Origin of the sequence: Streptomyces sp. NPDC051738, assembly GCF_044453205.1 — a bacterium.
Taxonomy (GTDB): domain Bacteria; phylum Actinomycetota; class Actinomycetes; order Streptomycetales; family Streptomycetaceae; genus Streptomyces.
The window spans coordinates 1-50,317 of the sequence record NZ_JBITCM010000038.1 but is presented as its reverse complement, the minus strand read 5'-3'; the positions used below and the strand labels follow the sequence as shown (position 1 = coordinate 50,317).

Here is a 50,317-nt window from a genome sequence, read left to right as displayed (position 1 = left end):
CCTGATGTTGTGCGGAGGGATGCGTTCGCGGAAGCGTCACGCTTCCGGGGCGAGTTCTACGAGTGTCTGACCGCTCGGCGCGACGAGTTGTTCGAACTGGTCGACGCGATGCTGTGTGCGGACGGGGCGGTGAAGTCTCCGGTCGACTTGACGCTGTTGCCCGAGCATCGTCGTGGGCACGGAGCGATGTACGGCGGCCTGAATCACGGCCGGATCGACGTGGATCGGCTGCGGACGGTGCTGGCCGGGTTGCCGCTGCCGCGGTTCGACGGCGGGCGCCTGGTCCTGGCGGTCGATGTGTCGCCGTGGCTTCGCTCGGACGCGCCGTGCTCGGCGGAGCGGCTGTTCTGCCACGTCTACGGCCGCGCGAAGACAGCGTCGCAGTTCATCCCGGGCTGGCCCTACTCCTTCGTCGCCGTACTGGAGCCGGGAGCCACGTCCTGGACCGCGATCCTGGACGCGGTCCGGCTCGGCCCGGTGGACGACGCGACCGCGGTCACCGCCGACCAGCTCCGAGGAGTCGTCGAACGGCTCATCGCCGTCGGCCAGTGGCAGACCGGGGACCCGCATATCGTGATCGTCAGCGATGCTGGCTACGACGTCACCCGCCTGGCATGGGTCCTGCGTGATCTGCCGGTCGAGCTGGTCGGCCGGGTCCGCTCCGACCGCGTCATGCGACTGCCGAAGCCGCCTCGTGTCTACGACCCGAAGGGCGGCCGGCCGCCCAAGCACGGCCCGGAATTCCGCTTCACCAAGCCGGAGACCTGGCCCGAGCCCGCGATCACCACGGTCACCGATACCGCCAACTACGGCAAGGCAGAGACCCAGGCGTGGGACCGGGTCCACCCACGGCTCACCCACCGCTCCTCCTGGCTCGACCACGACGGTGAACTTCCCCTGGTCGAGGGAACGTTGATCCGGTTGAAAGTCGAGCATCTGTCGAAGGACCGGGATGCCCCGCCGGTGTGGTTGTGGTCCTCCACGACCGGCGCCACCCCGGACGACGTGGACCGCTTCTGGCAGGCATTTCTCCGCCGCTTCGATCTGGAGCACACCTTCCGCTTCGCGAAGCAGACCCTCGGCTGGACCACCCCGAAACTCCGTACTCCCGAAGCGGCGGACCGCTGGACCTGGATCCTGATCGTCGCCCACACCCAGCTCCGGCTCGCCCGGCCCGTCACCGCGGACCTCCGCCGGCCCTGGGAGAAGCCCACCACCTCCGACCGGCTCACCCCGGCCCGGGTCCGCCGGGGGTTCAGGAACATCCGCGCTCGCCTCGCCTGCCCGACCCGTGTTCCCAAACCCCGGGGCGCAGGCCCGGGACGGCCACCCGGCGCCAAGAACAAACACCGGGCGCCTCGCTACGACGTCGGCAAGACCGTCAAACGCCCCGAAACCCTCAAGGCCATCGGCAAACCCGGAAGATCTTGGTAGATAAAGAACAAGCTGAGAGCCTGTGTCTGAACTCCTGATGTGGATCTTTGGGCGGGGCGCTGGCGCAGGAGCTCCAGGTTCTGCCACATCACGCCGGCCTCGATCTGGTCCCGGGGTCAGCCCCGTCTCCTCGGCCAGCTCCTCTTCGCTGATCCGGCCCTCGTACTTCTGGCCTGGGATGAGGGACAGGCTCTGATGTTGGTCGGGGTAAGGCGGATCATCAGCATGCTTTGCGGTAAGGCAGGTCCGGCAGATGCGTCCGTAATCAGCTGGCCGCCCAAGGGCCGAAGTCCTGCGGCGGCAGTCGTTCTCGTCGTTCAGGCTTGTGCCGCCCGGTACATTCGGTGCTCAGCCCAGGCCTGTATCGCTGCGTGCAGGCGATCTGGTCGTAGGAGTGCCCGGCCCCTGCATCGTCGAAGATCGTGTGAGGCAGGTCGGCCAGCTGGCGCAGGTGGATGCCTCAGGGACAGGGGGGTTGATAGGCGACGGCTCCCACGTACTGCCGCCACTGCTTTCTGGAGAACGTGTGCTCGGTGGCGGCACAGATGCGCTGGATGGCCCGGTCGGCGTTCAATTCCCACAGCAGGGTTGTGCCATCTTCGCTGCCCGTGGCGAGAGTGCGCCCGTCAGCGCTGAAAGTCACCGCGGTCACGGGTTCCGTGTGCCCCTTGAGGGGGTTGCCGAGAAGGGAAGGCTGAGGGGTGTCGGCGAGGTTCCACAACCGGGCGTCCTCATCGTCGCCGGCGGTGGCGAGGGTGTGCCCGTCGGGGCTGTTCGCTATCGCGGCGAAGGACGTGGTGCCGCCGGCGAGGAAGCTGGCAAGGCTGGTGCGAGGGCGTGCGACGGGTTTGGGGCGTTCGGGAGCTGTGATGTCCCAGAAGGAATAGGGATCGTCGTAGTTGCCGGCGATCAGGGTGCGTCCGTCGGAGCTGAAAGCCACCGAGACGAGGTCGCTGGTGCTGGTAGTGAGAGGGCGGCTGTGCCGCTTGGGGCGTGCAGGGGTGCTGGTGTTCCAAAGCCAGATCTTGTTCTGATCGGCTGCGAGGGCAAGAGTGCGCCCGTCGGGGCTGAATGCCAGCGCGGAGATCCAGCCGTCCACGGGCACGCGGAGGGCAGGGCGCAGGAGTGTGGGGCGTGCGGGGTCGGTGGTGTCCCACAGCCACAGCGCGCCGCCGGTGCCCTGAGTGGAGGTGGCTGCGGTAGCCAGGATGCGTCCGCGGGACCCAAATGCTGCGACGGTGCCGGGGAGAGGGGTGCCACGGCGCTGGGGCCGTGTCGGGTCGGTGGTGTTCCACAGCCGGACCCCGCCCCCGGTGTCGCTGTCCGGGGAGTCCTCGGCCGTGGCGAGGGTGTGCCCGTCGGGACTGAAGGACACTGCGGTGACGGAGCCTGGTCGGCGTGTCAGGAAAGTTGGGGGGAGCGTCCAGAGTCGGACCGTTTCATCGACGGTGATCAGGCAGTGTCCGTCGGGAGTGAACGTCAAGGTATGTGTCCCTGGCCGGGCGAGGGGTCGGCCCAGGGCGGTGGGGCTGTCGGGGTTGGTGACGTTCCACAGGCGCACTGTGGTGTTCTGGGCGGTGGCGAGGGCGTATCCGTCGGGGCTGAAGGCCATCTCGGCAACGCTGTCGTGGGGAACGGCAAGAGGGGCGCCGAGGCGCTTTGCTTGAGAAGGACGCGTGGTGTCCCACAACTGGACGGTGCCGTCGGGCTCATCGTCGGTGGCGGTTGTCGTGGCCAGGAGGTGGCCACGGGGGCTGAACGCTGCCGCGCGGCCCGGAAGAGGGGTGCCGAGGCGCTTGACCTGTGCGGGGTCGGTGGTGTCCCACAGTTGAACTTCGTACTCTCCGGAGGCGGCGCCGGCGGTGGCCAGTATGTGTCCCTGAGGGCTGAACACGGCCTCTTCGCCGAGGATGGGGGTGCCGAGAGGCCGAGGGTGTGCCGGGCGGCTGGTGTCCCACAGGTGGACGTGTGTGTTCCCGCTGCCATCGTCGTCGTCCGCGGTGATGGCCAGGGTCTGCCCATCGGGGCTGAAGGCCATTTCGTTGGCGACATCGATGCGGACAGGGGCGCTGAGCGCGGTGGGGTGTGCGGGCCGTGTGGTGTCCCACAAGCGGAGCGTACTGTTCGTGCTGTTGGGGTCGGGGCTCTCGGTGACGGTGGCCAACACGTCCCCGCGGGGACTGAATGCGGCCTTGTCGCCGGGGACGGGATGGGCGAAGTGTTTGGGCGCGGCGTGACCGGTGGTGTCCCACAGCCGGATCTTGCCGTCGGTGAGGACCGTGGCCAGGACGCGCCCGTCCGGGCTGAGCGCCGCCTCGTCGATGTCCGCCTGGCCGGGGAGGGTGGAGAACAGGGGGGCCGCTGCGGCATTGATCAGGTTGGTGTAGGCCTGCGGTGAGCGGTTCATGCGGTAGGCGGCGATATCGAGTTGCGCTGCGACGGACACGTTCTGGCTTTGGGCAGACACCTCTGTGCCGCGCAACTGGTCCGCTTCGGCGGAGACGTGCTGGGCTATGGCAATGTCACGTTGTGTTCGGGCGGTGGCCCGTTGCTGGAAGGCGGTGACGGCGGCCGCGGAGGCGATCACAGCCAGGATGGCGAGGGCGGCGATGAGTGTGCGCAGTCGCCGTGTGCTGCGGGCGGCTGCCTGCTGCTCGCGGCGGCGGGCAGCGGTGCTATCGGTGAGGAATGCCGCTTCCAGCGGTGTCAGACCGCCTCGGCGATCGGGTGCGGCGAAGGCGTCTTCCGCTTCGGCCAGGCGGGTGCCGCGGTAGAGGGCCCCCGGGTCGTGGCCGAGGCCGTCCCAGGCGTGGGCTGCCTCGGTCAGCCGGCGGTGGACGCGTAGATGCGCGCGGTCTTCCTCGATCCAGCCACGCAGGCGGGGCCAGGCGGAGATCAGGGCCTCGTGGGCGAGGTCGACGGTGTCCTCGTCGAGGGTGAGCAGCCGGGCGCGGGCCAGCCGGTCCAGGACAAGGGCTATGTCATCTGGGGAGGCGGTGCCGAGGTCGAGTTCGCTCCGGTCGACCGGGCGCCGGGTGTCCTGGGAGCCCTCGCCGGGGGCGATCAGCCGCAGCAGGATCAGCCGGGCCAGGCGAGCGTGGCCGGCAGACAGGCGGGTGTAGACCTCCTCGGCGGTCTGCGCGATCGCGCCATGCACGCCGCCCGCCGCCTCGTATGCCTCCATGGTGAGCGCCCGGCCGCGGCGCCGCCGCCAGGTCTCGTGCAGGGCGTGGGAGAGCAGTGGCAGGCCGCCCGGCTCGCCGCCGGACTCCTCCACGAGGCGGGCGGTCAACTCGCGCTCGACGATCAGCCCGGCGGCCTGGGCGGGTCTGACGACGGCCTCGCGAAGCTCGGCCGGGCTCATCGGTCCCACCAGCAGGTTGGCCTCGCGCAGGGCGTCGGCGAGCTCGCGGTGCTCGGCGCAGCGGCCGTAGAAGTCGGCGCGCAGGCCGAGGACGACGTGCAGCCGGCTCGCGGGCTCGGCGGCGGCCAGCAGGCGGGCAAGGAAGCCGGCCCGCTCTGCCGTGTCGTGGCAGAGGGTGAAGACCTCCTCGAACTGATCCACGACCAGCCAGGTGTCCCCCTCGCCCGGGGCCGGTACGCACACCGTGTCGTGGCTGCGCAGGGGATGCTCGCCCGGGGTGAGGATCCGCACCGCCGCCGGCCGGTGCGGTCCTTCCAGGCTGCGCAGGCGGGGAATCAGCCCGGCCCGCAGCAGGGACGACTTGCCGCTGCCGGAGGGCCCGAAGACCGCAAACACGCGATGCTCCGTCACCGCGCGGGCCAGCGCATCGGTCATCTCGTCCCGGCCGAAGAAGAGCTCCGCATCGCCCACGTCGAACCGGGCCAGGCCACGGTAGGGGGAAGGGGCGGTCTCGTCCGCCACGAGGTCGGCGGCCCGGGCCTGCTCCGTGACCGCCTCGCGCCAGCGCTGCTCCCACGCCTGCTCATCGCCGCCGCATGCCCGCACGTAGGCCAAGGCCACCGGCAAGGAGGGCAGTTGCTCTCCTTTGGCCGCTCTGGACAGGGTGGCGACCGAGACCTCCACCTGCCGGGCCATCTGCCGGTAGGTGATGCCGCCCGCTTCCTGACGCAGCTTGCGCAACTCGAACGCAAACCGCTGAACCGGACCCATCCCCGGATCGAGGTCCGCCTCCGGACGCCCCATATCGCTTCCTCCCCCGTGCCGCCCCGTGACCAGTAGCGGCGTCTCATCCCAACACGCGCCCCACCACCGCGAAAGACACCATCTCGCCAACCCAAGCCTGTGACCTGCTTTGTTTCACGCCCGGGACACGGCTGTGCAACAACCCGAGACCCGGTGAACTCGATCCAGGGCGACCCCAGTGGCCGCCCTGCAGGACTGACGCATCGGATGTGTCCGGGACCTGTTCCCAGAAGCAAGACAGATGCCTGCTCGATCTGCCCACCATGTGAAGGGACCTTGCGGCATGAAACTCGGAAACCGCCTATCGGTGGCCACCGGCTCCGCTCTCCTGATCGCTGCTGTCATCACCTCTCCAGCAGCGTTCGCCGACGGCACCGCCTCTGCTGACACGAGCCGATCCGCCTTCCGGGCGCAGGCATCTGCGGCGGGGTTGACAGCAACGGAGGCCACAGCACTGCAGAACGAAGTCGACACGATGCTGGCCAAGGACGGCGGCAGGCAAGCCGCCGCCAATGAGATCCGCTACACGGACGGCCGGCTGCTGCTGCCTCTGCCCGGTGAGAAGTACGCGCGCGAGCTCGGCAAGAGCGGTGACACATCGGCCGCGGCCCACACCTGCACCTACAAGGCCTTGTGCGGCTACTCAGGCGCCAACTACACAGGCGCGGAGCGCGAGTGGTTCTCGTGCACGTTCCACAGGAAGCCAAGTGGCTGGACCAGCGGGGGCTCCTGGTACAACAACCAGACCCGCGGTCGGGTGGGGAACTGGTACAACGCCAACAAGGAGTGGGTGGGCTCCACGCCTCCGGCCCCTTATGGCACCAAGCACGGCCAGTGGCGCGGGATCGCGTACGTGAAGCCCTGCTGACCCAGCTTCTCGGTTGAGGTCGGTCCCAGATGCCGGCCAAGAACGCGAGAGTGCCTTCCGAACTCGGACGATAGGACTTGCAGAAGGCTCTATCCATCCGAGGTGGAAGGCACTTTCTGCATGCAGTGCACGAACTGCGCGTCGCCAGCGGTGACGTGGAGGAGTAGCCAGGCGGCCTGTGCCGGGTAGTACTGGGCGACGTCGCGCCGGGTGGCGGGCTGGGCCTTGCGGCGGGCAAGGCGCCTCCTCAGCAACGTGATCGCCGCCCAGGTGATCAAGGATTCGCTCATCTCGGTGAGCCGTTCGTGGTCCCGGTCCAGACTGCACACCGCGGAAGCTGGTCGACCGCATCAAGCCGAACTTGGCCCAGGCGGTGACGATGACCCCGACGCCGGCCGGGGCATTCTGCGTTGCCTCCTCAACGGCGCCGGACGGATGGCGCAGGTACGGCCAGCGCCTCGGCCTGGTGGACGAGAACATTGACGGCGTCATGGGCGCGTTCGACGTGGCCGTCCAGGATGACGGCCGGGGCTTCGAGCAGGGTGCGCCGACAGCGCTCCCACACCGGCGGGGAGAAGATCAGGTTGACCATGCCGGTCTCGTCCTCCAGCGCACCGAACGCCACCCCGTTCGCGGTGGGCGGGCGCTGCAGGTACTTGGCCAGGCCGCCGAGCCGGACGCGGGTCTGGTCGGCCAGGGATCGTATGACGGCGGCGGTCAGCGCGCCGCGGCGCTCAAGGTGGGGGCGGGCGTGGCGGACGGGGTGGGTGGTGGTGCTGGCGCCCGTGACCGTGATGTCCGCGGCTGTCTGCTCGGGCGGGGTCATCGGCGCAAGGTCGGGGGCGGGTGCCAAGGCTCCGAGTCCGGGCAGGTAGGGCTGGGTGCTGCGGGGGAACGCGCCGGCTGTCCACAGGGCGGTGCGGCGGTGGCCTTCGAAGCCGTCGAATGCGCCGGCGGTGGCGAGCTGTTCCATCAGCTTCGCGGGCAGCTGGGTGCGGCGGGCGAAGTCCTCCAGGTCTGTGAAGGGCTGCTCGCGGCGGGCGGCGACGATCGTCTGGGCGGCCTGCTCGCTCAGGCCCCGGATGCTGGTCAGGCCGCGGCGGATCGTCATCTGCCCGTCTGGGTCGGCGGGTTCGAGGGTGGCGTGCTCGGCGGAGGTGTGGACGTCGGCGGGTCGTACGGTGATGCCGTGCCGTTCGGCGTCGCCGATGAGGGTCTGTGAGTCGTAGAAGCCCATGGGCTGGTGTGCCAGGATCCCTGCGATCAGGGCGGCCGGGTAGTGGTACTTGATCCAGGCGCTGGCGTAGATGATGTGGGCCATGGACTGGGCGTGGCTTTCGGGGAAGCCGTTTCCGTCCACGATCCACAGCCGCTCTGCGGCATCGGCGGGCCGTGACGCCGGCTCGAGCGCGAGGAGGGGCCGAAGCCGCTGGATAACCCTGCACACCGTGGCTGGCGAGACCCCGAACAGTGGCGCGAACGCTTGTCCCGGTCCGCGACCGCAAGGTCGGTGCCAGGACTCTGTCGGCGCTGGTCAGCTTGTCCTTGGCCCCTGCGCCGCGATTGTCGAATGACCCTGCCGATTCACAGGATTTTCGACAGCGGGACATATGTCCCATAAAACGCGCCGCCGGGTCTAATTCCGGACGATGCGGGTGGGCCAGCTGCTCTGCATGAGCCCATGCCTCAATTAAGCCCTGGTGAGCGAACCGCGTCATCCCACTGAAATTCGGGACTTGACAGATGGCGGGTCTTCGAAGTTGAGCGGTGCGGAGGTGTCCGCGGGCTCGCCGGGTGGTGACGCAGCGGGTGCGTAAGCGTTGGTTGTCGGCGTTGCGGAACCCGAACGCGTTGCGGGCGATGAGCTTGATAACGCGGTTGATGCCCTCGCTCTTGGCGTTGGACCGAGCCGTCGACTGCGGGTGAAGGCGACGGTTCACCGTATCCAGTCGTGGTGCGGGTGACGCACCGGTTCCACCCGCTGTTCGGGCGGGAGTTGGAGTTCGTCAAGCGCAAGCGGAACTGGGCGTGTGACCTTCTTCCCGCAGCGGATGCGGTCTCGACGCGGGCGTGAGCGCGGTGGCGGACCTCCAGCAGCTGCAGGGAGCCCTGACCGTAGGGAGTGTCGGTGAGGAAGACCTGGTGGCGCATGCCCTCATCCACGTCGCACAAGGAGAGCTGGGCGCCGGGATGGGGACGCTCACGGCGGACGATGATCCGGGTGCCCTCGGGCAGGTGTCGGCGTACGGGCTTGTCTCCCCGGTCGCGTACGGGCGAACGTCCCCAGTTGTCAGGCCACTTCGGTCTCTCGCTCGATGGCCTGGAGGCGGTTCTTGAGCCGGTAGCTCGGGCCGTTGATCGCGATCACTTCGCAGTGGTGGAGGAGCCGGTCGAGGATCGCGGTGGCGAGGACCTCGTCGCCGAAGACCTGGCCCCACTCGCTGAAGGTCTTGTTCGAGGTCAGGATGATGGAGCCCTTCTCGTAACGCTTGGAGATGACCTGGAAGACCAGGTTCGCCTCGGCGCGTTCGAGGGGCTGGTAGCCCACCTCGTCGACCACGAGGACGCTCGGCCGCAGGTAGGTGCCGAGTTTGTTGACCAGCCGCCCGGCCGACTCGGCAGCCTTCAGGTTGCGGACCATGTCGTCGAGGCTGGTGAAGTAGATCGAGTAACCGGCCCGGCAGGCCGCGACCGCGAGAGCGACGGCGATATGCGTCTTGCCCACCCCGGGCGGCCCCAGCAGCGCGGCGTTCGCCTTGCCGTCGACGAAGGAGAGGCTGGCGAGGTCTTTGACCTTGCGTGGGTCGAGCTCGGGCTGGAACGAGAAGTCGTACTCGTCCAGCGTCTTGTGGTGCGGCAGCTTGGACAGCCGCAGGCCCTGGCGGAAACGGCGGTCGTCGCGGACGGCCAGTTCCTCGGAAAGGACCAGGTCGAGGAAGTCGAGGTAGCCCATCTTCGCCTCGTCGGCCCGGCGGGTGTACTCGTTGATGGTCTCTGCCAGGTGCGGCAGGCCGAGCTTGCCGGCCGTGGTGCGGATGCGGTTGCCGGTCAGCTCGCTCAAAACGACTCCTTCGTCGGAGAGTTGGTGGTGAAGGGCCGGGTGCCGGTCAGTTCGTCATAGACCGACAATGGCCGCCGCCCAACCTCAACACGGGTGGCCGCGGCTCGGTTCAACAACGCCTGCAGCGGCCCGGTTTGGCCGCCGGCCGACGGCTCGCGACGCGCTGGCGGTGTCACGTCGCCGGTCGTGGTGCGGCGGTTCTTGCCGGCCGGCAGGCCGTCCCAGTGCGCGTCTTCCTTGACGACGACGCCGCGGCCGACGGCCCGCGGATGGGTGGACAGCAAAGTCTCGCCGCTGGCATCGGGGACGGTGGAATGCAGCATGACCTGGGACTTCGTCGCCCGGATCTCGACCAGTTGACGTGGGCGGACCTTGCGGGCGGGCACCGAGTAGAGGTTTCCGCCGAACGCAACCAGGCAATCCTTGCCGACCGGCCGCAGATGCCGCTCGGCCACCAAGTACGGAGTCGGCGGCAGCGGTTTGAGGGCCGCGTGGTCGCGGGCGGCCCGGATGCCGATGACTTCCCGGTGCGTCTTGTGGATCTGGTCCCGCCGCCTGGGCACCCAGGCGGCGAACGCGGCGTCCATCTCCTCCAGCGAGGAGAACGCCCGCCCGGACAACACATGATCGCCAACGATGAGAACCTGGCGTTCAACCCGCCCTTTGCCGGTGGGCCGATAGGCGGCCAACACGTCGATGTCGAAGTCGGTGTGTTAACTGCACCATCGACTCTGATCATGGAGCGAGATGAAGAAGCGGCTGCGGCTGGCGTAGTACCCGTACTCGGCTCATCCGGCCAGGTCGGAGCGTTTCACGGTCTCGAGGGAGCGTCCGCACTCTACCGGCGTGGAATCCACGATCCACACGTCGTCGCTCCACACGGAGGTGTCGGTGGCCAGTAGCGGGGTGACCCGACGCAGCAGCTCGGCGGCCTTGCGCAGCCGCTTGTTGTAGCCGGGCTGCTTGGGCAGGTACGGGAAGAGATGCCGCAGGTAGGAGCGGGCGTGGCGGAGCCACCTGGCCTCGGAGGTGAGACCGTGCATGGCTTGCACCGTCGCGAGCGTGACCAGCTCGGCGTCGCTCAGCGGCGGGGTGATCCCACCGTCGGCCGCCCCGTAGCGAGATGCGGTGAGTCCCTTGGCGGATCGTCGGTCTTCACATGGAGTGCGGTCGCGAGGGAGTCCAACTCTGTCTTCACACACTGACGTTGGACTCCCCCATCTCATGCGCGCAGCCGATCCCTCCGCGCCGAGTTGTTCGGCGAGCTTGAACGACGTGTACGAGGCAACGGCGCTACAAGGGCGAGGACCGCGAAGGCGAGGACCGCGGCCACCGTCCGAACGGCGTGGGCGATCTGCCAGCGGTCCCGTACGTCGGTCCAGTTGGAGGGCGGGGCCTGGGCGTTCCAGTGGAGCTGGTCGGAGTTGGTGGGCAGGTTGACGATGAGCGTGAGGCCGAGAACGAAGACCAGGAGGGCGAGTGCGACCACGGTCGGCCATCGGGTGTTTGTTCGGTAGGTCTGGTAAGCCAGTACCGCTGTGGCGATCAGCGCCGGCAGGAGTGTGGCGACGGCGAGTTTGTCGAGGGAGTCGAGTTCGACCAGCCGGACCTGGGTGTAGACGGTGCTGTCGAAGCTGCGCAGCGAGAGTTCCAGGACGAGGACGGAAGTGAGGAATCCGGCGAACAGTCCCGCGAATACGAGGCTGGCGAAACGGGCGTATTTCGTCATGATCACGTTCTTTCGTGATGGGTGACCCGGGCGGTGAAGGGGCGGGCGGGACGGCCGAGGCATCTTCTTGACCTTGTTGGTTACCGTCGCGGGTTGTGGCCCGCTTTCTTACGCGCAGCCCGGGTCGTGTGCGTGGCTGGTGTTCGTCAGTTCGCGATTCCGACGACCTGCTCGATGGTGTGCGGCTGGTTCACCATGGCGAGCATGTGGTGGGCGACGTCGGCGCGTGGCACGGAGAACCCGCCCCGGATGTTGCGGTTCCGCGCGGTCCGGTACGTGCCTGTCAGCGGCTTGTCGGTGAGCTTGGGCGGGCGCGACACCGTCCATTCCAGTCCGCTGTCGCGCAGGGTCTGCTCGGTGACGGCGAGGTCGGCGTAGTGCCGGCCGAACATGGCCCGGGTCAACGGGACTCCCAGGTAGCGCATGAAGAAGCCGTCGCCGGGATCGTGCCTGGGTGGCGGGGGCCGGCCAGGCACCGGCACCGGTCCGACGGGTGCGGCGCTGACGATGATGATCCGCCGGACGTGCTCGGCATGCATCGCCGCGACGATCGCGCGGGTGCCGAGCGAGGTGATGCCCGCGTCCGCGCGCGGGTTTCGCGGGCCGAGCGCGGACAGTACGGCGTCGGCGCCGCGTACCGCCGTGGTGAGCGTCCGCATGTCGGGGCGGGTGAGGTCGACGGCGACCGTCCGGATGCCACCCGGCAGCTCACGTGGGCGGCGGGCCACGGCGGTGACGTCGTGCCCGCCGGCTACCGCCTGCTCGACCAGGTGCCGTCCGATACCGCCGGTGGCGGCAACGATCGTGAGTTTCATCGGGGTCCTCCCGCGGTGAAGGCGGCACGGTGGTCTTGCGCCCAGGTGGCGTACGTGCGTGCCGGGCGGCCCAGCAGCCGCCGCACGGTGTCGGTGGTGGGCCCGGCTTCGCGGGCATAGTCGGCCAGCGAGCCGAGCAGCCGGTCGGGTACCTCGTCGGGCAGGCCGGCGGCGAGCATGCCGCGGCGGATCTCGTCCGGTGCGGCCTCGACGAAGGACAGTGTCCGGTCGAGCGCCGTGCCGAGCGCGGCGACCTTCTCCGGCTGACTCAGCGACTGCTCTCCCGTGAGCGGGTACGTCTGACCGCGGTGCTGCGGGTGGGTCAGGGCGAGGGCGGCCACCGCGGCGATGTCACGCTCATCGACGGTCGAGGTCCTCGCGTGCGGGTATGCCCCCCGCACGGTCCCGGTCGCCTGGATCTGCCCGGCCCAAGCCAGGGTGTTGGCGGCGAAATCGGCGCAGCGCAGGATCGTCCAGTCCAGGCCGCTCCCCTTGGCGATTTCCTCAACCGCGTGGAACTGCTGCCGGAAGCGTTCGTGCCCAGCCGGGTACTGCACGGTCACGGCGGACAGCACGACCACCCTTGCCGCGCCCGTCTCGCGGGCGCGGGCCAGCAGGTCGACAGCGGTGGATCCGGCGGCGCGCGGGCTGAGCAGGATGGCCTCCACGCCGTCGAGGGTGGAAACCTTCGCGGGGTGGACGAGCTGGATACCCGCGGGGAATTCGGCGTGCGGGTCGCGGGTGACAGCGGCGACTTTCGCTCCCCCCTCGACCAGGAGGCGGACGGTTTCCCGGCCGACGACGCCGGTGGCCCCGGTGATCAGGATCATGACTGAACCCCCAGTGGGTGTGTCGATAATCGATCTTGCGCGGTGGATGAGCGCGGTTCGTATCGCGGGAAGACGTCACGGACGAGCCGTGCGCCAGGACCATCGGCATGCGGCACTGAAACCTCCGGTCCTGCTCTATCAGGCTGGTCGGGAGATCACTGGGTTCTACGGGCCTGCTTCACTTCCAGGTCCACGGCCCAGGCGTCGGCGACCGGGCCGAGGTGGCTGAGCTTGTCGGGGTTGATGACCGCGCGGATCATCTGGATCTGCCCGTCGAGTGTGTCGAGGGCGAGGATGTGGAGGATCTTGCCGTCGCGGTCGCGGAAGAGCGCGCCCGGCTGCCCGTTGACCTCGTGCGGTTCGAACGTGATGTCGACCCGGGCCATGAGCGGGTAGACGGCGGCGAGCAGCCTGGCCACGTTCTCGGCGCCGACGACGGCCCTGGCCAGCTGCGGTGCCTTGCCACCACCGTCCCCGATGAGCTGGACGTCGGCGGACAGCAGATTCTGCAGTCCGTCCACGTCCCCCTGCGTCAGTGCCTCGAAGAACCGCCTCGCCAGCTCCTGCCGCTCCTGGCGGTCCGCTTCGAACCGGGGCCGTCCCTCGTGCATGTGGCGGCGTGCCCGTACGAGCAGCTGCCGGCACGCCGCCTCTGAGCGCCCCACCGCGGCGGCGATCTCGTCGAAGCCGAAGGCGAAGACCTCCCGCAGCACGAACACCGACCGCTCCAGCGGACTGAGCCGCTCCAAGAGCAGCAGCGCCGCCATTGACACCGAGTCGGCCAGCTCCGCCGCGCGGGCCGGGTCCTGGTACGGATCGTCCAGCAGCGGCTCGGGGAGCCACGGTCCGACGTACTTCTCCCGCCGCACCCGGGCGGAGCGCCGCACGTCGATGGCAATCCGGGTCACCGTGGCTGACAAGAACGCCTTGGCCGACACGGGCCGGGTTCTCGAGGCGTCGTAGCGGAGCCAGGTCTCCTGCACGGCGTCCTCCGCCTCGCTCACGCTGCTCAGGATCCGGTACGCGATCGAGAACAACAGCGGCCGCAGCTCCTCGAACTCCTTGACCTTGCCCACGCCGACTCCCCCTTTGTGGTCTGTGTGCCCGGCCGGACCCGCGCCAGCGAGGCATCCTTCGAAGATCATCCGATGTGTGGGCGGAGCAGACAACGCTCGTGCCGCGACCGCCCTGCCCGCCTTGACCACGGCGTCCTGGCCCCGGCGGGCCTGACCTGGGCCAGGGGTGCGGTGGCGGTTCAGTGGAACTGGCCGACCTGGTAGTCGCCGGCCGGCTGCTGGGTGATGATGTTCAGTCGGTTCACCGTGTTCATGAACGAGACCAGCAGCACGAGAGCCGTGAGCTGCTCCTCGTCATAGTGCTGGGCGGCACGCGCCCACACGTCGTCGCTGACCCCGGTAGCCGCGTCCGCGACCCTGGTCCCCTGCTCCGCCAGCTCCAGCGCGGCGCGCTCGGCGGCGGTGAAGACCGTCGCTTCCCGCCAGGCCGCGATCAGGTTCAGCCGCACCGCGCTCTCGCCGGCCGCAGCGGCTTCCTTGGTGTGCATGTCGATGCAGACCGCGCAGCCGTTGATCTGGCTCACGCGCAGCGCCACCAACTCCTGCGTCGTGGCCGGCAGCGGCAATTCCTTCAGCTCCCGGCCAGCCGACATGAAGTACTTGAGGGCCTTGCCGGCGGCCGGGTGGCGAAGTAGTTCAATCGCGCGTCCATCGTGTGCTCCTCCACGTTCGTCGATGCCTTCACCCCCAAGACGAGGCGGCCCTCACTCCTGTGACACGGCACGGTGTGACCCACGTCTCTCCACTGTCTGGGTTCGGGCATGTCACAGGCCGAGTCGCTGCCTCGTCTCGGGTGCGGAAGTCTCGATCAGGGAGTTGATGATGAACGTCGCGCTGTGGATCATCGCTGGAGTGCTCGCCGCTGTCTGCCTGGTGGGCAGCTCCAAGATGTTCGTGCCGCAGGAGAAGCTGGCCGCGATGGGCTCCTCTGCGCAGTGGGTCCTGGAGTTCAGCCCCGGCGCTCTCAAGGCCATCGGCGCCGTCGAGCTGCTGGCTGCGGTCGGCCTGATTCTGCCCGCGGTGCTCGACATCGCGCCGGTGCTGGTGCCGCTGGCCGCCACCGGACTTGTTCTGCTGTTTGCCTGCGCGGTCACCATGCGTCTGCGCCGTGGCGAGAAGGCCACGATCGCCGGCGACCTGATCTACCTCGCCCTGGCTGCCTTCGTCGCATGGGGCCGTTTCGGCCCCGAGTCCTTCACCGGCTGACCACCGGCGCATATCAGTCGAGCGCCGAAGTGCCAGGCACACTCCAGGTCGTACCGATACACCTACCAGCCAACGGAGTTGGCTACGACGTCACTCTCTTCAGCAATGAACACCCGCCTACTACAACAGCTTCGTCGCTATTGAACTTGCGCCGCGCCGCACAAAGAACACAGCCGCGTGCTGTGGCTTCCGGTGGCCGAACCGGACCTCACGGTCGGCCCGACCGTGCTGACCGGAGGCCGCGTGCTCGCCGTGGCGGCAGACCATCCGCTGGCCGAGCGCGGCACCGCGTCACCGGAAGACCTCGGCGACAAACATGTCGTCGGCTTCGGCCCCGGCGTCCCCGAGTACTGGGTCACGACCATGGTCCCCACGCGTACGCCGCTCGGCCGCCGTATCCCGCGAGGGCCCGCCGCGCGGACTTTCCACGAGATTCTCTCTCTGGTCGCCTCCGGACAGTGTGTCCACCCGCTGGGCGAGATCGCCGCCCGCTACAACAGTCCCCCGGGCATCGTCTTCCTCCCCATTCGCGACGCTCCCACCATCCACTACGCCCTCACGTGGCGATCCACCGCCGACGGCCCCACCCTCCGCGCGCTGGCCCAGACCGCCGCCGACCTCGGTCCCATCTCCCTGTGACAGCGGATGACGGGCAGTTGATGGTCGCCGCTGCTGGACGCCAGGCCGGGCCCCGGCGATGGAGTGGCGTCCGCGCAACGTCAGCGCCTACCTGGCGGTGTTCACCCGAGGCACCCCCGGGGCGCGCAACGGGAGCGTCCGGCTGAGGACGAGGTTGGTGGTCGTGCTCCCGAACTCGGCCAGCTCGTCGACGATCTCCTCCAGGTGGGCCATCGACGTGGCCGCCACCTTCATGACGTAGCAGTCGTCTCCGGTGGTGCGCAGGCACTCCAGGATCTCCGGGCGCTCCTCCAGCAGCCGGCGCAGCGGCTGGTGCCGGGTTCCCGGCCCCGGGTACTTGAGCCGGACCACCGCCATCACCGGGTAACCGGTCCGCTCCGGGTTCACCTCCGCACGGTACCCCGTGATCACCTCGGCCTCCTCGAGCCGGCGCACCCGCTCCTTGGTCGCCGACGCACTCAGGTTCACCCGCCGTGCCAGCTCGGTGAACAGAATCCGGCCGTCCCGTTGGACTTCTGTCAGAATCGCCCAGTCCGTCACGTCGAGACTCTCGGTCATACGCCCATTCTACCGGCGGATCCACGGCCGAACCGCCTCTGAACAGGCGGGAATCCCTTCTGGCGACCCATACGCCCTGCCTAGGGTTGGGCCCTATGAAGATCGGAGTGAACGTCCTCAATTTCGGCCCGGGCACCGACCCCGGAGTGTTGCGAAGCTGGGCCCAGACCGTGGAGGGCCTGGGCTTCGACCTACTGATGATCTCGGACCACATCGCCATAACGCCGGATGTCGCCGAGCGCTATCCGGCACCCTTCTACGAGCCCTTCACCACCTTGTCCTGGCTGGCTGGCCTCACCACCCGTATCCAGCTCGGCACGACGGTCCTCATCGCTCCCTACCGGCACCCGCTGCTCACCGCCCGGATGGCGGCCAATCTGAATGAGCTGAGCGGCGGCCGGCTGGTCCTCGGCGTGGGAGTGGGCTGGGCGCGGCAGGAGTTCACCGCCCTCGGCATCCCGTTCTCACAGCGCGGACAGCTGACCGACGGCCACCTGCGGGACATCCGGGCCGCCTGGAAGGACACCGCCTCATACGGAGACCGCCGGATCCCGGTGTGGGTCGGCGGCAACAGCGACGCGGGGCTGCGCCGGGCCGTACGACTCGCAGACGCATGGCATCCGCTGCACCCCACCGTGCCGTGGCTGCGCGAAGCCGCAGGCAGGCTGCAGACGTACGCGGACGAGCAACACTTGCCCGTGCCCGCCCTGGCTCCCCGCATCGCCCTGCGGCTCACCAAGGAACCGGTCGACGGAGCGGGACGGCTCGCCGGTGAGGGCACCATCGACCAGATCATGGACGACCTCGACCAACTGCGGCTGCTGGGCGCCAAGTCCGTTGTCCTCGACACCTACCAGGGCGACCCCCACGCGACATGTCACCCGCAGGCGGCCTGGCAGGCACTCGCCACCATGGCCGCGCACCTTCTCCCGCCCAGCACTCCACCCCGCACCACGATGGAGCAGTCATGACCACACCCGACGACCACACTCTCCTCCGACAGGCCATCTCACTCGCGGCCAAGGCACGCGCGAGCGGCAACCCGCCCTTTGGATCTCTGTTGGCAGGACCGGACGGGACGATCCTGGCCGAGGAGCACAACACCACCCTCACCGACAACGACGTCACTGCACACCCGGAACTCAAACTGGCGAGGTGGGCCGCAAGTGAACTCGACGCGCAGACGGCGGCAGGCACCACGATGTACACCAGCTGCCAGCCGTGCGGGATGTGCGAGACCGTCATCCAATGGGCGGGGCTGCGGCGAGTGGTGTTCGCCCTGTCCAACGAACAGCTCCTGGACATCAGGCCGGGCAGCAGCCGACCGCCCGTGCCGCAGGACGGCCCCGCGCTGCTCGGCGAGGTACGGGCTGCGGTCGAGCCCTACTATCGCTGACCGCCGGGCCCGGGGCGGAGCCCGCCACCAGCGGAACGCACCTGGATACGCTCGTCCCTCCAAAGGAGCCACACCCAAAGTAGACCACCGCGACGCGAAGCCCCGAGCGGTCCTGGCGCAAGCCAAGTCCCGGGGCCACTTTCAGGACGCGGCGGACGCAGGCGGCGGTTGTGCGACGCCGACGATGAAGTTTCCCCGGGACCGGACATCTGCCGACCAGCCCAGCGCGGCGAGTTCGCCGGTGAGTGTTCCCGGGTCATGGAAGATTTTCTCGATGCGGTACTCGCGGCCGTCGTCGAGCCGGCGCAGTTTCGCGGCCACCTCTTCCCGCGCTGCCTCGGCGGGGCCTTCGTCAATAAAGACCGCTTTGCCGTGCGGTGCGAGTGCGGCACCAACGGTGTCCCAGAAGGCGCTCAGCCGGGACAACGGGACGTGGGAGAGGAAGAAGGCGAAGAACACGGCGTCGAAGCGGTGCGGCGGCTGCCACTTGAACACATCGGCCTGGGCGAACCGGACGTTGGGGAAGCCGGCTTTCTCCTGGGCGATCTCCAGCACCTCGGGCGAGGCATCGACAGCGGTCAGTGAGCGCGCCCGCGCGGCCAACACCCGAGTCCACTGACCCGTTCCGCAGGCAAGCTCCAGTACATCTCCGGTGATCGGAAGGCCGTCGACCGCAGCCAGTAGCTCCCGCAGGTCCTCACGCTCGGAATAGACCCGGTCGTACTCGGACGCGCGGGCCCGGTAGTAGGCAATCTGCTCCGCCACAAGGGCTTCGTCATCGATTGTCATGACCTCGACCCTAGCCGTTCCCTCCCGCCTTCGGCCTGCTCTGAAGCCGAAGCGGTTCACAAGTGGTCCCAGAACAAGCCAATCCCCGGGGCCACTTGAAGACGTTGCGACGACACGGGATCTTCACTAAATGGGGCCGCTCGAAGCCAACATGCCGGGTCCGCTGAACAACGTCAGAGCCAGGTGGCGGCTGCCGCGCCTGCCGTGGAGCTGGTCGACTGGTGTTATGACAAGCCGGTGGGCAAGGACCTCATGAGCCGCACCGAGGCGTGCCTGAAGAACATCGGGTCGGCGAAACTGACGTTCATCGACACGGGGCGGGATGTGACGATCGGCTTCGCCACGTTCGACTTCGAGCAGCGGATCAAGGCGTACCCGAACAAGGGCGCGTCCGGGTCGGACTTCGCCGAGTTCGACCAGCAGATTGCCACCGCAGTCAGGCGGCTATCGTCGCCAGATGCCTGATGCTCCTGAGAAGTTCAACACCGCGATGACCACCTGGCAGGAGTGGCAGGACGCCCCTTGGGGGCGACTGCGCTACTCGATCGCCGAGGCGAACTTGCTCCGCCATCTCGACGGCCTGGGCGGCAAACCGCTGCGGATACTCGACCTCGCCGGCGGCGACGGCGGAGACGCCATCCACCTCGCAACCCGCGGGCACCATGTCACCATCGTTGACTACGCGCCCGCCATGCTCGCCGCAGCCACCGAGCGAGCCGTGGCAGGCGACGTGACAGAGCTGATCAACTGCGTCGAGGCCGACGCCACAGATCTGCCCCGCGACCTCGCCAACGGCGAATTCGACGTCGTGCTCTGCCACAACCTCCTGCAATACATGGACGACGTCCCAGGCACCCTCGCCGCAGCACTCGCCCCGCTGAAGCCCGGGGGCTTGGTCTCCGTCATGGCGATCAACCGGCATTCGGCGCCCTTGAACATCGCTGTCCGCGAGATGGCCCCCGCAGCCGCGCTCGCCGCACTCGACACCGATCAAGCCCGGACCGAGATGTTCAACTCGGCACTGACACTCCACACAGTCGAAGAGATCATCCCCACCCTGCGGATGCTCGGATGCCGGGACATCGCCCACTACGGCATCCGCAGCTTCTGCGACTACATCACCGACGACGCACGCAAGCACGAACCCGACTTCTACGCGGACCTCGAACGCCTCGAACTCGCCACCACCGCCCGGCCGCCCTACATGCACACTGCCCGGCTCTTCCAGCTCACCGCCTGGAAACTGAGCTAGGGATCGCCCCTTCGCGGTGTCAGTTCTCATCGACATTTCGAGGCTCTGTGATCGACAAGTGCTGCCCAAACTCGGTTCTGGCACAGATCTTGGGGAGCGGTCGCGGAGCGTGACTGCGGTGTTCGATTGCGATACACGGATCGACTGTGAGACCGCGTACGCCGTGCCCCCGAACAGCAGGTAGTGACGCTCCGTCAGGTGTCTGTAGGTCTCCGTCGTTTGCGGCTGTGGCCGGTGACGGTGCTGGTCATGGAGGCCGACGTATCGTTCTGGGACTCGCTGGTGTTCGACGGGATCGACGGCCTGTCCGTCGAGGCGGTGACGGCCGTTTTCGGCACGGTCGACGTGGTGGCAAGAGGCCGGGCGGCTGGGGCAGTCTGCCCGGACTGCAGTGGCTTCTCGGACCGGGTCCACGACTGCTACCAGCGCAGACTCAGGGATCTCCCGCTCGGTGAGTTCCGCGTCGTGATCCTGTTGACGGTCCGGCGATTCATCTGTGGCTCGTCAGACTGCCCGCGCCGGACGTTCGCCGAGCCGTTCGCACAGTTGACCACCCCGTACGCACGCTTCACCAGCCGTTTCAACCGCGCCCTGGAGCACATTGGGCTGGCACTGGCCGGACGGGCCGGCTCCCGACTGGCTTCCCAACTCGGCCTTGACGCAGGGCGAATGACCTTGCTGCGCCGGGTCATGGCACTGCCGGATCCGCAGCCCAGCACGCCACGGGTGCTGGGTGTGGACGATTTCGCCACCCGGCGCGGACAGTCGTACGCCACTGTGATCACGGACGGCGAACGCCATCACCCGATCGACGTCCTGCCCGGACTTGAAGCGGCACCCCTCGCCGCGTGGCTCACCGCGCATCCCGGCGTGGAGATCATTTGCCGGGACCGGGCAGGCGCCTACGCCGAAGGGGCCCGGCTCGGTGCCCCGGACGCTCTCCAGGTCGCTGACCGGTTCCACCTGTGGCAAGGTCTCGGCCGGGCCGTGGAAACCTGCGTCGCCGCTCACCGCGAGTGCCTGCGCACCCCGACGCCGCCCAAGCCTTCGAACGCGGACACACCACAAGGCGATCCACGGCTTCCCGACGGGGATCCAGCCGGCCGCCGGGCCCAGCGCAAGAAGGCCGCGCACACCCTGGTCCACCAACTGCTCAAGCAGGGACACTCACGCCGAGCGATCGCCCGCCACCTGGGCTGGGGCCTCAACACCGTGCTGCGCTATGCGAGCGCCCCGCACTGGCAGAACACCCTCCGCGAAAACCGGCCCAGGCCCAGCCGACTCGACCCCTACAAGCCCTACTTGGAACGACGGTTCGCCGAAGGCTGCACGAGCGTCACCCGGCTGCACCGTGAACTGGTCGCCGAGGACGCCCCCGTCACCTACCAGATGGTCCGCACCCACATTGCCTCCCTGCGCATCTCGCCGTCCCAAGCCCCGCCACCACCGCCAACAGTGCGGCAGGTGACCGGCTGGCTCACCCGCCATCCCACGGCCCTGAGCGAGGAGGACCGCGCCGATTTGAAGGACGTCTTGGCCCGCTGCCCCGAACTGGACACCGCAGTCGGACACATCCGCGAGCTCGGCGAGATCCTCTCCGATCGCCGCGGCACCATGCTCCCCACCTGGATCGGCGCTGTCGACGCCAGCCAACTACCCGGCCTCACTGGCTTCGCCCTCCACCTGCTTCGAGACCTCGACGCGGTGACGGCCGGACTCACCCTCGAATGGAGCTCCGGCGGCACCGAGGGCGCCGTGAACCGCATCAAGAAGATCAAGAGGCAGCTCTATGGACGCGCCGGATTCGAACTACTCCGCAAGATGATCCTGCTGCAGTGACGCTCCGCGATCGCTCCCCAAAATCTGTGCCAGAACCCAATTCTGGCAACACCGGGGCCCGGCGAGGGCTGAGCCCGGTCTCGGTGTCAGCCCCGGCCTTTACGATGCCCGGTTATGACCGATGACGTGCTCAACTACTCTCGACCTGGGCCCTTCACGAGCCTGGACTCGACACAGCTCCGGCTCATTGAGGGGCTGCCGGAGGACCCCGTAGGCGTCTGTGCCGCCGTGCAGGGTCTGGTCATCCAGCCCGCGGACGCCGCGGCGTTAGGCGTTCCCGAGAACCGGATTGCCGAGAAGAACATCAGGCCGGTCGACAAGCTGATCACCGCGCTGACCACCCTGGACCCCGCGCCGCTTCACCAGCCTCGAACGCCCGAGACACGGGTGATCGGCACCTGCCGTCACTTCGCCACCATCGCCTGCGCGATCTTGCGGGCACGGGGAATCGTCTCCCGGGCCCGGTGTGGTTTCGGCACCTACTTCCTCAAGGACCGCGGCGTCGATCACTGGATCACCGAGTACTGGGATGAAGACCAGAACCGCTGGGTGCGGGTCGACACCGAGCACCTAGGCAAGAACTACGTCGACCGGCCCGACGACCTCGCCCCGGGCGAATTCCTCACTGGGGGCGAAGCGTGGCTCCACTATCGCAACGGGTTGATCGACCCGGCCCTGTTCGGGGTGGCCGGCAGCGATCATGCCTGGGGACCGCACGAGATCAGCGGCAATGCCGTCCGCGACCTCGCCGCGCTCTGCAAACAGGAGACACTCAACTGGGACGAGTGGGGCCGTATGACGGCAGCCTATGAAGGCAAGACCGGTCCCGATTACGACCAGCTGATCGATGCGGTCGCCGACGCCTGCGCCAAGGACGATCCACCCGCCTTGACCCGTCTGTTCGCCCATGAGGACCTGGCAGTTCCGCAGCATCTGCTCGATTGAGCTGGGGCGGGGACCGGGCACTGGGCAGCGCCCACCGCCTGGGTCCCCGCCTTGCTCAGGTCATGGTGGCCTGTTCGGCCTTGGCCCGGGACTGGGCGAGGCGGTAGGAGTCGGTGCCGGTTTCGATGATCGTGCCGTTGTAGGTGAGCCGGTCGACGATGGCTGTGCAGAGCCGAGGATCGGTGAAGGTCTTGGTCCAGCCGCCGAAAGCCTCAGCTGCACGGGGTCGAGGTCTTCGGTACGCGAGACCGGCTGAAGGCACTGCTGAGCACGTACGCGGTGGACCGTGCGACGGGAGACCCCAAGCAGCGACTGGGGGCGGTCACGTGGAACCAGCACATGAGCGTGCTGGGGATGTTCTACCGATGGGCGATGGCTGAGCAGTACGCCACGGCGGTGCCGTTCACCTACCAGCAGGCCGTGATGCTCTACGCCGAGACCGTCCGGGAAGTCCTGGTCAATCAGGCCCGATGGAAATTGCGCGGTTCAGGCGGACAAGGTATTCCGCGTCCGGTTGCACGCCGGCCCCGAAGCGTTCCTGGACCACTGCGAGCCCGAGGTCGCGCCGCTTCGGTGATCACGCCGCGTCGGCCGTCGCCAGTGCGTCCGGCAGCTCCTGACGGGTGAGATCCGCACAGTAGGCGGGTGTGCCGGGCTGTTGCCGCCACGATTGTGCGAGCGGCCCCGCATCAAAGGCGTCGAACCCGGTGTCCTCGACGAGTGCCATTGCCAGGTCACGCTCTCGCGGACTGTCGGCCGCGACGGGGAGCGAGATGCGGTCCGCGCTTCCCGCCGGCTTGTTCCTGTGCGCGAAGGACTCGGCTCCGATCGAGTTCCACGCCTTGACGATGGGCCGGCCCAGCTGCTTGGCAGCCCACACGCTCTCGGCCTGGCCGGCCTCGATCGCCGCGATTCCGCTGTCCCGATGCGGGAAGTAGTTCGACGTGTCGAGGACAACCGTGTCAGCCGGCACCTTGGCGATCAGTGGTGCGACCTGCGGAATGCGGTCGAAGGGAATGGAGAGGATCACGGCGTCGACGTCCGCTACGGCTTCCGCCGCTGTCACCGCTCGTCCGCCCGAGGACAGCACGTCCGCCTCGATCGTCTCCGGGCCGCGCGAATTGGCCGCCTTTACCTCGTGCCCGGCCGCGCTCAACCGCCTGGTCAGCGTCTTGCCGATGTTCCCGGTGCCGAGAATGCCGATCTTCATGGTGAAACTCCTTGGCCGGAACGGAGCCCCGGTGTCGGTGACCAGGGTTCCGGGGCTTGGTCCCTGCGGCACGACCGGGGCTGCGGACGCGGTGGTGCGGGTGGGTGATGACGACCTAAGCCGAAAGGAGCGCCGCTCTTCGTGTTCGTCGTGTGTGTTCGTGGCGTACCAGCGCTGCCGCCTCGTGCCGTTGGGTGCACGAGAGCCGCGTCGGGTGGCTCAGCGGTGGGCGGCGCGGTTCATCTCGACGACGTCGTCGACGGTGGGGTTGGCCGGGAGGGCGGCGAAGCGTTCCGGGAGGCTGTCGCGGATGGCCGCGTCCTTGACGCGGTCGGCCGCGGCCAGGGCCGCCGGCAGCTCGTCGAGGGTCAGTTCGGTGCAGTAGGCGGGGCCGTTGGGCTGCTGGCGCCAGGAGTCGGCCAGTGTGCCGGCGTCGTAGGGGTCGAAGCCGGTGTCGTCCACCAGGCTCATGGCCACCTTCCGCGCCTCCACGGAGTCGCCGGCGACGGGGATGGCGAGGCGGCCGGGTGTTCCGGCCGGAACACCCTTGGTCCGCTGGGTTTCGGCCAGCGCGGCGTTCCACGCCTTGACCACGGGGCGGCCGAGCAGCTCGGCGGTGTACACGCTCTCCACCTGGCCGTTGTCCACCGCCTCGATCGGCTCGCTGAGCATGCCGGGGTAGTAGTTCGCGGTGTCGATGACCACCGTCTCGTCGGGCACCGACGCGAACAGGTCCGCCAGCTGGCCCGCCACCCCGAACGGGATCGACAGGACGATGACGTCCCGGCCCTGGACGGCGTCGGCGAGGTCCGCCGCGCGGGCCCCGGACTCCAGCACCTCCGCCCGGACGGCCTCGGGGCCGCGGGCGTCGGCCACCTGGACGTCGTGCCCGGCCGCGCTGAGCTTGGCGGCAAGGTTCCCGCCGATGGCGCCGGCGCCTATGACAGTAATTTTCATGATTTGTTCCTTCGGAGGTTGTGCTGCCCCTGAGGGCAGCGCGATGTGATGGCCGTGTGATGGTGTCACCTGGCGTTTTGGGGGCGGGGCTGGGTGTCTGGCTTTACGCCCGGGTGTCCCGCTGGCGGTAGCCGCTGGCGATGAGCGTACGGAGCCGGTCGAGCGGCTCCTCCTCGGTACCGGTGCCCTTGATCCAGGCAACGGAACAGGCCGCGAGGAACAGGTCGTGCCCCCGCACCGACGCGCGCACGCGCCCCGCGAGCTGTGCGGCTCGCACGTACTGATCGGTGGCGGAGATGAGGATGTCGCAGGGAATCGTGAGCGGGTTGTCCGGCTCCTGCGCCCGAGCCGCGGCCATGAGCGGGTCCGGCAGCCCGCTGAAGGCGCTGAAGTACTCCTCCATCGCGCGCAGCCACTGTTCCAGCGCCTCGGCAGCGTCGCCGAGGCGCTCGATGTCCGCCTGGCGGGCCACGAGCTCCTCGGAGCGCGTCTGCAGCACGGCCGCCAGCAGTGCTTCCCGGGTGGGGAAGTGCCGGTACAGAGTGGCGGGCCCGACGCCTGCCTCCTTGGCCACCGCCTCAAGGGAGGTGCCGACCCCGTGCTGCAGGAAGTGACGCTGCGCGGTCTCCAGGAGGGCCACGCGGTTGCGCTGGACGTCCGCGCGGGGCTTGCGTCCCCGCAGTTCACCGGCGCTCATGCGCCCTCCTGCCTGCCGTGATCCTGCGGCCGCATCAAAACGGATGCTGCCTCCGCACATGTTCGAGAGTAAAACGGAGGCAGCATCCGGTCAAATGAGCGGCCTGAGCGCGGAGCCCGGACAGCGCAGGGGGCCGACATATTTGGCCGTAGAGCGCGGGGCAAAAGCCGTGCGGGCTGCACCATTCCAGGGTGGCCTGTCCGGCCCCTCCCGCGCCGAGCCCGGCCCGGAACCCGGTAGGACGTCAGGGGGTGAGCTGTTGGTGTCCGATGACGGAGAGCAGTTCGAGTTTGCTGTGGCTCTCCGTGCCGGGGCGAGTGGTCAGCACCACCAGAGTCTGGGCGCGGTTCTCGGTGAACAGGAGCTGGGCGTCGACGTCGATGCGGCCGAGTTCGGGATGGAGGATGGTCTTGCAGTCGTCGTAGCGTCGGGCAACCTCCTGAAGTTCCCACATGCGGACGAACTCAGTGCTGTGCTCCTGGAGTTCGGCAAGGATCCGGGCGGCTCGTGGAGGGTCGCTGCCGGCTGTGAGCGCGGCCCGCAGGCGCGCTGCCTGGGCGCGGCCGTGGCGCTCGCGGCTCTCCTCGGGAACCATCCGACGTTCGGCCGGGTCCATGAACCAGCGGTAGTAGGCGCTGCGGGCCAGACCGGTGTGGCGGGTCTGGTCGCCGAGCAGCGCGACGGCCAAGCAGTTCATCGCGAGGGTGTCGACCAGATCGGTCTGCACCATGGCCGGGGAGTCGTCCAGACGGTCTAGGACCCGCATCAGGGTCGGGCTGACATGTTCGGAGCGGTGGAAGCGGGCCGGGGCGTTGTGGCCGATGAGCACGAAGAGATGGTCGCGTTCGTCCAGGGTCAGCCGCAGTGCCCGGGCGAGAGCCACGGTGATCTGGACGGAGGGCTGTGGGGCACGCTGCTGTTCCAGCCGGGCGTAGTAGTCGGTGGACATGCCGGCGAGCTGCGCGACCTCCTCGCGGCGCAGCCCTTGCGTACGCCTGCGCGGCCCCTCGACCAGCCCGACGTCGCGGGGGCGCAGCGTCTCACGCCGGTGGCGCAGGAATTCCGCCAGTTCCTTCTTGTCCATGCCCCCAATCCTCGCCGCATCCCGCCCGGCTATCCAGAGACCGCCGATCCATGGCTGAGCACTCCCCTCCCATCCGCACAAAGCCGCGCGGATGGCCGACATCGAGGGCGCTCGCGGCGAGACGACCCGATGGTCACCTGACCTGCCTGACCCGCTGGGAAATTCGCCGGCTGTCAGCGGTGCGCCGCAGGCCGTCGGCATGGAAGACGGCCTGCGGCGACGGTCCCCCGTCGAGGACACCCGACGCTTTGGACCCAACACTTTGACCGGCCCCGGCCCCGGGCCTCGTCGCCCGGCCCGGCCGGCACGACGATGTTCGCCGTGTCAGACGGGTGCTCGCGTGCCCCTCGGCGCTCAGGACGGCGCCGACCGCCTCCAGTGCGACGACCGGGGCCAAGCCGAAGGCGCTTCCTTACCGTTCCCCGTCTTCGGTGAGGACCTCCCTGAGGCGGGTCCAGCTCGCGTTCGCCCATGATGTGGCCCCACAGGACCCGCCCGCGTGCTGTTGTTCCGCGTCGGGCATGACGGGTCGGTCAGCTGCTGCTGATCATGGCGAGGACGTCGTCGTAGGTGCCGGTGGCCACCGCGTCGCGGATGAACCTGGCGCGCTCGACAACGATTTCCTTCGCGTCGGGCTTCTCGCGCAGCAGGTCGAGGGCCTCGGTGAGGAAGTCGTCCAACGGCATGGCCTGGGCGCTGTCCTGCTGGCCCATCAGGGTCGTGCGCACGCCCGGCGGGACCATCTCGATCACCTGGACGCCGGCGTCAGCACCGGCGAGCTGGATGCGCAGGCTCTCGGAGAAGGAGTGCAGCGCGGCCTTGGTCGCGCTGTAGGTCGGCGTGATCGGCAACGGTACGAACGCCAGCGCCGAGGTGACGTTCATGACGACCGCGTCGTCCTTGCCCACCAGCAGGGGCAGGAAGGCGTACGTCATCCGGATCGTGCCGAGCAGATTGGTCGCGACGTGATCCTCGGCGATCTGGAGTCCGGCCGGGGCGAGGACGCTCTCCAGCAGCATGATGCCGGCGTTGTTGACCAGGACGTTCAGCCCCGGGTGGCTCGCCGCCACGGTCTCACAGGCCCGGGCGATCGAGTCGGGGTCCGCGACATCGAGGACGAGCGCGTCGATGCCCGGGTTCCCGGCCGTGATCTCGTCGAGCAGGTCCTTGCGCCGGCCGGCGACGATCACCTTGTTGCCGGCCTCGTGCAGGCGCAGGGCCAGGCCGAAGCCGATGCCCGAGGTGCCGCCGGTGATCAGGATCGTGTTGCCGGTCATCTTCATGGGGGTCCTGCTCCTTCGGTACGGCGGGCCGGTGAGCGCCCGCAGCCTCGACCGTAGAGGCGCCCGCGCAGGGGCGGGAGAGGACGGTTTATCCATGGATCGGCGGTCTCTGCCTCGTGAAGACAACGCCGGCCGTCGGGACAGGCTCTGGCCAGCAGGGTTTCAGGCCAAAGTATTGGGCTGGCCGCCGGGAGCCTGGCGGGTCGCCTGGGTCAGGCGGCGGGTCATCAGGGTGATGGCCGCCCAGGTGATCAGTGCCTCGCTGTGCTGCAGTAGGCGTTCGTAGTCGCGGACCAGGCGGCGGGCGTGCATGATCCATCCCAGGCTGCGTTCCACGACCCAGCGGCGGGGCAGGACGACGAACCCGGTTGCGCCCTTGGGGCGGGAGACGGTGCGGACGGTGAGCTTGAGGAAGGTCTTCGCCCAGTCGACGAGCTGGCGTGATCTCAGTCACGTAGTCGTGCCGAACAAAGGGACAACATGCCTCGCTGCAACGCCACACAACGGGGAGTCTCGACCTCGCGTAAAGCGACATGGCCTGCGGAGGACACGGCATCTGCCGACACAAGCACGGCGTGGAAGGGATCGTCGCCAAGCCGCTGCGGGGGGCCTATAAGGCGGGCAGGGTCTGGGCGAAGATCAGACACGCGGACACAGTCGACGCGGCCGTGGTCGGGTTCACCGGCACCGCCAGGCGCCCGAAGGCGCTCGCCGTACGGCTGCCCGACGGACGCGTGGCCCTGTCCCAGCGGCTGACCACGGCGCTCGCCTCCGTCGTCGCCCCTCACCTGGTCCCCCAGGCCGGGCGGGCGTTCACGAAGGCCGGCGACTCCTACACACCCGCCAGGGGCGACGTGGTGGTGGAGGTCGTGGCGGGCACGACCCGGCACACGGTCGTCACCGTGGTGCGCCTGCGCTGAGCTTGTTCTTTATCTACCAGGACCTGCCAGGCTTGCCGATGGCCTTGAGAGTCTCGGGGCGTTTGACGGTCTTGCCGACGTCGTAGCGAGGCGCCCGGTGTTTGTTCCTGGCTCCAGGTGGCCGTCCCGGGCCTGCGCCTCGAGGTTTGGGAACACGGGTCGGGCAGGCGAGATGAGCGCGGATGTTCCTGAACCCCCGGCGGACCCGGGCCGGGGTGAGCCGGTCGGAAGTGGTGGGCTTCTCCCAGGGCCGGCGGAGGTCCGCGGTGACGGGCCGGGCGAGCCGGAGCTGAGTGTGGGCGACGATCAGGATCCAGGTCCAGCGGTCCGCCGCCTCGGGAGTACGGAGCTTCGGAGTGGTCCAGCCGAGGGTCTGCTTCGCGAAACGGAAGGTGTGCTCCAGGTCGAAGCGGCGGAGAAATGCCTGCCAGGAACGGTCCACGTCGTCCGGAGTGACGCCGGTCTTGGAGGACCATAACCACACCGGCGGGGCATCACGGTCCTTCGATAGATGCTCGACCTTCAACCGGATCAACGTTCCCTCGACCAGGGGAAGTTCACCGTCATGGTCGAGCCAGGAGGAGCGGTGGGTGAGCCTTGGGTGGACCCGGTCCCATGCCTGCGTCTCGGCCTTGCCGTAGTTGGCAGTTGCGGTGACCGTGGTGATCGCGGGCTCGGGCCAGGTCTCCGGCTTGGTGAAGCGGAATTCCGGGCCGTGCTTGGGCGGCCGGCCGCCCTTCGGGTCGTAGACACGAGGCGGCTTCGGCAGTCGCATGACGCGGTCGGAGCGGACCCGGCCGACCAGCTCGACCGGCAGATCACGCAGGACCCATGCCAGGCGGGTGACATCGTAGCCAGCATCGCTGACGATCACGATGTCCGGGTCCCCGGCCCGCCACTGACCCGCGGCGATGAGCCGTTCAACGACTCCCTGCAGTTGGGCGGCGGTGACCGCGGTCGCGTCGTCCACCGGGCCGAGCCGGACCGCGTCCAGGATGGCGGTCCAAGAGGTGGCGCCCGGCTCCAGGACGGCGACGAACGAGTAGGGCCAGCCCGGGATGAACTGCGACGCCGTCTTCGCCCGGCCATAGACGTGGCAGAACAGCCGCTCGGCCGAGCACGGCGCGTCCGAACGAAGCCATGGCGACACATCGACGGCCAAAACCAAGCGCCCGCCGTCGAACCGCGGCAGCGACAGCCCGGCCAGCACCGTCCGCACCTGGCCGACATCGATCCGGCCGTGGTTCAGGCCCCCGTACATCGCTCCGTGCCCACGCCGATGCTCGGGCAGCAACGTCAGGTCCACCGGGGACTTCACGGCCCCGTCCGCACACAGCACCGCATCCGTCAGCTCGAACAACTCGTCGCGCCGAGCGGTCAGACACTCGTAGAACTCGCCCCGGAAGCGTGACGCTTCCGCGAACGCATCCCTCCGCACAACATCAGGCAGCAGACTCACCCTCACGGCCTTCGTCCTGGTCACGTGCACCTTGGTCGGAGCACAGGATCAGACGAAGGCCGCCCCCACGTCCGGCAAACCCTCAGGTGAGCGACTCAGTACGAGACACCGTTCGAGGCCGGAAGAAAAAGAACAAGCTGAGTGCCTGTTTCACATTTCCTGAGAAGCCCGTTGCGCTTCTTCGGCTGATCGTCACGTGGAGTAACAGGGAAGCGTCGCTTGACCGTCCGGGTGCCCTGACGGTGTGGGTGCCGGATGTCCCTAGCTTCGTGAGGTGATGCTGGAGATGTGAGCATCAGCAGCGAGCATCCAGTGAGTGCGGATCAGGTGTATCGGGCTTTGGTGGCTCTGGGAGCTGAGCCGGTGACCGATCCAGTCCTGCGCCCGGAGGGGCCGCTGGAAGAGGACCGGCTTCACCTGCTGGGCAGCCTCTTGGCCACCACGGAGCTGGAGATCACCGCCGCGACACGGTTGGCCGGAGAAGAGGAGATCGAGGATGTTCTCGACACGTTGCTCGGCTGGTCGTCGCAGGTAGGCGACGCGGGTCTAGCGGCCAACGTGCTGACGAACCGGCTCCAGCGCACTGCGATCCAGGTCTCGGAATCCGACGAAGATCAACCGCCGCCCGGCCGGGATGCGGCCTTCGCCGCAGTGACGACCGCCGTGTACGCGCTCAGCGCCCAACTGGCCGTGGATCAGGGAGATGTGAAGGGCACCCGGCGCGCTCTGGGCGGAGCAGAAGCGGCCCTCATCGACATCCTTCAGGGCGTCCATGACCTGCGGGTCGCCATCGGCGACGCGCAGGAGGAGCCGGAGGAGTGACTGGTCAGGCGGCTTCCGCCATCACGTAGCCGCGCTCCGCGACGCGGTCGGGGTGCCGGTCCATGGCTTCACTGTCTGTCGTCGTGGCGGGTGAAGAGTTCCAGCAGTGCCCGGATGGGCAAGCCCGCTTCTGTCGGGTGGCGGAAGGTGCCGTCCATGTGGACGGTGTAGCGGGTGCGTCGTCCGATCCGTTCCCGGGTGAGATAGCCGGCCTGTTCGAGGTCCGCGATGATGCCCTGGGCGGTGCGGTCGGTGATGTGGCAGGCCGCGCCGATCTCACGGATGCGTGCGCTGGGGTTGCGGGCGACGGTCATGAGCACGCGGGCGTGGTTGCTCAGGAACGTCCACCCTCCGGCGTACTCGTCCACCATGATCCCCGCTCCTTCGGCATCGCTCTGGCTAGAAAACCGGCCGGAAAATGCCGGAAACCTACTTCACCCATCGTCGCCGGGGAAACAGGTCCGTGGTGAAGGTGGCGTGTCGGATTCGGGGAATCCCGGGACCCCGCACTGATCCGGGAGGTGGGCGTGTTTCGGCCGTGGGGACCACCGGTACAGCCATTAACGCTAAGCACTTGATCTTGGGCGACTAGCACAGGTGATCGGTCCCGTGCGGGGCTTCGGCGGAAGATCCTCGATCACTGGTGGGACGTGGCTACGGTCCGCCGCATGCCGGTGGCGCAGGCAAGCAGGACCTGCCAGCGGTGAGCACCCAGGTTCCCGTTCACGCAGCGGGCCCCTTATGGCTTGGTCGATCCGGGCTGGGTGGTGGGGATGCGCTGGGTGAAGAAGAGGGCGATGAGTGCGGCGAAGGCAAGGATGGCCAGGGCGGCGCGCAGCCCGTCGAGTCGTGCGGCGGCGTTCGCGTCGAGTACCTGCTGCGTCTGCTCTTCGCTGGTGCCCGCTTCTTCGAGGGCGCTCTCAAGCTGGGCGTCGGAGAGGAACGGGACGCCGCTTTGGAGTTCGACGGTCGCCTGGCTCTTCACGCTGTCCGGGACCGCTGGATTCTGCTCGACGCTCGTCAGGAACGACGATGTGAGCGCGGCGATCAGGATCGATCCGGCGAGCGCGGTGCCGATGGAGGCTCCGAGGTTGGTGACGGCGTTCTGGACACCGCCGACTTCCGCGCTCTTTTCCTCCGGCATCGCGGAGACGGTGACGGATCCGAGCTGGGAGGCGAGCGCGCCCATCCCGAGCCCGACCAGGAGCATGGGAATCGTGACGACTTCCGCGCCGGCGTCCGCGTCGAGCGCGGCCATCAGGCTCACCGCACCGCCGAGCAGCGCGAGGATTCCGAGGCGTACCACGCGTCGCGGTGAGATGTCGGGGAGGAAGCGCGGGATGAGGACCGCGGCGGCGAGCAGGGTCACCGAGAGCGGCAGGAGGCGGGCGCCGGTTTCCAGTGCCGACAGGCCCAGGGCGACGGAAAGGTAGAGCGGGACGAGGAAGAACACGCCCATCTGGACGAGGTACTGGAAGAAGAACATCGTCAGCCCGCCGGTCAGCTGCTTGTTCTGCAGCATGGCAGGCTCCAGGAGCGGCTCCTTGTGCTGCTTCACAAGACGGGCCTCCCAGCGGAGGAACAGCCAGGTCAGCGCAATGCCCAGCAGCATCAGCCACACGGTCAGGGAGATCCCGAACAGGGCGGGTGCGTCGGGCTTGGGCTGGAACCAGCCCCACTCGTCGGAGCGGAGCACACCGTAGACGAAGATCCCGAGCCCGAGGGCCGAGAGCACGACACCGATGACGTCGATGCGCGGGCGTTCCTGACTCACCGCGTCGGCGATCGGACGGGCGAGGACGAGGATGCCCAGCACCACGAGGACCTCACCGGCGAACACCCATCGCCAGGAGAAGTACGTGGTCGCGATACCGCCGATCAGCGGGCCGACCGCGATCGCCACTGCGCCAGCCGCAGCGACCAGCCCGTAGGCGGCGGGACGGCGCTCCGTGGGGAAGTTGCCTGCCACGAGCGCCACGATCGCGGGCATGATCAGCGCGGCCCCGATGCCTTCCAGGAACGACCAACCGATCAGCAGCACGGTAAGGCTGGGTGCCAGGGCGGTGGTCAGGGAGCCGCACCCGTAGATGACACAGCCGATGATGAACGCGCGCTTGCGGCCGATCAGCGCCCCGACCTTCCCGCCGGGGATCATGAACATCGCCATCACCAGGGTGTAGGCCGTGATGGCGCCCTGGATCCCCGCCACCGTCGTGCCGACGTCCTCGGCGACCGTTGCGATCGAGACGTTCATGACAGAGCTGTCGAGCGCCATCAGGAACTGGCCGGACGCCAGTACCAGCAGGACGAGTCGCGCCTTTGCAGAACCTTCGACAGTGCCTGTTCCCGGTGCCATGACCGGCATCGTCCCAGCCACCCACGGGACGCGACGCACGACCCGCCGCCCGCGACGATCAATCAGTCAGTGCGATGCAGCCGCTCACCCCCGAGGAGATCGAGCTCCGCGAACGCCGCCAGTCCCAGTCTCACCCGAACACGAACGCCGAACTGCGACAGACCCACCCGCGACCAGCAGTGAGCCCATGATCACCTGCTTAGCATTAACCGCTGTACCGATGTTGACTCGCGTCCTGGCCGACATGGTCGACGACTTCGCCGGGCTGCGCCCGCTGCTCACCGTCCCGCAGCCCACACCGGTGCGGGCGCGGCTGTGTCGCACAGCGGGGCAGATGGCAGGGATGACCGCGATCGTCTTACACGACCTGGGCAGCCGCCAGGAGTCGCGCGCTTGGTTCGCCACCGCCGCCCGGGCCGCCGCCGAATCCGGCGACGACCAGCTGCGCGCCTGGGTCCTCGCCCGCGAGGCGATGGTCCCGCTCAACTACGGCGCCCCGAAGGCCGCCGCCGGCCTCGCCGAAAGGGCCCGCCACACCGCCGGACACCGGCCGACCGCCGCCGCGGTGTTGGCGGCCGCCGTCGCCGCCCGCGCCTACGCCCTCAGCCACCAGAGCGGCCAGGCCCGCGCCGCGCTCGCCGCCGCCGACGCCCTCATGAACCGGCTCCCCGAGGGCGAGCGGTCGGACACCTGGCTGACGTACGGCGAGCAGAAACACCACGTCCGCCTCAGCCACGCCCACATCACGCTCGGAGACACCCGCCGCGCGTTCGAGAGCCAGCAGCGGGCGCTGGAGCTGTCCGCACCGACCAGCACGATGACGCGCATCCTGCTGCGCATCGATGCCGCCGCCTGCTCCCACCACGACGGCGACAGCGAAGAAGCATGCCGCCGAACGGTCGCCGCTCTGACCGCGCTGCCGGACGGCTACCGCACCGGCCTGGTCCGCCGCCGCGCACAGGACCTGTACGAAGCGATCCCCACCCAGCACCACCGCGAGCGCGCCGTACGGGAGCTACGGGACGTCCTCACCGCCTGAATGACGGACCGCGAACCGCAACGCGGGCCGGTGTCACTTCCACGACGGGGGCACGGCGCGCGCGTTGATTTCGGTGAGGCGGAGTGCCACCGTGATGACGAAGTGGCGGCAGAAGTCGAACTCTTCCTGGTTGGGGGCGTATCCGGTCTCCACCGAGAAGCGGGGCTCCGGCGAATTGCCGTAGTAGCCCACAGACGGAGTGAGCTGGGTGAACCGCTGGTACTGGTGGAAGTCCACGCCCAGCACCATCAGACGCATGCCCTCTTGCAGGGCTCGGGTGACATCGCGCGTCTGCGTGTACTCCTTGGCGAGTCCTTCCGCGCCGCGCGTGGGCACACTGCGGCGCGAGGCGTGGTCCGGTTGGCGCAGGATCGCGTGGACCTGATCGGTGCGCAGAACGTGGCGTGGCAGCCGCTCGCCGAAGCCGTAGACCGACACTTGGCGCGGCGCGTCTTCGTCGTGGATCTGCGCGTCCATGAGGTCCTCGAACGCAACCGCCAGCGTGCCCATGGCCTCCAGGCGGCTGCCCTGCGAGTCGAGCTGGGCAGCCGTCTTCAGGTGTTCGCGGGCCCGGTCGTGCTGGACAACCTCGGCCAGGTCGATGTCGTCGAAGGCGAGACCGAAAACGCGGGGCGCGTTCTCCTCGAAGAAGTGGACGGTGTCGGCTTTCGCGTCCGCGATGGCCACCGGCCCGGGGAAGCCGGCCGTGTGCTTGAACCCATTGCGGAGATCGTTCAGGCGCTTGATCCCGTACTGCCCCTGGAGTTCGACACCGCCGGGAAAGCTGTCCGGGTGCAGCCCCTCGAAGAACCGTTTGATGAACGGGTCCCGATCCTTCACGACGGCGCCCAGGTGCTCAGCCGAGACAATGAGGAACATTTCCACGGCGTCGTGGAAGGTCAGCACCGAAGTAAAGGAGAGCGGCTCGGGCAGGAGTGACTGCTCGATGCCCTGGCGGTGCAGCAGCCTGATGAAGGCCAGATTCTTCATGTTCTGAGGCGAGATCGGCTTGCTGATGGCGGCGCTCCTTGATGTGCTGGGACGGCATCCCAGGGGTGATTCTGGCCCGCGCGCCCGCTTCCGCGCCTCTGGTTTCAGGCTGCTTAGTGTGGGGGCCGTGACGACACCCGCCGACGACGCGACCGAACACGGGGTAAAGGGCGGCTCGGCAGCGGCCCAGGCGAGGGAGACCGCCGGGGTGTGAGAGCGGCCACCCGTGTGGGTGATGACAGCCGTACGGTTCGGCGAGATGCTCGGCAGAAAGCTCGGAATCCACAGACCACTTCAGGGCCCGGCGCGCAGCGCGTCCGGGCCCGCGCCGTGCGGCGGCGCGGCCATACCGCAGCGGCCGTGCGTGCCACCCGGGCGCCCACTGGCAATGCGCCCTATGAGGAGGCGCGCGCCGTTCTTGTTCGGGTGGTCCTCACCCTTTGGGGCTGGCGGCTCCGCTACAGGGCCGTCATGAGCGCACCTTCAGCTCGGCCCACACGCGTTTGGCGGTCCGCTGGCGGGCGGGGCCGATGAGGTCGTAGCCCCAGCGGTCGGCGAGGGTGTCGATGAGCAGGAGTCCGCGTCCGTGGTCGGCATCGGCGTCCGGGGAGCCCAGCCGAGGGAGCCGGTGGGGGGGGTGCGGTCGGTGACGGCGAGGTAGACCCGGGCGGCAGCGGGGCGGTTGACAACCAGGCGGATCTTGGGGCCGTGGGCGTGGTGTACGGCGTTGGCGGTGAGTTCGGACATCACGAGTTCGACGGTGTCCGTGTCGTCGGCCAGGCCCCACACGGCCAGCGCCACACGTGCGAGGCTGCGGGCCGCCTCAGCTGTCTCGGGGACGCGGTCGGCGGTCAGCCGGTAGCCGGGGTACCCCTTCGCGCGAGGGCGCGCGGCGGTCAGGGCGGTCATGGCCGCCTCTCGGGGGCGGGACCGGCACCAGCAGGGGGCCGGGGTGTTGGTGGAGGATGAACAGGGCCCGGCACTGGGTGGCGAGGTCGAAAACGTCCCGGGCCGAGGTGCCGAGCCCCGCTTGCAGCATGTGGCGGGTGCGGGCCAGGACGTGGGCGGCGGTGCGCCGCTGTTCGTCGCGCATGCGGGGCACGATCACGGTGAGCTCGGGGACCAGGAGCTGGATGTGCCCGTGCAGCAAGCCGACTAGGTGCTCCCGCTCCCCCGCCGGCAGGGGGCGGGCGGCGAACAGGACCGCCTCGTAGGTGCGAGGGATGGTGTCGGCGTCGACCGGGGCCGCGCAGCTGGCACCCGTCGTGCGCGGCGTTGTGGTCATCGCTGGTTCGCTGCGCGAAGCGTCTGCCACAGCGGCCTCCCTGGTCGGTCGTCACGTCAGAGTCCACGCAAGCAGCCGAGGCTGAGCGAGTGCGACGCCAGCGCGATGCAAGAGCGATGAAACTTCGGCCAGTTGGGGTGAACTGAGGCCAACGCCGGGGCACCACAAGGGATGGGGGCGGTACGGTCGCCGCACCCGTCCCTCGGATGCCGTCCGAAGCCCGGTATGGCTGACCGCCCCAAGACCCCCAACGCTCGGTTACGCCAGGTACGCAAGGTCGAACTACTGCTGTCCCGCCAGGAGTTCGCCAAGCGCATCGTGACCACGGGCAAGGAGATGGGCGAGGCGGTGGCCTGCACCGCGCGCCTGGTCGCGGCGTGGGAGGACGGCGACGTTCTGCTGCCGCGACCGGTGTACCTGCGGATCCTGACCCGGCTGACCGGGCACACCGTGCCAGAGCTGGGCTTCAGGCTCAGCGCCCCGACCCGACCCGCCGTGGCAGCGGCTGCCGTACCGGAGGCTGTGGCGTACGGAGGGGAGGAGCGCGTGGACCGCCGGGAGTTCCTCGCCGACGGGGCGGGTGCGGCCTTGTCGCTCATCCCCCTGCCCGCCGGCCGGGACCAGGCGCCGGGCCGGATCGGCGGCACCGATGTACGGATCGTCGACAGGGCCGTGGCGAGGATCTACGACCACGATCACGGATCGGCGCAGATGCGCCGTGCCTCCTCCGAGGCCCTGCACACCGCGTACGGGTGGCTGCAGGACGGCACCTATACGGAGCGGAACGGAAGGCGGCTGCGGTCGGCGACCGGCCACCTGTCGATCGCGGCCGGGTGGCTCAGCTACGACTCCGGCCGCGCCGCCGATGCGCGCAGCCTGTACAGCGAGGCCCTCGCCGCTGCCCGGATCGCAGACGACGCGGGCCTGGAAGCGCACGCCTTCGGCTGCCTGTCCCTGCTCGCCAAGGCCTCCGGCCGGCCGCGCGAGGCGATCTCGGCAGCACAGGGCGCGCAGAGCGTCGCCACGTCGTACGGCTCACCGCGCATGCTGTCGCTGTTCGCGATGCGCAAGGCCGGCGGGTGGGCCCTGCTCGGCGACGCGAGCGCCACGGACCAGGCCATCGTCCGCGCCCACCGCCTGTATGCCGAGGGGCCGCGCGAGGCAGACCCGCACTGGCTGGAGTTCTACAACCCGGGCGAGCTGGCCGGACTGGAGGCGCTCGCGCGGGCCGACCTCGAACAGCACGAGCGGGCCGCGGCCGGGGCCGAACAGGCCGTCCTGCTGCACGGCGCACAGTTCGCCCGCAATCGCGCCCTGTACACGGCCGACGTCGCCATTCAACATGCCGTCAGGGAACGCCCGGAACCGGAGGCCGCGGCCGAAGCCGCCGGGCGCGTCCTGGCGTACCTTCCCGAGGTGCGCTCCGACAGCTGCACAACATATCCAGCGCGCTCCAGCAGCACGCGTCCGTACCCGCGGTCGCGGGCTGGCTGGAGGAATACCGCACCATCGCCGGCGTCAGCTGAGGAGGAAGACGGTGACCACCCCGAGCACCCGCACCGACGTGGTGATCCGCACCTACGGCCCCGGCCAGACCCCACCGCTGATCGACGCCCTCGCAGACATCTGGGCCGACGCCCACCCCGAGTTGGTCGACAACCCGGGCTCGGAGGCGATGGGATTGTCGGTGCCCGCGCTTCACCGCCAGATCACCGGCCACCTCAAACACCCCGGCTTCGCCCTCGTCGTCGCCTACCGCGGCGGCAGCGCCGTCGGCTTCGGCTACGCCTTCCCCTGCTCGCCCGACTACTGGTTCGGGGACCTGGTCGACCAGGTCCCCGAAGACGCCCGCACCGAACGGCTGATGGGCCTGTGCGAACTCGCCGTACGCCCGCCGTGGCAGTCCCAGGGCATCGGCACCCGCCTGCACACCGCCCTCCTCCAGGCCATCAACCCACGCTGGTCCTCCATGCTCGCACTCCCCTCCAACCCGCGCGGCCACGACCTGTACGCCCGACTCGGCTACGAATACGCCGGGCCCTACCGCAACACCGCAGACGGACCCGAATTCGACCTGCTGCTCCTCCACGTCACGAACCCTGCATGACCCGTGGTGCCACTGGCCGCCCTGGCTACGGCCAATGCCTCGTGGCCGAGTGAAATGCAGCACCTTGGGCCCTCTGCGACTCAGGGGGTGTCGGGATCGGATGTCCCTGACGCGTTTGGCTGCTGGGCCTGTCGGTAGCGCTCCTGGGCTGCCCTGCTGAGTCGCCGGAGGTCATCAGCGGAGAACTGTCGGAAACGGGCGCGGCGCCGCTGGAGGTTGGCGATCATCTGAATGATCACTCGGACGAAGCCTTCGAATACGAGGATCATGATGGCCCACGAGGCAATGTAGAAGGCGCTTTTCGCCAGTTGGGGGGCATCCTGGCCGGGTGTATGTGTTGCAGACCACTTGAGCACCTCGATCTGAGTGATCACTAGCACGCAGCAGATGGTCATCCACGCCCCACTGGCAAGGTAGATGCCCCACCTTCTCCTCGCCCCGCCCATATGCGCGAGCATGTCGGCGAAGTACTGGTCGAGCGCAACTAGGTCCTCAGCGCTCGGATCTCGGTTGCCGTGAACTGCCTGCACCGCCCTTTCGAGCAGAGCGGCATGTGAGGCGTCAGCCTGGGGCAAGGCATCCGAGTAGGACTTGATCAGCGTGTACAGCTGGACTGTCCCGATCAGCAAAACGGCCAGAATCACGGTCGTGATGAGAGCGGCGTAGTCGTCGCTCATGGCCCATTTCATGCGTCCCCCATCAGTCACCCGGCAGTAGCTGAAGTTACCGGCTGTGACGGGCTCAGCGTCTGGTTCCATGCGAATCGTGGCCACCTAGAGCACTCACTGGCCAAGTGAAGGGCTGGCCAGTTTGAGCACGGTAATTGGCCGGCGTGCACGGACCCCCGAGTCGGCGTGACGGAGCTCACATGGAGTGGGCCAAGATTTTTTGTCGCGGCCCCGGGAGCGCTGTGGCCGAGCAGTGAACCTGTTGTCACGCCCTGGAGGAGCAGCGCCTCATGACCACACCACCCACGCAGACCTCAGAGCTTCGCTCCGGCGAAGCCTGGTATGTGCCCATGCCATCGAAACAGGAACCGACTGCACCCGCGCAAAGGTTGCTTGCCGACCGGGCTCCGGACGGCAGTTTTGTGCTGACTCCGTACCAGGCAGGTGACGTGACAATCCACGACGATGTCAGGCGAATCGGCGCCTGGGCTCGTGTATCCGTGCATTCCGATCAAGAGCCACCGCCGCCGCTCGTGCCGTATCTCCCGTCCGAGCAGGATCAGCGCCCACGGCGGGTGCCAGAAGATGTCGCCCTGGCGCTGAACGCCCGCGCGGTCCTCGTGGACGACCGGGCAGAGCAAGGTAAGGGCAACCCTCTCGCCTCCGAGATAGTCAACATCTGCCTCACCAATGCCCTGTGCCTGCCAAAAAGTGAGCGGTGGCAACAGGCCGTCAGCGATGCGCTGCTCGGGGACTGGGTCGCCCCGCTGGTGACCGAGGGGCGCCTGACACGTCTCGCTGTGGCGACGCTGAAGGCCGAGGCGCGCAGCATCCACCGGCAGTTGGTGCCGCTGTGGCGGCGTGGGACACGAAAGGGACGAACCCTCAGCCTTGATTTCCCCCTCGGCGACGACGTTTCGCTGCACGACCTGATCGCGACCCGCCCGTCGGCGGTCGCCCCGACGCCTTGCAGTGAGCCGGACGACGTGCGGCTGGCCGCGCTCCTGCGCGCACTCACCGCTGACGAGCGACGCGTGGTGCACGCCTGGGCCCAGCACGGAATCGACACCTGGGCCGACGCGGCCTGGTATGCGGGCGCCGCCGATCCTGAGGTCACCGGCGAGCAGGTGCGACGCAGAGTCAGGTATCTGATCGCCGAACAGGACCGACGTCGCGCCCAGCAACTGCCCGGCGCCACACCCTGCAAGGGGAGCCGTTCGTGAACCTCATCGGCGAGACGCTGCCGCAAGTCATCGGCGGGCTGGTCGTTGCCGCACTGCTCGGAGGTGTCTCCTGGGCCGCACACCAAGTGCGGCCCAGGAGAACCGCCCGTTCGCTGCCGGTCACCGTCCCTAGACCTGCGCATCCCGGCCTGCGCACTTACGCACTGCTCGGCACGATGGCCTCAGACGGACGCCCAGTCCGACGCGACACCACCTGGCCACCGGGCACCGTCATCACCGCCACCGTCGACGGCCGCGCTCAGCGGTTTCAGCTCACCGACGCCTCGTTGTATGACGGCACGTTCGCGGCCGAGCCACTCGACCGACATCTGTAACCAAACACCTCCCGCTTGCCCCGTGCCCCGCAGACCGGGGCACGGGGCAAGCGGGGAGTGGTGTCTCACGTGGTCGGTGACCTCCGAGGCAATAACTCCAGACCACGACCACGTTGGTCCAAGCACGCTGTGTCCAACGTCGACCATGCGCGCTCCAGTTGGCCAACTGGAGCGCTCAGTCACACAAGGCGTGCTGTGGCGGTCGTGCGATCGGGGAACGCGCATTGGTCCGGGCTCAGGTGAGGACGGTGGTGCCGCGTGCGGAGCTGCAGGACAACCCGTGTCCGTTCTCACCGAAGCCAGTCCTCGTCTCATCCGATCCAGTCCAGCTTTGGCTCAGGTACCTCCTTCAGATCGTGTTCTCAGGCAGAAAGTGAGCGGCCGAGCGCGGCCAAGGCTCACGGATACGGCCGGCCGACAGCACGGTAGGAATCCTCCCGGTGCGGTCCGAACAACGCGGGAGCAGATCTTGTCTGGAAGCTCGCCTCAGTCGCCAAGCACACGCACGGCAACCGATTTCGTCGAGGTGGCTAGCTGTAGGAGGCCAGGAGGTTGGTGACGCCGCCTGGTAGTCGTGCTGCCGCTGGTTGGCTTCCGATCGCGGTGTGGGGTCGGTGGTAGTTGTAGTGGACATTCCAGTGTCCCAGGAGTTGGGAGCGTTGGGCTTCCGATGTCCAAGTCCGGGCGTAGAGGAACTCCTCGGCCAGGATGCGGTTGTATCGCTCGACCTTGCCGTTGTGCCGTGGGGTGTAGGGGGCGATGCGCTGGTGTCTGGCGCCGAGAAGGGCTCGGGAGAAGCTCTCGGCTCGGTAGCAGGCGCCGTTGTCTGTCACGATCCGCTCGATGCGCGTGATCCCATGTGCGGCGAGCCAAGCCCGGGCACGATGGAGGAAGGCAATCGCTGTGGCGGCCTTCTCATCGGGCAGTGCTTCGCTGTAGGCGAGCCGGCTGTACCCGTCGACAGCCGAGTGCAGATAGACGTAGCCACCGCGCTCGGTCTTTTTCTTCCGCCGGTCCACGGTTTTCGCCTGGTCGCTGCCGCGTCCGTGCGCGCGCCAGCCTCCGCCGTCGGGGATGCGGCCCACCTTCTTCACATCGACGTGAATCATGTGGCCGGGTCGTCGGGCGTGGATTCTCCGCGGCTGTCGGTTGGCCTCACCGTCGGGGTCGATGAATCGGCGTCGGTTGAGGCCGATCTCGGCCAGGTGCCTGCTCACGGTCCTTCGGCCGATCGGCGTTCCGGCCTGGGACAGCTCGAAGGCAATCCTGGCCGCGGACCACTTGTGGATGCGGCGCAGTTCTTCTATGAGGTCGAGGAGCTCGGACGGTGTCGCGGTGGGCTGGTGATGTGGTGTGGACGATCGGTCCTCCAGCCCGAGTTCACCGTGGCGCCGGTATCGGTTGACCCACTTCGATGCACACGCCCGGGAGATCCCCATCTCGGCTGCGACGTGGGCGATGGGCCTCGTGCGAAACCGCTCGACGAGACGACGCCGTCCCTCCACGGTGAGGGGTGCATTCTTGTGCGTCACGTAGCGGAACCAGGCGCAGAGGCTCGCCGTGACCGGTCTCGCCCGGCGATGGCCTCGGCGACCTCTTGGATGGCGCCACGAAGAAGGTCACCGTAGGGATCCTGAGGAAGGCTGGGGGTGTGCGTTATGGCCGCGTTGATGTGCTCGGTGGCGGCTTCGAAGGAGCCGAGTCGGCGGTAGTTGTCGGCGAGGTTGAGGTGCAGAGAGGGGTAGAAGCCGGCGATGTGGAGGCTGGCGTGGTGCTCCTGGACGCGCTGCTCGGTCACGGCGTCGGCGGCGTCCAGGGCCCGGATGTCCCAGGCGAGGGCCTGGGCGGGATCTTGGTAGAGATCTGCTAGGTAGTGAGCGAGGGAGCAGCAGTGCAGCGGGTCGCCGGTGACACCGATCGCGGACCACAGGCCCAGCAGTTTCTGGCGGGCGGAGGCGCTGTCACCGGCTCGTCCCTCGGCGACGGCATGGCCGATGTCTTCCATGGTCGGGTCGGGGCTGGCGGGTGCGGTGGTCATGGTGTTCCTCGTCGTATTTCTCAGGCGGAGTGGTCGGGCTTGATGGGCATGGCCAGGGTGGTGAGATCGCCGCGGTCGGCGGAGCGGATCGTGACGGGCTGGTCGTGTCCCCGTAGGTCGAGCATTACGTCGGGGCCGATCGCGGTGCTCACTGCGGGATAGAGCGTGGTCAGCTCGAACCAGATCTGGAGGGCCTGGCCCGTCACGGTGGCCGAGAGTGAGATGTTGGGGTGTTCGTCGTCCGCTGACATAACGTTCACTCCGTTCTCGGCAACGTGCAGCGCGATGCGCTCGCCGGGGTGTTCTTCCAGGGCTCGCAGGAGCAGATCCTTCGAGACCGTCGCCCGGGTGGTGACCTCGCCCAGCGACGCGAGCATCAGCCGGTAGTCGGGGAACTCCTCGGGCAGCAACCGGCAGTGCCGGTCCTCCCGGTCGGCCACGCGGAACCAGATCCCGTTCGATACCGCTTCCAGCCGCACCAGCGGACTGCGGCGGCTGACGGCGACCGCGGCCCGCAGCTCGTCGCCGTTGACCGTGCCGGCCCACGTCTGCCTCGGTGGTTCAGCTGGCACCAGGGTTCGAGTGGCGAGCCGGTATCGGTCCGTCGCGGTCAGGGTGACTGCTTCCTGACGTGCCTCGATGCGGAGGCCGGCGAGTGCCGGCATCCCGGGGTCATGTGCGGTCGCGGTCAGGACCTGCTCGACCGCATCCGCCAGCACGGGACCCTTCATCACTGCGATGGGAACGCCTGGCACGTTGCCGAGCGCAGACTTGATGACAGCAGCCTTCTGCTGCACGGCCGCCGCATCCCCAACGACCTTTGCAACATGCTCATCAAGTAGCCGGGATGCCTCGTCAGGCCCGGAACCGAGTACCGCCTCGACAGCAGCGAGGGGCATAGTGAGCTCGCGGAGCTGACGCAGCACGGTCGCCTGCGCCACCTGGTCGGCGCTGTAGTAGCGGTAGCCTGAGACCGGGTCGACTTCGGCAGGGGGCAGCAACCCGGAGTCAGCATAGAACCGCAACGCGCTGGAGGTCAGACCACTGCGTTGGGCGAAGGCCCCGATCGGCATCAGCTCATCATTTGGCACCGCGTCATCATCGAGCTTCAACCAACTCGAAGGTCAACACCGACGAGCAGCGACACCAACCTCATGGCCAGCAACAACTAGGGGAACCGTCTTGTTCTGGTTCTCCAGAACAGCTGGCGACTGCCCCGGCGAGCGCGTGCACCGCTCCCTTGGAGGGGAAACCCGCAGGTAGCAGGAGTGGCGAGCAGTACAGGTGCGGGAGTTGCATGCAGCAGCCGTGCATAGATCTCGCGTGGAACATCGCAGATCTGCGATGCCATACATCTGTGGAACGTCACGTAATTGGCTCTGACCGCAGTTGCGTGAAAGCCCAACCCCCGCGCCACCTCCGGTGGTCGGTCGTGGGGCGTGGCTCTAACCTGACGAGGTGGTGATGCCGGAGGAAAGACTGGTGCCGCGCCCAAGCGCGCGCGTGGTGTTGCTGGATGACGCTGATCGGCTGCTGCTGTTCTCCGCCAGGAACAAAGAGGACGGTTTCGTCCGCTGGTTCACCCCCGGAGGCGGACTTGCACCAGGCGAAAGCCATGAGCAGGCAGCCCTGCGGGAGTTGCATGAGGAAACCGGGCTGACGAACGTCTCGCTGGGTCCGGAGATATGGCGAGGGCATCCGTGGACAGCGGTCCGGGGCGGCGTCGCCTACGAGGTTCGCCAGCGTTACTACTTGGCCCGGGTACCTGCGTTCGAGGTCGATACCTCGGCTTTCGAGGAGATCGAGAAGGCCGCGATTACAGGGCACCGCTGGTGGACCGCGGCGGAACTGGCCACGACCTCGGATGTGGTGCGGCCGACTGAGCTGCCGGAGTTGCTGGAGTCCTTGCTGAAGGACGGCCCACCGGACTCGCCGATCATGGTTAACGGCTGAGTGGCGCCGACGGCGCGGGCGTTGGGTGCGCCCGGATCGATTCCAGGGACCAGTATGTGGCTCTGACCGGAGTGGAAGGTCGTGGCTGGGTGAGGATCCGGGTCCGGAGAAGTTCGAACGAGGCTCGGACGTACATGGCTCTCTTGATCGTTTTCACCCGGTTCACGTGGCCTTCGACCACGCCGGAGCTCCATTCAAGGGTGAGGCCGGCGGTGACGGCGTCGAGGTCCTGGCGGAGGGAGCCCGCGAAGCTCGACATCGGTTTCGGAGCGTCTTGCTCGGCTTGCCGAATCCATTCCAGCAGCAGGAATCCGCGCCGGTGGCGGACCAGGTCGGTGAAGCATCGGGCGAGGTCGCAGGCGCGGGTGATGTCGGGGCAGGCGAGCCGGACTTGAAGGAGTCGCTCGTCCTGGCTTTCGGTGAGCGTCTCCCGGGGCCGCATAATCCACGAGGTGATCTTGCGAGGGCTCGGAATGTCGGCCCGGACCGGTTCGGCCGTGCCCGCGCGAAGGGCAGCGAGGTTTTGCGGACGACCTGGCGGCTGCCTCGGTAGCCGCAAGCCTGGATCTCCAGGAACAGCCGAGTGCCGCTGACCTGGCCTTGCTTCGGTGAAGCGGGCATTGAGATATGCCTTGAACGGCTCCAGGACGCCGTTGGGGCGGCGCTCGCGGGCGGAGGCCAGCAGTTCGTCGAGGTCGGTGTCGCGGAATCGGCGCACGATCTTGCGGTCGAGGTTCAGACGGCGGGCGATGGCGCTGATCGTCCAGCGTTTGTCCAGCAGGCGGTGGATGTCCTCGTAGCGGTGGCGGGTGCGTTCGATGATCTGGGTGCGGGGCAATTCCGCGGGCGGTAACAGCATCGGGGGCGGTTCCGGCACCTCGGTCACTGTCTCCTCCTCGGCGCGTTTGCGCAAGCAGTCGCGGTGCTGATGGCAGGTCTTCTCCACCGCGGCGGACAGGTTCTGCAACAGGTGCCAGCGATCAGCCACTTCCAGGGCATCATGTGCGGCTTCCTTGACCGCCTTGGTATAGGCGGTGGCCCGGTCCCTGCAGATGATCTCCGCACCGGGATGCTCCTTGAGCCAGGCCGCGAACGTCTCCGAGGTGCGGTCAGGCAGCACGTCCACGACCCGGCCGGCCTCGACGTCGACCAGCACCGTGCCGTAGGTGCAGCCCTTGCGGAAGGCGAACTCGTCAACCCCCAGCACCCGCGGCGCACGGTCCGGCACCGTCGGCGCCGTCAACAGCCTGAGCAACCGGGTCCGGCCCGCGACCAGCCGCAGGCGGCGGCACAACCGCGCGGCTGGACGGCCGCCCAGTTCCACCGCGATCGACCGCAGCCAGCCTGTCAGCCCGGTGCTGGAGCGGCGGTGCCGCTCGGACAGGCCCGGCACCTGCTCGACGAACGTCTTGCGGAAACAGTTCTTCCGGTCACAGAAGTACCGGCGGACTCGCAGCCGGACTATGACCCGGCGCGGCCCCAACGGCCTTTCATTCAGGGCTCGTTGATACGTGCTATGTATGCGCATCGCCTGTTTCCGGCAGTCCGGGCACCGGCCCGGGCGAGCGGTGGACACGGCCTCCACCACGAGGAGGTCGGAGGAGTCGCTGACGCGCTCCACTCGCACATCGATCCCGGGAAACAGCACAGCCGCGACCGTCTTGCTTGCCATGCCGGGACATACTCTGCCGAAACGATCCCTCGCTCACCTCCCAGACCTGGTGATTCACGGAACTGCGGACAGGGCCACGTAATTCCCCATCAGTAGCGTCAGCTTCCCCAGCCAAACGTTCGAGCACGGCAGTTGGATGTCGTGCCTGACCTCACCTCAATAATCACTGGGCGTGGTCTGCGGCAACCTTCGTATCTTGGCGCCATGACGAACGATGGAGAGCCGAGGCTCTTTGTGAACCGCTGGGGCGACACATCGAATCCGGCTCCCGGCCGGTGAGGGTCTCGCCAGGACATCTGCTCGTGCTTCGACCAGGCCAGGCCGCATCCGCGAGCCCGAGTCGGATTTCACACCGAGCGCCAGGACACTTCAGCTCCGGGCTGGCAACATCTGCTGGAGTTGGTCGATGAGGCCGCCGCCGACGGGCGTGAGGAGTTCCGGCCCCTGGTGGAACTCAGCCCACAGGAGCGGCGACAGATCATCACCTTGCCATCGAGCATCGCCCGGCTGACTGCGGTCAAGCACCTCGTGCTCTACGGCAGCAACCTGGTCCGGATCCCGCCCCAAATTGGAGCCATGACCAGCCTGGAGGAGCTCACGCCCTACACCTCCTACCGGCTGCACTGGTTCCCTTATGAGATCACCCGGTGCCAGAGGCTGACCCGCAGCACCGTGAGCACGCGGGCCTTGTTCGGCAACTACAAGATGCGACCGCCCTTCCCGATGCTTCAGCCTTCTTCGGACTCCGCCGCGGACCTGGATCTGGGAAACCTGGACCCCCGGCGCTGGGGCACCACCACCATCCACAGCTGCAGCATCTGCGACCAGCCGATCGAACAGGCCGGACTCCATCAGGTGTGGATCTCGCTGCGCGTGGCCACCGACGTACTGCCCCTGCTTGTCAACGCCTGCTCGCCGACGTGCGTCGCCGCCCTGCCTGATGGCGCTCACGACTACATCCCCATTACACACAAGGGTGGACGAGTCGACCAGCCGACATCCGACTGGGACTGACTAGCCGAACACCCCTCGTCCTCTGTCCGGTCAGAGAAACGACTGCAGCCACCCGCCAGAAGCTCGAACGTATGGGCGGGGAAACTGGCGCTACCGATGGGGAATTGCATGATCGTCGACAGCACTGAGCGCGTTCAGTTTCCCGTGCGCTGCGGTGCCTCCCTGGCAAGGGCCGCTGCATCCCAGGGGGGCGGCGGGCGGAAATGCCTTCCCTACCCTGCCGCCGACCTCCGCTTCACAACCTCCTGGTCCTGGCCCGTAAGCAGTCTCAGCATCTCGAACACCCGGTCCCGGGACTCGTCCACCGCGTCGATGGCGTCCATGCACTGCCAGTACGTTCCCTCATCGTTCGCCACGCAGGCAACCCCGACGAGGGCCATGCCGACCTCACCGAAAAGTGCACCGAGGCCAAGGAGCGTCTCTCGAGCGTCGCCCAACTCGGTGAGCTGGGCGGCGCGCACGGCGCCGACGTCGAGGGCAGGGGCGTCGAGGACGCCACAGCTCCGGCCGGCCAGCTCGGCCAGGACAAGCGCCTGGGCCCGAAGTTCGGGAGGGCCGGAGACAGCCAAGCGGCTACCTAGCGCCTGCGCGAGGGCCTGCGCCTGCCAAACCTCGGCTATCACCACCGAAGCCTCGCCAGCCTCGCCGCTCTGCACCAGCGCATATCTGGTCGCCGCGATGAGCCGCGCTGCCTGACTGCGCTGCCCGAACGGGAGAGGCTCCTTGCTTTCCGTGCGGGCACTCTCAGCTCCTGCGGCCAGTGCCTCCGTCTCCTCGGAGGAGCCCGTCTGCGGCCGGTCGCTCAGCCAGGCCTTGAATCGAGCCAGGCCAGCGGCGGAATTGAACCCAGTATCAGCAGCCGGGTCCGTGACTTGAGACAGAGCGCTGTAGAGGTCTTGGAAAATGGCCTCGGTCCTGTCCTCGCCGGAGTCGTGATCAGTCACTACCGGTTCCTCCCTCCAGGTCGTCGGCTCCGAACGGCAAATAGGAACCTGCCTCGCTTCTGAGTGTGCGGCGTGCTGCTGACACATGGGCACCGACCGTTCCCTCGGCCATGCCCAGCATCCTTGAGATCTCACGGTTCCGGTACCCGCACCTCCAACGGAGCAGCGCCACCAGATGCTGCTGCGGGGGCATTCGCTCGATCACTTTCCAACAGTGTTCAAGCGCTGCCTCCGTCAGCGCCTCATGCAGAGTGTCTGCCGGAGGCCGCTGGTAGTGAAAACGCAGCGCCTCAGGTTGTTTGCGTCGCGCGGTCTCGTTGCGCCGGAAATAGTCAATGGCGATATGCGTTGCCGTACGGCACAGCCAGGCCACCTGCCGCGTGCCTTCGAGTGTTCGCAGTTGCCTCCAATTCCCGGCCGCCGCCTGGAACGCTTCCTGCACAACATCTTCCGTGAGCTCCCTGTCCCCTCGGGTCAGTAAGAAGACGTGCCGGTTGACGTCCTTCGCACACTTCACGTAGCACGTCTCCAGTTCGCCGCGCCACGTCGCAGGGATCGGTCCTGTCACCCCCCACCTCCAGGCGGTACCAGCAGTTGGGGTTCCGGTCCGCTCACCGGCTCTGCCCCATCGACAGTGGACTCCCCCACCTGCACCCACATCTCTGGCCCTCCCGGCCCGCCCTTTTGTGCGATGACGGTGCCTTTGGGAGCCGAAAGGAGCAAATCGATCAAGGTCTTTCGTCGGACACGCTCCGCACAGACGCAGTACGTCGCGACAGCGATCCCCGTCACGACCACCAAGCCCAGGGCGATCCACGGCCCGTGAGCAAGGACGCTCCCCAGCAGCACAGCCGCCCCCATACGCGAAGTTACCGGCATCCTCATGCTCTGTAGTCGTGCGAGCGGAGAAAGTCTTTACCAGCAGGTGCTCGGGACTGAGTAACGCCGAGGCACACACCACCGCGACCACGACAAGGGCTCGCGTGAGCCTGGACCAGATGTGGCACCGGGCCACATGGGGAAGTCAAGAGCGCGCTCCCCTGGAGCCGTGGCTGGCCCGGCACGCTGCCGGCCTGCTGATGGAATGGATGAGCGCCCGGGAGGCCCATCCGCCGGGCTCGGTTCTGGCGGACCGCTACTTCATCGAGAGCCTCGCTGATCTGGACTTGCGCTGTCTCATCTCACGGCTGCACGCAAGAACAGCCAGCATGCCGGGTGAAGGACGTGCTGCCTTTTGCACGGGCAGTCAGTGGTGATGCGGCCACGTCGTTGAGGCCAGTTCGGTCGTGGCTCTGGTGCGTGCCGGCGCTCGGCCGCGCGGTTGATGAGTTCGCCGAACGAGCGCGCCGCGTCCGCGAACGGACGGGTCACGGGTCGGGGAGGCATCCCGCCTTGTAAAAGGGTGAGCGGTCGGATGCCTGCACGCACTTGTGTCAACGCGTTCGGCGGGCCAAGGGACAAGGGACGGAGACCGGGCAGGGTGTACGTCACACGGGTGCGACTCACCGACATCAAGGGCTTCAGCGGCAGGCGTGCCGTAGACCTGCGGCTGCCGGGGCGCGGGTTGCGTCCATGGAGATGGTGTACGGGTTCGACCTGATCCGGGGGTTTGCTCCGGCGTCGGGATGGTGCCCGCATAGATGAACGGCCACCGGC

Annotated in this window: 48 protein-coding genes and 7 pseudogenes; 19 read left to right on the top strand and 36 right to left on the bottom strand. The window is 68.1% G+C overall.

Features of this window, described 5'->3' with window-relative positions:
* Positions 1-9: 9 nt before the first annotated feature.
* On the top strand, positions 10-1,434 hold the full coding sequence (locus ACIA8X_RS45615; RefSeq protein ID WP_393462761.1) for an NF041680 family putative transposase: 1,425 nt from the start codon (positions 10-12) through the stop codon (positions 1,432-1,434).
* Positions 1,435-1,894: 460 nt separating this feature from the next.
* Here ACIA8X_RS45615 and ACIA8X_RS45610 read toward each other — a convergent pair whose 3' ends face one another.
* A complete protein-coding gene (locus tag ACIA8X_RS45610; RefSeq protein WP_393462738.1) occupies positions 1,895-5,602 on the bottom strand; it encodes a helix-turn-helix domain-containing protein in 3,708 nt (1,235 codons plus the stop codon).
* Between the two features lie 283 nt (positions 5,603-5,885).
* Here ACIA8X_RS45610 and ACIA8X_RS45605 point away from each other — a divergent pair, with 283 nt between their 5' ends.
* The gene (locus ACIA8X_RS45605) at positions 5,886-6,470 is read left to right on the top strand and encodes a hypothetical protein (RefSeq protein WP_393462739.1); all 585 of its coding nucleotides are present in this window, start codon (positions 5,886-5,888) and stop codon (positions 6,468-6,470) included.
* A gap of 89 nt (positions 6,471-6,559) precedes the next feature.
* Here ACIA8X_RS45605 and ACIA8X_RS45600 read toward each other — a convergent pair whose 3' ends face one another.
* The 3 genes and pseudogenes from ACIA8X_RS45600 to ACIA8X_RS45590 form a co-directional block, all read right to left on the bottom strand.
* A complete protein-coding gene (locus tag ACIA8X_RS45600) occupies positions 6,560-6,760 on the bottom strand; it encodes a hypothetical protein (RefSeq protein ID WP_393462740.1) in 201 nt (66 codons plus the stop codon).
* A gap of 128 nt (positions 6,761-6,888) precedes the next feature.
* The gene (locus tag ACIA8X_RS45595; RefSeq protein WP_393462741.1) at positions 6,889-7,791 is read right to left on the bottom strand and encodes a hypothetical protein; all 903 of its coding nucleotides are present in this window, start codon (positions 7,789-7,791) and stop codon (positions 6,889-6,891) included.
* Between the two features lie 502 nt (positions 7,792-8,293).
* A pseudogene (locus ACIA8X_RS45590) lies at positions 8,294-8,410 on the bottom strand (transposase); the annotation flags it as partial.
* An 11-nt stretch (positions 8,411-8,421) separates the two neighbouring features.
* On the opposite strand from ACIA8X_RS45590, the gene ACIA8X_RS45585 reads away from it, so the two are divergent.
* The gene (locus ACIA8X_RS45585) at positions 8,422-8,544 is read left to right on the top strand and encodes a DUF5372 family protein (RefSeq protein WP_399460721.1); all 123 of its coding nucleotides are present in this window, start codon (positions 8,422-8,424) and stop codon (positions 8,542-8,544) included.
* On the opposite strand, the pseudogene ACIA8X_RS45580 reads toward ACIA8X_RS45585, so the two are convergent.
* The 9 genes and pseudogenes from ACIA8X_RS45580 to ACIA8X_RS45540 form a co-directional block, all read right to left on the bottom strand.
* A pseudogene (locus ACIA8X_RS45580) lies at positions 8,529-8,702 on the bottom strand (IS1380 family transposase); the annotation flags it as partial. The gene ACIA8X_RS45585 and the pseudogene ACIA8X_RS45580 overlap by 16 nt on opposite strands.
* A gap of 58 nt (positions 8,703-8,760) precedes the next feature.
* Complete coding sequence (gene istB / locus ACIA8X_RS45575) at positions 8,761-9,531, bottom strand: IS21-like element helper ATPase IstB (RefSeq protein ID WP_210582092.1); 771 nt, start codon at positions 9,529-9,531, stop codon at positions 8,761-8,763.
* Positions 9,528-10,244 (bottom strand): annotated as a pseudogene (locus ACIA8X_RS45570) (Mu transposase domain-containing protein); the annotation flags it as partial. The gene istB and the pseudogene ACIA8X_RS45570, both read right to left, overlap by 4 nt.
* Before the next feature lie 78 nt (positions 10,245-10,322).
* A pseudogene (locus ACIA8X_RS45565) lies at positions 10,323-10,729 on the bottom strand (IS982 family transposase); the annotation flags it as partial.
* Between the two features lie 24 nt (positions 10,730-10,753).
* Complete coding sequence (locus ACIA8X_RS45560; protein WP_393462742.1) at positions 10,754-11,260, bottom strand: anthrone oxygenase family protein; 507 nt, start codon at positions 11,258-11,260, stop codon at positions 10,754-10,756.
* 146 nt (positions 11,261-11,406) lie between these two features.
* Entirely contained in the window at positions 11,407-12,075 is a 669-nt protein-coding gene (locus tag ACIA8X_RS45555) for an NAD(P)-dependent oxidoreductase (RefSeq protein ID WP_393462743.1), read from the bottom strand.
* Positions 12,072-12,905: an NAD(P)H-binding protein gene (locus ACIA8X_RS45550; protein ID WP_393462744.1), complete on the bottom strand. Its 834-nt coding sequence runs from the start codon at positions 12,903-12,905 to the stop codon at positions 12,072-12,074. The genes ACIA8X_RS45555 and ACIA8X_RS45550 overlap by 4 nt, the downstream gene beginning before the upstream one ends.
* A gap of 155 nt (positions 12,906-13,060) precedes the next feature.
* A complete protein-coding gene (locus ACIA8X_RS45545; protein ID WP_393462745.1) occupies positions 13,061-13,981 on the bottom strand; it encodes an RNA polymerase sigma-70 factor in 921 nt (306 codons plus the stop codon).
* A 179-nt stretch (positions 13,982-14,160) separates the two neighbouring features.
* A pseudogene (locus tag ACIA8X_RS45540) lies at positions 14,161-14,633 on the bottom strand (carboxymuconolactone decarboxylase family protein).
* A gap of 170 nt (positions 14,634-14,803) precedes the next feature.
* On the opposite strand from ACIA8X_RS45540, the gene ACIA8X_RS45535 reads away from it, so the two are divergent.
* Together ACIA8X_RS45535 and ACIA8X_RS45530 are read left to right on the top strand one after the other, a co-directional pair.
* The gene (locus tag ACIA8X_RS45535; RefSeq protein ID WP_143644986.1) at positions 14,804-15,187 is read left to right on the top strand and encodes a DoxX family protein; all 384 of its coding nucleotides are present in this window, start codon (positions 14,804-14,806) and stop codon (positions 15,185-15,187) included.
* A gap of 177 nt (positions 15,188-15,364) precedes the next feature.
* A complete protein-coding gene (locus ACIA8X_RS45530; protein ID WP_393462746.1) occupies positions 15,365-15,826 on the top strand; it encodes a LysR substrate-binding domain-containing protein in 462 nt (153 codons plus the stop codon).
* Positions 15,827-15,913: 87 nt separating this feature from the next.
* On the opposite strand, the gene ACIA8X_RS45525 is transcribed toward ACIA8X_RS45530, so the two are convergent.
* Complete coding sequence (locus ACIA8X_RS45525; RefSeq protein ID WP_393462747.1) at positions 15,914-16,384, bottom strand: Lrp/AsnC family transcriptional regulator; 471 nt, start codon at positions 16,382-16,384, stop codon at positions 15,914-15,916.
* 95 nt (positions 16,385-16,479) lie between these two features.
* Here ACIA8X_RS45525 and ACIA8X_RS45520 point away from each other — a divergent pair, with 95 nt between their 5' ends.
* Complete coding sequence (locus ACIA8X_RS45520) at positions 16,480-17,355, top strand: TIGR03619 family F420-dependent LLM class oxidoreductase (protein WP_393462748.1); 876 nt, start codon at positions 16,480-16,482, stop codon at positions 17,353-17,355.
* Positions 17,352-17,780, top strand: a complete 429-nt coding sequence (locus ACIA8X_RS45515; protein WP_393462749.1) for a nucleoside deaminase — start codon at positions 17,352-17,354, stop codon at positions 17,778-17,780. The genes ACIA8X_RS45520 and ACIA8X_RS45515 overlap by 4 nt, the downstream gene beginning before the upstream one ends.
* Before the next feature lie 141 nt (positions 17,781-17,921).
* Here the strand turns inward: ACIA8X_RS45515 and ACIA8X_RS45510 are convergent, their stop codons facing one another.
* Positions 17,922-18,569 carry a class I SAM-dependent methyltransferase gene (locus ACIA8X_RS45510; RefSeq protein ID WP_393462750.1) on the bottom strand — a complete coding sequence of 216 codons (648 nt, stop codon included), beginning with the start codon at positions 18,567-18,569 and terminating at the stop codon, positions 17,922-17,924.
* A 204-nt stretch (positions 18,570-18,773) separates the two neighbouring features.
* Between ACIA8X_RS45510 and ACIA8X_RS45505 the strand changes: the two genes are divergently transcribed.
* From ACIA8X_RS45505 to ACIA8X_RS45490, 4 genes are all read left to right on the top strand, one after another.
* Positions 18,774-19,034 (top strand): hypothetical protein, encoded by a 261-nt coding sequence (locus tag ACIA8X_RS45505; RefSeq protein ID WP_393462751.1) that lies wholly within the window; start codon positions 18,774-18,776, stop codon positions 19,032-19,034.
* A complete protein-coding gene (locus ACIA8X_RS45500; protein ID WP_393462752.1) occupies positions 19,027-19,821 on the top strand; it encodes a class I SAM-dependent methyltransferase in 795 nt (264 codons plus the stop codon). Before ACIA8X_RS45505 ends, ACIA8X_RS45500 begins: the two co-directional genes overlap by 8 nt.
* Before the next feature lie 198 nt (positions 19,822-20,019).
* Positions 20,020-21,660, top strand: coding sequence for an ISL3 family transposase (locus ACIA8X_RS45495; protein WP_393462753.1), 1,641 nt, complete (start codon positions 20,020-20,022; stop codon positions 21,658-21,660).
* Between the two features lie 114 nt (positions 21,661-21,774).
* Positions 21,775-22,605 (top strand): transglutaminase-like domain-containing protein, encoded by an 831-nt coding sequence (locus tag ACIA8X_RS45490; protein ID WP_393462754.1) that lies wholly within the window; start codon positions 21,775-21,777, stop codon positions 22,603-22,605.
* Between the two features lie 55 nt (positions 22,606-22,660).
* Here ACIA8X_RS45490 and ACIA8X_RS45485 read toward each other — a convergent pair.
* From ACIA8X_RS45485 to ACIA8X_RS45455, 7 genes and pseudogenes are all read right to left on the bottom strand, one after another.
* Positions 22,661-22,819: pseudogene (locus tag ACIA8X_RS45485) on the bottom strand (ATP-binding protein); the annotation flags it as partial.
* Between the two features lie 363 nt (positions 22,820-23,182).
* A complete protein-coding gene (locus ACIA8X_RS45480; protein ID WP_393462755.1) occupies positions 23,183-23,815 on the bottom strand; it encodes an NADPH-dependent F420 reductase in 633 nt (210 codons plus the stop codon).
* A 219-nt stretch (positions 23,816-24,034) separates the two neighbouring features.
* A complete protein-coding gene (locus ACIA8X_RS45475; protein WP_393462756.1) occupies positions 24,035-24,772 on the bottom strand; it encodes an NADPH-dependent F420 reductase in 738 nt (245 codons plus the stop codon).
* 103 nt (positions 24,773-24,875) lie between these two features.
* Positions 24,876-25,469 (bottom strand): TetR/AcrR family transcriptional regulator, encoded by a 594-nt coding sequence (locus tag ACIA8X_RS45470; RefSeq protein ID WP_393462757.1) that lies wholly within the window; start codon positions 25,467-25,469, stop codon positions 24,876-24,878.
* A gap of 244 nt (positions 25,470-25,713) precedes the next feature.
* Entirely contained in the window at positions 25,714-26,553 is an 840-nt protein-coding gene (locus ACIA8X_RS45465; RefSeq protein WP_393462758.1) for a helix-turn-helix transcriptional regulator, read from the bottom strand.
* Between the two features lie 533 nt (positions 26,554-27,086).
* Positions 27,087-27,836 (bottom strand): SDR family oxidoreductase, encoded by a 750-nt coding sequence (locus ACIA8X_RS45460; RefSeq protein WP_393462759.1) that lies wholly within the window; start codon positions 27,834-27,836, stop codon positions 27,087-27,089.
* A gap of 162 nt (positions 27,837-27,998) precedes the next feature.
* Positions 27,999-28,274, bottom strand: a pseudogene (locus ACIA8X_RS45455) (transposase); the annotation flags it as partial.
* Positions 28,275-28,411: 137 nt separating this feature from the next.
* On the opposite strand from ACIA8X_RS45455, the gene ACIA8X_RS45450 reads away from it, so the two are divergent.
* Positions 28,412-28,756, top strand: coding sequence for a hypothetical protein (locus ACIA8X_RS45450; protein WP_393462760.1), 345 nt, complete (start codon positions 28,412-28,414; stop codon positions 28,754-28,756).
* A gap of 13 nt (positions 28,757-28,769) precedes the next feature.
* Here ACIA8X_RS45450 and ACIA8X_RS45445 read toward each other — a convergent pair whose 3' ends face one another.
* Positions 28,770-30,215 (bottom strand): NF041680 family putative transposase, encoded by a 1,446-nt coding sequence (locus tag ACIA8X_RS45445; RefSeq protein ID WP_399460722.1) that lies wholly within the window; start codon positions 30,213-30,215, stop codon positions 28,770-28,772.
* A gap of 288 nt (positions 30,216-30,503) precedes the next feature.
* On the opposite strand from ACIA8X_RS45445, the gene ACIA8X_RS45440 reads away from it, so the two are divergent.
* A complete protein-coding gene (locus ACIA8X_RS45440; RefSeq protein ID WP_393462799.1) occupies positions 30,504-31,037 on the top strand; it encodes a hypothetical protein in 534 nt (177 codons plus the stop codon).
* Positions 31,038-31,105: 68 nt separating this feature from the next.
* On the opposite strand, the gene ACIA8X_RS45435 is transcribed toward ACIA8X_RS45440, so the two are convergent.
* Positions 31,106-31,408, bottom strand: coding sequence for a helix-turn-helix transcriptional regulator (locus ACIA8X_RS45435; protein ID WP_393462800.1), 303 nt, complete (start codon positions 31,406-31,408; stop codon positions 31,106-31,108).
* 368 nt (positions 31,409-31,776) lie between these two features.
* Entirely contained in the window at positions 31,777-33,393 is a 1,617-nt protein-coding gene (locus ACIA8X_RS45430) for an MFS transporter (RefSeq protein WP_393462801.1), read from the bottom strand.
* A 220-nt stretch (positions 33,394-33,613) separates the two neighbouring features.
* Here ACIA8X_RS45430 and ACIA8X_RS45425 point away from each other — a divergent pair, with 220 nt between their 5' ends.
* Positions 33,614-34,432 carry a hypothetical protein gene (locus ACIA8X_RS45425; protein ID WP_393462802.1) on the top strand — a complete coding sequence of 273 codons (819 nt, stop codon included), beginning with the start codon at positions 33,614-33,616 and terminating at the stop codon, positions 34,430-34,432.
* Between the two features lie 33 nt (positions 34,433-34,465).
* Here ACIA8X_RS45425 and ACIA8X_RS45420 read toward each other — a convergent pair whose 3' ends face one another.
* From ACIA8X_RS45420 to ACIA8X_RS45405, 4 genes are all read right to left on the bottom strand, one after another.
* Positions 34,466-35,422: a hypothetical protein gene (locus ACIA8X_RS45420; protein ID WP_393462803.1), complete on the bottom strand. Its 957-nt coding sequence runs from the start codon at positions 35,420-35,422 to the stop codon at positions 34,466-34,468.
* Positions 35,423-35,905: 483 nt separating this feature from the next.
* A complete protein-coding gene (locus tag ACIA8X_RS45415; protein WP_399460720.1) occupies positions 35,906-36,223 on the bottom strand; it encodes a hypothetical protein in 318 nt (105 codons plus the stop codon).
* Between the two features lie 22 nt (positions 36,224-36,245).
* Positions 36,246-36,707 (bottom strand): DUF6415 family natural product biosynthesis protein, encoded by a 462-nt coding sequence (locus ACIA8X_RS45410; protein WP_399460719.1) that lies wholly within the window; start codon positions 36,705-36,707, stop codon positions 36,246-36,248.
* A 1,035-nt stretch (positions 36,708-37,742) separates the two neighbouring features.
* A complete protein-coding gene (locus ACIA8X_RS45405) occupies positions 37,743-38,051 on the bottom strand; it encodes a hypothetical protein (protein ID WP_393462806.1) in 309 nt (102 codons plus the stop codon).
* Between the two features lie 193 nt (positions 38,052-38,244).
* Here ACIA8X_RS45405 and ACIA8X_RS45400 point away from each other — a divergent pair, with 193 nt between their 5' ends.
* Positions 38,245-38,814 (top strand): GNAT family N-acetyltransferase, encoded by a 570-nt coding sequence (locus ACIA8X_RS45400; protein WP_393462807.1) that lies wholly within the window; start codon positions 38,245-38,247, stop codon positions 38,812-38,814.
* A gap of 80 nt (positions 38,815-38,894) precedes the next feature.
* Here ACIA8X_RS45400 and ACIA8X_RS45395 read toward each other — a convergent pair whose 3' ends face one another.
* The gene (locus ACIA8X_RS45395; protein WP_393462808.1) at positions 38,895-39,491 is read right to left on the bottom strand and encodes a hypothetical protein; all 597 of its coding nucleotides are present in this window, start codon (positions 39,489-39,491) and stop codon (positions 38,895-38,897) included.
* Positions 39,492-39,772: 281 nt separating this feature from the next.
* Between ACIA8X_RS45395 and ACIA8X_RS45390 the strand changes: the two genes are divergently transcribed.
* On the top strand, positions 39,773-40,705 hold the full coding sequence (locus tag ACIA8X_RS45390; RefSeq protein ID WP_393462809.1) for a hypothetical protein: 933 nt from the start codon (positions 39,773-39,775) through the stop codon (positions 40,703-40,705).
* Complete coding sequence (locus ACIA8X_RS45385) at positions 40,702-41,040, top strand: hypothetical protein (protein WP_393462810.1); 339 nt, start codon at positions 40,702-40,704, stop codon at positions 41,038-41,040. Before ACIA8X_RS45390 ends, ACIA8X_RS45385 begins: the two co-directional genes overlap by 4 nt.
* 530 nt (positions 41,041-41,570) lie before the next feature.
* Here the strand turns inward: ACIA8X_RS45385 and ACIA8X_RS45380 are convergent.
* The 3 genes from ACIA8X_RS45380 to ACIA8X_RS45370 are packed head-to-tail and all read right to left on the bottom strand — an operon-like array spanning position 41,571 to position 44,151.
* Positions 41,571-42,572: an IS481 family transposase gene (locus ACIA8X_RS45380; protein ID WP_393462811.1), complete on the bottom strand. Its 1,002-nt coding sequence runs from the start codon at positions 42,570-42,572 to the stop codon at positions 41,571-41,573.
* Positions 42,569-43,078 carry a hypothetical protein gene (locus tag ACIA8X_RS45375; RefSeq protein WP_393462812.1) on the bottom strand — a complete coding sequence of 170 codons (510 nt, stop codon included), beginning with the start codon at positions 43,076-43,078 and terminating at the stop codon, positions 42,569-42,571. The genes ACIA8X_RS45380 and ACIA8X_RS45375 overlap by 4 nt, the downstream gene beginning before the upstream one ends.
* Before the next feature lie 20 nt (positions 43,079-43,098).
* The gene (locus tag ACIA8X_RS45370; protein ID WP_393462816.1) at positions 43,099-44,151 is read right to left on the bottom strand and encodes a MerR family transcriptional regulator; all 1,053 of its coding nucleotides are present in this window, start codon (positions 44,149-44,151) and stop codon (positions 43,099-43,101) included.
* Between the two features lie 391 nt (positions 44,152-44,542).
* On the opposite strand from ACIA8X_RS45370, the gene ACIA8X_RS45365 reads away from it, so the two are divergent.
* Positions 44,543-45,031: an NUDIX hydrolase gene (locus ACIA8X_RS45365; protein WP_393462817.1), complete on the top strand. Its 489-nt coding sequence runs from the start codon at positions 44,543-44,545 to the stop codon at positions 45,029-45,031.
* On the opposite strand, the gene ACIA8X_RS45360 is transcribed toward ACIA8X_RS45365, so the two are convergent.
* Positions 45,021-46,703, bottom strand: coding sequence for an ISL3 family transposase (locus ACIA8X_RS45360; RefSeq protein ID WP_393462813.1), 1,683 nt, complete (start codon positions 46,701-46,703; stop codon positions 45,021-45,023). The two genes, ACIA8X_RS45365 and ACIA8X_RS45360, sit on opposite strands and share 11 nt — an antisense overlap.
* Positions 46,704-47,102: 399 nt before the next feature.
* Between ACIA8X_RS45360 and ACIA8X_RS45355 the strand changes: the two genes are divergently transcribed.
* Positions 47,103-47,717 (top strand): leucine-rich repeat domain-containing protein, encoded by a 615-nt coding sequence (locus ACIA8X_RS45355; protein WP_393462814.1) that lies wholly within the window; start codon positions 47,103-47,105, stop codon positions 47,715-47,717.
* Positions 47,718-47,929: 212 nt separating this feature from the next.
* On the opposite strand, the gene ACIA8X_RS45350 is transcribed toward ACIA8X_RS45355, so the two are convergent.
* Both ACIA8X_RS45350 and ACIA8X_RS45345 read right to left on the bottom strand, forming a co-directional pair.
* Positions 47,930-48,478, bottom strand: coding sequence for a DUF6099 family protein (locus ACIA8X_RS45350; RefSeq protein WP_393462818.1), 549 nt, complete (start codon positions 48,476-48,478; stop codon positions 47,930-47,932).
* Positions 48,479-48,653: 175 nt separating this feature from the next.
* Positions 48,654-49,229, bottom strand: a complete 576-nt coding sequence (locus ACIA8X_RS45345; RefSeq protein ID WP_393462815.1) for an RNA polymerase sigma factor — start codon at positions 49,227-49,229, stop codon at positions 48,654-48,656.
* Positions 49,230-50,317 lie beyond the last annotated feature (1,088 nt).

What these genes read in the sequence shown, in the direction of transcription:
- ACIA8X_RS45610 (WP_393462738.1), bottom strand. Translation starts at nt 5,602, where the DNA reads ATGGGGCGTCCGGAGGCGGACCTCGATCCGGGGATGGGTCCGGTTCAG.
- ACIA8X_RS45605 (WP_393462739.1), top strand. Translation starts at nt 5,886, where the DNA reads ATGAAACTCGGAAACCGCCTATCGGTGGCCACCGGCTCCGCTCTCCTG.
- ACIA8X_RS45600 (WP_393462740.1), bottom strand. Translation starts at nt 6,760, where the DNA reads ATGAGCGAATCCTTGATCACCTGGGCGGCGATCACGTTGCTGAGGAGG.
- ACIA8X_RS45595 (WP_393462741.1), bottom strand. Translation starts at nt 7,791, where the DNA reads ATGGCCCACATCATCTACGCCAGCGCCTGGATCAAGTACCACTACCCG.
- ACIA8X_RS45560 (WP_393462742.1), bottom strand. Translation starts at nt 11,260, where the DNA reads ATGACGAAATACGCCCGTTTCGCCAGCCTCGTATTCGCGGGACTGTTC.
- ACIA8X_RS45555 (WP_393462743.1), bottom strand. Translation starts at nt 12,075, where the DNA reads ATGAAACTCACGATCGTTGCCGCCACCGGCGGTATCGGACGGCACCTG.
- ACIA8X_RS45550 (WP_393462744.1), bottom strand. Translation starts at nt 12,905, where the DNA reads ATGATCCTGATCACCGGGGCCACCGGCGTCGTCGGCCGGGAAACCGTC.
- ACIA8X_RS45535 (WP_143644986.1), top strand. Translation starts at nt 14,804, where the DNA reads ATGAACGTCGCGCTGTGGATCATCGCTGGAGTGCTCGCCGCTGTCTGC.
- ACIA8X_RS45525 (WP_393462747.1), bottom strand. Translation starts at nt 16,384, where the DNA reads ATGACCGAGAGTCTCGACGTGACGGACTGGGCGATTCTGACAGAAGTC.
- ACIA8X_RS45520 (WP_393462748.1), top strand. Translation starts at nt 16,480, where the DNA reads ATGAAGATCGGAGTGAACGTCCTCAATTTCGGCCCGGGCACCGACCCC.
- ACIA8X_RS45515 (WP_393462749.1), top strand. Translation starts at nt 17,352, where the DNA reads ATGACCACACCCGACGACCACACTCTCCTCCGACAGGCCATCTCACTC.
- ACIA8X_RS45510 (WP_393462750.1), bottom strand. Translation starts at nt 18,569, where the DNA reads ATGACAATCGATGACGAAGCCCTTGTGGCGGAGCAGATTGCCTACTAC.
- ACIA8X_RS45500 (WP_393462752.1), top strand. Translation starts at nt 19,027, where the DNA reads ATGCCTGATGCTCCTGAGAAGTTCAACACCGCGATGACCACCTGGCAG.
- ACIA8X_RS45490 (WP_393462754.1), top strand. Translation starts at nt 21,775, where the DNA reads ATGACCGATGACGTGCTCAACTACTCTCGACCTGGGCCCTTCACGAGC.
- ACIA8X_RS45480 (WP_393462755.1), bottom strand. Translation starts at nt 23,815, where the DNA reads ATGAAGATCGGCATTCTCGGCACCGGGAACATCGGCAAGACGCTGACC.
- ACIA8X_RS45475 (WP_393462756.1), bottom strand. Translation starts at nt 24,772, where the DNA reads ATGAAAATTACTGTCATAGGCGCCGGCGCCATCGGCGGGAACCTTGCC.
- ACIA8X_RS45470 (WP_393462757.1), bottom strand. Translation starts at nt 25,469, where the DNA reads ATGAGCGCCGGTGAACTGCGGGGACGCAAGCCCCGCGCGGACGTCCAG.
- ACIA8X_RS45465 (WP_393462758.1), bottom strand. Translation starts at nt 26,553, where the DNA reads ATGGACAAGAAGGAACTGGCGGAATTCCTGCGCCACCGGCGTGAGACG.
- ACIA8X_RS45460 (WP_393462759.1), bottom strand. Translation starts at nt 27,836, where the DNA reads ATGAAGATGACCGGCAACACGATCCTGATCACCGGCGGCACCTCGGGC.
- ACIA8X_RS45435 (WP_393462800.1), bottom strand. Translation starts at nt 31,408, where the DNA reads ATGGTGGACGAGTACGCCGGAGGGTGGACGTTCCTGAGCAACCACGCC.
- ACIA8X_RS45430 (WP_393462801.1), bottom strand. Translation starts at nt 33,393, where the DNA reads ATGGCACCGGGAACAGGCACTGTCGAAGGTTCTGCAAAGGCGCGACTC.
- ACIA8X_RS45425 (WP_393462802.1), top strand. Translation starts at nt 33,614, where the DNA reads ATGTTGACTCGCGTCCTGGCCGACATGGTCGACGACTTCGCCGGGCTG.
- ACIA8X_RS45420 (WP_393462803.1), bottom strand. Translation starts at nt 35,422, where the DNA reads ATGAAGAATCTGGCCTTCATCAGGCTGCTGCACCGCCAGGGCATCGAG.
- ACIA8X_RS45410 (WP_399460719.1), bottom strand. Translation starts at nt 36,707, where the DNA reads ATGACCACAACGCCGCGCACGACGGGTGCCAGCTGCGCGGCCCCGGTC.
- ACIA8X_RS45405 (WP_393462806.1), bottom strand. Translation starts at nt 38,051, where the DNA reads ATGTTGAATGGCGACGTCGGCCGTGTACAGGGCGCGATTGCGGGCGAA.
- ACIA8X_RS45395 (WP_393462808.1), bottom strand. Translation starts at nt 39,491, where the DNA reads ATGAGCGACGACTACGCCGCTCTCATCACGACCGTGATTCTGGCCGTT.
- ACIA8X_RS45390 (WP_393462809.1), top strand. Translation starts at nt 39,773, where the DNA reads ATGACCACACCACCCACGCAGACCTCAGAGCTTCGCTCCGGCGAAGCC.
- ACIA8X_RS45375 (WP_393462812.1), bottom strand. Translation starts at nt 43,078, where the DNA reads ATGACCACCGCACCCGCCAGCCCCGACCCGACCATGGAAGACATCGGC.
- ACIA8X_RS45370 (WP_393462816.1), bottom strand. Translation starts at nt 44,151, where the DNA reads ATGCCGATCGGGGCCTTCGCCCAACGCAGTGGTCTGACCTCCAGCGCG.
- ACIA8X_RS45365 (WP_393462817.1), top strand. Translation starts at nt 44,543, where the DNA reads ATGCCGGAGGAAAGACTGGTGCCGCGCCCAAGCGCGCGCGTGGTGTTG.
- ACIA8X_RS45360 (WP_393462813.1), bottom strand. Translation starts at nt 46,703, where the DNA reads ATGGCAAGCAAGACGGTCGCGGCTGTGCTGTTTCCCGGGATCGATGTG.